Source organism: Pseudoalteromonas sp. NJ631 (genome assembly GCF_000276645.1).
GTDB lineage: Bacteria > Pseudomonadota > Gammaproteobacteria > Enterobacterales > Alteromonadaceae > Pseudoalteromonas > Pseudoalteromonas piscicida.
Genome location: NZ_AKXJ01000006.1, coordinates 57,672 through 115,342, shown reverse-complemented (window position 1 = coordinate 115,342; position 57,671 = coordinate 57,672). Strand labels below are relative to the sequence as shown.

Below are 57,671 nucleotides of genomic sequence, written 5' to 3'. Positions count from 1 at the left end.
GGTGCCACAGAAATCTCTACTGGATCATGAATTAGCCCTTTCGCTAATGCTCTAATCTCTTCAGAGAAAGTGGCAGAGAACATCAAGTTTTGTCTGCGGCTTGGCAATACTTTGATGATGCGCTTGATATCGTGAATAAAGCCCATGTCTAGCATACGGTCGGCTTCATCCAATACCAGTACTTCAAGGTCATCAAATTTGACAGCATTCTGCTGGTAAAGGTCGAGTAATCGCCCAGGTGTTGCCACTAAAACATCAATGCCTTTACGCAGCTTCATCATTTGCGGATTGATCTTCACACCGCCGTAAACAACTTCAGAGCTGATAGGCAGGTGTTTACTGTAAAGCGCAACACTTTGCCATACTTGGTCAGCAAGCTCTCTGGTCGGCGTTAGAATTAACGCGCGTACATTGTTCGCACGAGGCTTAGTACCAGCAATCAGCTTTTGCAACAAAGGTAATGTAAAGCCCGCTGTTTTACCTGTTCCCGTTTGCGCCGCAGCCATCACGTCTCTGCCTTCTAAAATAGCAGGAATGGCTTGCTCTTGAATCGGAGTCGGTTTGTCGTAACCTTGTTCGACAACGGCTTGATTTATTTCTGGGGCTAAACCTAGGTGGCTAAAGCTCATGATTTTGTACTCTGTATTGGGCGGCGGGCAAGAGTACAGTATTTACTCCGCTTAAGCAATTTCGCCGTGTTGTTAAATAGCCTCAAGTTAAATAACGATAGGCGGGTAGATAACAAAGCATAGCGTAAACATCAGGATTACAATCAAAATAAATGAAAGGAAACGTTCGTACTGCAGGTCTATTGATGGCATTAGTTATTCACGACCAGTTTGCGCTGTATATAAGTCACTAATTCGGCAAACTGGCTTAACTTAGGAGCTGTTTTGTGAAATACACATCTGTATCCTTGTTAGAAAAGGGGTTTTATTTTGCGAGTCTTGCTGTTGCGTTGTTACTTTCACCATTAACACAAGCGCAAACCGAGCAAATCACCGCCCAGCAATTTGTCGATTTGCAACAAGGGCAAAACCACTTCCCTGGGTTTCGTAGAGCACATGCAAAAGGGATTTGTGTGTCAGGAGAATTTAAATCGAATGGACGGCTATCTCAGTACTCAAACGCAACAGTTTTTAAAGCCGGTACGCATCCATTTATTGGCCGATTGTCCATTGCTGGAAATAATCCGCACGCTGCTGAGTTGACTGCACCGGTAAGGAGTTTCGCGCTGAGCTTCGTAACCGGTGCTGAGCGTTGGAATATTGCGATGAATACGCCTCCAGTGATGGCGGTAACAAATCCGCATGATTTTTATCAGCAAATTGTTGCTCTGAAGCAGGGCAAAGAGGCAGTAAAAGACTTTTTTGCTAAGCATCCAGAGAGTGCGGATTTTTTGGCATGGAAAGCGAGTTACACGCCAAGCCCGAGCTTTGCCCTTGAGACTTATCATAGTATTAATGCGTTTTATTTGGTTGATGAAAAAGCGCAGCGTCAGGCTATTCGCTGGAAAATGCTGCCATTAGATGAAGAAAGTAAAAATCCTTACACTGGCAAAGACGCGCTACAGCAAGAATTTGCAACTCGATTAGAGAAAGGAGCTGTACGCTTCAATTGGCAGTTTATATTTGCCAAGCAAGAAGATGATGAAAATAATCCAGCCAAACTTTGGCCCAGTAACCGCGCAAAGGTAGATGCTGGAGAGATCTTCATAACGCATTGGCAACCGCAACTATCGGGTAACTGCCATGCGCTCAATTTTGATCCCTTGATATTACCTAGCGGTGTTATTGCAACCGAAGATCCAATTCTAAGAGCGCGCTCTGCTGCCTATGCAGAGTCCTATCGCCGTAGGGCTAAGGAGCAATTGATGGGCGCACTTGAGGAGACAGTGAATGACTGATCAAACAACACGATTTAATCTTGCGATGAGAGTGCTTCACTGGTCTATGGCATTACTTATCTTTGCTATGATTTTTGCTGGCCTTACGATGGTACGTGCGCTTGAACCTTGGCAGCTTACTTTACTGGGGTTACATAAATCATTTGGTATACTGGCACTTTTGCTACTTTTATTGCGCTTTCTTATTAGAATAAAGTCACCTACACCCAGCTTGCCATCTAGGATGTCGAAAATACAGGTCAAACTGGCCAAATGCAGCCACTGGCTGCTTTACGTATTGATGTTAATCATACCGACTAGCGGCCTGTTGATGCAGTATTATGCTGCGCGACCAATTGTGGTGCTCGACTTATTCACCATTCCAGCCGCGATGGTGCCTCACATCGAGTACTTTGCCGTGTTTCGCGAAGGGCATGGTTTAGCGGTATTGCTACTGATTGCAGTACTTGCAGTTCATATCGGGGCGGCGCTTTACCATCACTTTATAAGAAAAGATGGCGTGCTAAAAAGCATGTGGTAATCGACAAAGAGTCATTGTAAGTAAAAACAGTTAGATAACCGCGCCCTAACACTCTGGTGTCATATAGGTGTCGAAATAGCCCATGCTGCACGCGACTTGTTTAATGGCGGTATAGCTTTGCTCCATCGCCGCTCTTAGTAAGTTTTTATAATCGCTTCCTTTGATACCACTAACCATACAGGTTGCGCCAAAGTCTAGAAGCGCAAAATAAATAACGAGATGTAAAAACTCTCGAATATCTCGTATGTGCCATTTAAAATTGAGCGCTTTTAATACGTTAGCTAGGTGCGATTTGTTCTTAGCGAGCCAATCAATGGCTTGGATAATTCACAGCTAGCCTGTTGCAGGCGATTTGCATGTTGAAATGACAATGTTTGACTGGTAGGTTACTAAAAATAATAAATAAAGTTAGCTTGAATGTTGTTGTTTTTTACTTGTTGATAAGTGAGATATTCAAAAATTCACGCTAATGAGCTATTAGGTACTCAAAGGAATGCAGAGATGCTCTACAAAATAGAAGAACAAGCCGAAGCTTTTGAAAAGTTAGAGCCTGTAGAGTTCAAAGACTTTTCTAGTTTTGGAAAACTTGAGAAAGATCTAGAAAACTTAATTGCAAATAGCATCTTAGATGTGTTGTTTGAAGATGCTAGATTGATGCCTGTGTTTCAGGAAAGACAATGGCAAGCGGAAGCTGATATATATGCACTTAATGAAAATGGTGAATTAGTTATATTTGAATTAAAGCGTGCATCAGTTGGGAAAGATGCCGTCCATCAAGCACTAAGATATGCGCAAGACGCTGGTCAATGGAGCTACCAAAAGTTAGAACAAAAGTTCAAAGAATATAGCAAAAACGAAATGTCGCTAGTTGAAGCTCACAGAGAGGCTTTTAGTCTTGAGCATGAATTAGATCCAAAAGAAATAAATAATAAACAACACCTATTAGTTATCGGTAGTGCAGCCGATGAATCATTAGTATCTTCCATCGATTACTGGAAGAAAAATGGTATATCTATTGATTTCCTACCATATCGAGTTTATGAACTTGCTGGAGAAAAGTACTTTGAATTCTTTGCGCTTCCATATGATAAGCACAAGAATCCAAGTGATGTAAAAGGTGTATTATTTGATACAAATCGTAGTTGGGATGAGAATTCCATTTGGTCGATGATGGATAATAGCCGTCTTGAGGCATATGGTGATGCGAAGAGGTTTGTTCACCATGTTCATGTAGGAGATATTGTTTTCTTCTCGCACAAATGGTGTGGCTTAATAGCTGCAGCAAAAGTAAAAGGAGAGGTTAAAGCTCCAGACAGTGAAACTTTGTATCGAGATGTAGAGTTTTTGACTCCTATTCCGAACCGGAAAGATAACAAACTGTTGGCTATGCCTTTTTCAGAAGTTAGCTCAAAAACAGGTAAAAGTTTCTTTTGGGCTAGAACTATAAAGGTCCCTTATCTAACAAAAAATGAAGCACTTGAGTTAGTCGAGGAGCTTAACAATTACTTACATCGCACATAATAAGTCAAGGCTGCCGGACTGCTTCGCTGCCGCAGCTTAACGCGTTAGGCATACAAAAGAGAGTGATATGCAAAAACTAAGCTTTGCATTAATGTTGATTGCTGTATCGTTTTCAAGTGTAGCTGGGAACGAATTTACACCTGAACAATTAATTGAAAAGGGTAAGGCGTTTGTCCAAGCTAAAAATGCGCGCCAGCAACCGAGTAGTAAGATTGAGGATATTGAAAATTATTTATCTTTGTTGTCAGACAGCTTTATTGACGAACACGTTAAATACAATTTCACTTATACCGATAAATCAAAACTCCGGCAAGATATGATCGGAAAGCTTAAAGATGAAGTCATTAACAGTAGTATTACTATCAAAGAGGTTATGACTGGCTCAAATGTCATTTTTATCAAAATGACGGAGTCTGGTAAGGTAAAGCCAGCGCATCTAGACAAAATCATTGAATACAATAAAACCAACATTGTCTCATTGGAATTCGATAAATCCGGTTTAATTAAGCGTATACGAAGGCATCATGGTTAAAAGAGTGCCTTTGAGCAAGGCATTGGTTAGGAAGTTATGCGTAAGCTTCTATATGTTGATTTTTTGTTTCTCTGCTGCCAGTATAGTCATTAGCTAGTTTCCATTTTGGAAACTTTAAACAATGATTATCAAGGAAATAAAATGAAACTGAGCCTTAAGAAAAGGAACATGAAAGTACTCAATAAAGATAATAGCCAAATAGCTAAAAATGTTACTTTGCAAATTGCTGGTGGTTATAATCGAGGTTATACAGACTTTTATTTTTGTGGGACAACGCATTGTCCGTCTGCATATCCAGAGTGTGAAACGATGGGGTGTAACGCATAACCTTTCCCCATAGTCAGCGATTGCTCATCAATTCATAGGTTTGTTCGGAATCTCAAACCTGTGAATTGTAATTCAGTGCATTCTTTTTTATAAATACCTTCCAAAGTGCTTTTGCGTTTATTTGCTACAACACCGTAAAAATCACAACAAGCAGAGATTGACTCTCTAGATGCTTTAAATACACGCTACTTTTGTATTCATGGCTTTGTATCGAACACTCTTGTTGTTGTACGACTTTAACGTTTTACTCTTTTTTGATTGGTATGTTATATTGTATCAACTTGGTGCATCCATGGCGAAGGAGAAAGCGTGAACGCAAAAGTACAGTCGTTTGGAGACAAGGCAGCAATTGGGTTATCTATGCTGTGCTTAGTCCATTGTTTAATATTACCTTTTTTATTATTTGTACTTCCTCCCTTTGCGGGTTTACTAGCGCTCTCTGATGAAGCTTTTCACGAATGGTTACTCATAGCCGTGCTACCCATTAGCGTATTGGCCCTTGGATTTGGCTATTTGCGGCATAAGTCAGGTCTTGTCGTGGGCTTGGGGTTAGTGGGCTGCACATTCTTGGTGCTAGCAACTATTTTAGGTGAACAACGCGGAGAAACCTTGTTCACAGTGCTTGGCTCTATGCTCATCTCCTGCGCTCATCTTCGAAACTATGCGCTGCGTCGCAATTTTCACTAAATAAAACCTTATTTGGAGTTACTATGAATAGCCTTATGGCCATAGAGCCGTTGCTTGAGGTGGACTCAGTGCATCATCAGCAGTCAGAACACGCTACCGTGTTAACCAAGATTTATGAGCCCGACACCAATATTGTGATTTGGCAACATGCATTATCACCTGCTTTGAAAGCAGAGTTTGGTCGCTACTTAGAAACAGCAAAAGAGCTAGAATTAGCGCTACAAATTGCGACTAGCAATATCACTTGCGAAGTTAGTGAGCCGTTAAAGCGGCTGAATTTTAGCGATGCGATGGTGGCGCATATTATTGAAATAGTAGATATGTTTAGCTGCTTATTTGAACTTCGCGTCGTTGGTTTTCGGTTAAAAATGCTCAAGACTGCAATGTGCCCGAAATTTCATGTTGATAAAGTACCTGTACGACTGGTGACAACACTAGTAGGCGCGGGCAGTGAGTGGCTTAGAAACCAGCATGTATCAAGGGATGACAACAAACTGACTGTGGCCTCGGAAGCAGACGCAATACAGCTTGCCTGTGGGGATGTGGCATTATTAAAAGGTGAGCGTTGGGACGGTAATGAAGGCCGTGGCTTAGTGCATCGCTCACCTGCGGTAGTAATAGGGGAAAAACGATTGCTACTGACGTTAGATTTTATCGCCTAGATTGGATTCATTATGACAACAAAATTAACTGCATTTGCATTTAGCGCTATTTTTAGTCTCTCGCTTTTGGGGTGCCAATCGGAGCCTTCAAATATCGGTAACTCCGTGGTAAGCGGCCAAGCAACGGCCGCATCGCTTAAAATCGCGACTTGGAACATGGAGCATTTAGCATATCCATCGAGCGCAGGATGTAGACCTCGTGACGAGCAGGAGATAAGCGCACTGCGTGATTATGCAAAAGGGCTTAATGCAGACGTTATTGCGCTGCAGGAAGTTGCATCGGTTAAGGCATTAGAGCAGGTCTTTCCAAGTAGTGAATGGCAATTACTGATTTCAAGTCGAGCTAATAGCACGACGTACGACTGTAGAGGAAGTGGCAATCTGTCTACACAGCAGAAAACCGCGTTTGCGATTAGAAATAACCTAGTCCCAAGCAAAGTGGATAACGTGAGCGAACTTAGCGTGGATGTTGAAGGATTAAGACATGGTCTAGTTGTGACCTTAGATACTCAGTTTGGTGAGCTTTCAGTGCTTAATGTTCACCTTAAAAGTGGCTGTTTTGTTGATAACTACTCGACTTCGGATAAAAAGGCCTGTCGATTGCTGGCAGATCAGTTACCAGTACTTAAATCTTGGTTGGAGAAACACGCAAATAGCAACACCATTGTGTTGGGCGACTTTAATCATCGTTTAAGCCATGGCGACAATCAATTTTGGCAGCAATTAACCAAGCATCAAAATAATGCTTCTGTACCTTTGGTAAACGCAACTAAAACACTGACAGGTTGTCACCCACGTTACCCTGTGCCGATTGACCATATATTGCTGAGCAACAAACTTGCAAACACGGTGAAATTCGACCCCAGCGTACACTTTTTTGCGGATATGTCTGAAGAGAAAATGCTCAGCGATCATTGCGCTATTTCGGTGTCAATTAGCATGCGTTAAGACGGTTGTTCGTTACAGCAAAGGGAGCGTATATAACCAAAAATTCAACCGGTGATGTGCAAATATTATCAAGGTCTAATCGGCAAAGGCGGCGTCTTCAACGGTAACTTTAGTGTTGAAATTAGACCTTGTTTGCTTTAGTCTGCTGCGCAAATTGAGCTGAGTTACATAGACTTAGCGCTTTGCATTCAAAGGATTTGAACGATGACTAAACGCTGTTGGTTTACCATGCTTTATGGTGTATTGCTGGCAATCATTTTATTGGTTGTGAGCGTTCCTTCTCAGGCTTATTTGAGATTTAAAGATGCGTCGGTAGCAGATCCTCACTTCTCTCAGCTACAAGTTAAGCTCGATATTAATAAAACTGGTGCACTTCAAGTTACTCAGCAAGGCATATTGCAAGGGGGAAACTTCGATTGGCAGGGGCTCGCGCAAACAATTGAGCTGGATGTGAGGTATCCAGATGGTACACACTATCTGAGCGATATCAGCATTGACTCAGTAAAAATCGACGAGCAAGAAGTGCGTTATGCACTGAAGTATAACTACGATAGAAGTGCAGTCACGCTTGTAATAAGCAAAGAGCAGCTTCCAAAGCAAGGACAAGCTCAGCAATTTGAAGTGCGATATCAATCAAAAAACCGTATGCGATTTTATCCGGCATTGGATGAATTGACTTATGCACTCTTTCCGAATGTTAATCTTAAAATAAAAAAGCTTACCGTCTCCATTCTCTATCCTCAAACTGCGACGCTGAAGGAGCACCAATTGTTTGTCGATCACCTAAAAAATGATGCGTTTTTGATACGCGATGGGGTGGTTGATGGACGCAATCAGCTCCTATTCGAGAGCCAATCTGAGATAGTAGATAAAGCGCAGGGAGAAATCGCCCTCGCGTTTGAAAAAGGTGTGTTTAAGGATAATTTTCTTTACCGCAAAATTTGGTATCCGTTTAGAGTGTTATTTATTGCTTTGCCGTTTTTAATGTTATTTGCATTGGCTGTGTGGCAAACGCGTAAGCGCCTCCACGCATTGCCAAAACTTGCCGATGCGCATCCTTGTTCAACTCAACCACCAGACTTACCGATTTGCTTGGTGAGAGAGTTGGTTGCTGCAAATATCGAACGCATGCTAACAGCAAAAGACGCATTAGCTGAGGTGCTAAAGCTTGCAGTGGCGAAACAGTTAACGATTAGCGAACGGGGTAAAAACAATGATGAATTTAGTAATGTTGAGCCAAAAAAGCTGGATCAAATTCAGATAAATCCTGAAGCGCCGAGCCAGCCAGAGGCGGTTGGGTTAAGCGGTAAACTGCAACGTTACTTTTATCAACAGCAAGACGTTCAAAGCTCGAGTGGAAAACGCAAGCGAAAACGAGTAATAAAAAACCGCTTTGTTATTAACAAAGGAAACGAGGGGAGAACGTCTTTCACAGAAATAATATGTCATTATGTGAATAATGCCGAAGTGGGGAAAGCTCAGCATAATGTAAACTTTCTTGCTTTTATTGTGCCTATTTTACTTTGGTTAAGTGCTTCTTTTGTTGTGATTGGAGTTGGTGCTGGCAATGGGTGGCAAGTGTTTGCGGGTAGTTTAATTGTAGTTTTATTGTGCACTTCAATATTATTAATTGCGGTGCTTATTGTAGAGATGTTTATAGAACATCGCAGCGAAGATAAAAAGAGCCGAGAAATGTGGCTTGTACGCGCGTTAATTTATATTCCTACCTATTTATTCTTATTATGGATGTGTGTTGATGGAGATGATGAGCTGGTGAATGGTACCAGTGTGGTTTTTCACTTCTTTTATCTGGGTTTTATTGCGGCTTTCTTTTCATTTATCGGGCCCTCCAAGCAATTTAAAGCTTGGGTATTGCAGTCTCAGCAATTTTATCAATACATTAAACTTAAGAGTCAGCAATGCTTCGCTGAAGGGGTCGAAAAAGCGGAGTACGAAGCATTGTTACCTTATGCGTATGCATTTGGTTTGTTGAATGAGTGGATTAAAGGGTATGAGGCCTACCTAACAGCTGAGCTGGACGACACTATGCCTTTGCTCCCTTGGATCCGGTATAAAAAAATTACCGAGCCGAGAGAATTAAAGCAACATTTAAGTTGTCTTGAAGCGGTCATGCCTGCAATATCATGTTTGGCCTATGATAAAAATATTGTGTATTAGGGTCTGTTGCTAACGTAAGCAGTAATTTGACAACCGCACCTGATGAATAACTTAAACGAAAGGAGTGTGCTATGCCATCCGCAAACTTACTTGCCTTGCTCGATGATGTCGCTGCGCTAACAAAATTAGCCGCAACGAAAACCGCTCCGGTGTTAGGAGACGATCTTGCCGTCAACGCAGAGCAACTATCGGGCGGGATCAAACCAGATCGGGAGCTTGCAGTGGTATGGAAGGTGTTTAAAGGCTCCTTGCTGAACAAGTTTATTTTGGTGCCCGTTGCTTTGGCTTGCAGTTACTTTGCGCCGTTTATGATCCCCATTATGCTAATTTTAGGGGCGCTGTATTTGCTGTTCGAGGGCGGCGAAAAAATTCTCCACGCTATTTTTCACCGTCAGGAGCAACAGCAAGAAACCGATGAGTTTGTCAAAGCGCTTGAGGATGAGCGTGTTGACTTGGTCGAGTTTGAAAAAGACAAAATCAAGGGCGCTATTGTTACCGACTTTGTTCTGTCGGCGGAAATTATCATTATTGCGCTGGGTGCGATTGCTGATCAGCCTTTTGAAAAGCAAGCAATAGTCCTTTCGTTAATTGGGCTTGCACTGACAGTCGGGGTCTACGGGATTGTGGCCTTGATTGTTAAGCTTGATGATATTGGTTTAGCCATGATTAAGGACGCAAGTAAGACTACACTTGCGGCGATAAAACGTGGGGTGGGTAAGGGGCTGCTTTATTTTGCCAACGGTCTGATGAAGTTTTTGTCGGTCGCCGGTGTGCTGGCAATGCTTTTAGTTGGCGTTGATATTTTAGCTCACCAGTTCCACTTACTCGAAGAAATTGTTCACGCTATTGAAAAGCTGATCCCTGCAATAAGCTGGCTTTTGAATATTATCGCCAAGCTTGGCTTGGGGGCGGTGATTGGTGTCATTATTGCGGCGGTGCTAAGTCAGTTGTTGGCAGTGTTTAAAAAAGCATAAATAATCGCAAGTAGCCCGTATATTTCAGGGCTACTTGCAGAGCCTTTCGATTACCTTCTAATCGGCACTTGCTGGTTGACTGGCTTTTGCGGTGCTTCATTGAGGTTTTGTGGTAATAAACGTTTGGCTTTACGCTGCTCCCGTAGCGTAAATTGAAGCGCTTTTAAAATCCGCGCCTCCAATGGCGTTTCGCAAAACGGGCTTAACAGGTTGTTCTCTTCCGTCGGATCTTCACTCAAGTTATAACACTCGTATTCACTGGGAATGAACTGAGAGGTTGTTATTCCGTCAGGGTTGCCAACGCCAACGACATTACTCACAGACGATTGCGTGGTAGGCTCATCGTTACCACCAAGATCAACTAAGTTCGGGTCTTGCTCATAGAATCTAGCGTTATCAAAATAACGCACAAACTTCCATTTCGTGTCACCGCTGATATCTGGTAGTTGTGTTACCACAGCTTCAATATGGTTCGGTTGGATAATACTATTGTAAGCTTTACCGGTAAGCATATTCGTCATATCACTGCCAACTTCGATGTTGTCATCGGTCATAAAGTAAATAGCTTCTTCTCGGGGCGACGCTTCACCTAAAATGACGTCGGCGAGGTTTCTACCGACGAGTGGCTGTGCTTCACTGTGATCTTTAGCAAGCTGAGTACGAGTTTGCTCAATATCTATATCCGCAAGGCCAAGTAGGGTAGGTAGCAGGTCTATGTGTGAAGTGGTGATATCAAGCTGCTTAGGTTGATTGAAAAGCACTGGATTAGAAATAATAAACGGCACATTTAATACTTCTTGATACGCGGTGTACCATTTTTGATGTAGGCCGCCGTGAGCACCTAGTAACTCACCATGATCTGAGGTAAAAACGACGATGGTATTTTCATAAAAAGATGACTGCTTTAATGCGTTAACTACCTGTTCTATATGCTTATTTACTTCTGCGATAAGGTAGTAATAAAACTGGCGATAGGTTTCATCTGGTGGCTGCGGTAGATACATATGCGGGTACATAAGCTGATAGTCTTTTTGGCATCTAGGCTTGTCCATTAAGCTTTCATTTTGGCTTGGGGCTGGTGCAACACTTGGAAGGTTACCGGCTTCTTTTTCGGCATAAAAGTTGGAAAACCAATCTTTTTGTCCCATTAATACAATGTCGTGTGGGTTTACGAATGAAGAAACCAGTAAAAATGGCGTTTGGTCGCCGTTTTGTGCCTTTTCTTCAAGTAGTTTAAGGGTTTCACAAACTTGATTGGCAAATCCCGGATCTCGAGATGTACCTGAATTGTTCTCTGCAGCGCCATGAGGTTCAGGACCTATCCATTGACTAAAGCCAAACTTATCTAGGCGCTCTGCGCGCTCATAGAGAGCTTGTTTTGCTGGGTAAGGCTCTCCGGTTTCGGAGTTACTATACAGCGCTTGCTGACTCCCCGGCACGATAATATCCTCATCGGAGAGGTGCCACTTACCACGATAATAGGTTTGATAACCCGCTTCGCGAAACCAAGAGCCCATGGTTGGCACGGTATTGGGAGCCAGCCAGAACATATTTTGATCAAATGACGACTTGCCAATTCCAGGTGTTTGGCTGACGCCGTGTAGGGATGGATATTGTCCCGTGTAAATGGATGTTCTACTCGGTGCGCATGCCGTTGCTGCTGCATTATGGTTCATAAATTCCATGCCACAGCGGCGCATTTCTGCCATGCACGCACTGTGCTTGAGTCGATACTCTTTTGCTTGTGAATTTTCGTAGGGCGGAGGAAAACGCTCTTCATCGGTGGTAATGATTAGAAAATTCGGTTGTTTGCCATTAATCTTCATTACAATCTCCTTTTAACTTGCACAGGGTAAATGCCCACGAAGAGTGTAGTTGAAGATCCTTAGATATTTGCGCTTTATGTAATTTAATTGTTTTTTTATTTTAAGTAATGTGTAAAAACAACATTCTGTCTTTTCTCTACGATAAATAGAAAAAGGCCTTATCGGCCTTTATATATGTTTTGGTATTTGGTGAGTTACCAGTCGCCTGGGTCGCCGCCATCTGAGTCGCTGATCTCCTCGTAAGTACCGCCAGTGTCAATACTCAGCTGTTTAAGAAACTGAAATGTAGGGGTACTAGATACCGACTGAGATGCAGATGAAACATCTAATACATACATCTTATCTTTATTAGCTAGAATATTTTGCACTGTGCCTGTATAGATTGTGGCATTGAATTGCACAGGTGGTAGCTCAAACAGGTATTTAGAGGTTACGCTTGTTTGCCAATTTGAGCCGCCACAGCTAGAGGCTGGGCTGTCATTTTCGCCGCCATCAGTAGAACCATACACTCTTAACAGTGCACCATTAGCGGCTTCTGTTGAGTAGTTTGCTCTTAACTCATCAGCGCCATCACACATAGCTTGTGCAAGTGCAGTTAACCCTGAGCACCCTTCTGGATCTAGTTGATAGAGTGCCATCATTGCCGCATTGAAACCGACAAACCCGTTAGTTAGGGATTGAATTTGACCGCCACTAGCAAACGTTTTCACATTTAGCTGTTGGCCATTAATTGTGGCATCTAAAAAGAACTTTGATACTTTTTGCACTGCTTGTTGCTTTGAGAACGAACATCGGCTTTGTCCATCTGGGCGTAACGTGTTCATTGAACTACTGCGGTCTAGAAAAAGCACGCCATAAGATTCAGGCGCAGCGAGCGAATTGAAACTCGACATTGTGGTTGCCAAAACAATGGCAGATACTAAGATTTTCATCATCGTGAACTCCATCTCAAAAGATACCATTTGCATTATCTAATCGGAAAATCTCACAACAGCGACAAGATATTGTTCAAATGGTGTAAGAAGTATCTGGCTGTACTGCTGATGCAGATACATGATTTGCGCGAGTAAAAAAAATGAACTCAATTAGTTGCAAATTTGTTGCGCAGCGTAAGGGTAGGGTAGATTCTGATTTTATCCATTACACCACATTACAGCGATAATTTATTTTTTAAAACATAATCTTACATTTAGGTTTGACATGAAGTTTAGTATTTTCATGATGTTATGTTTAGCTGCCTGATATAATAGCGGTTGCGATTTAGTTTCTAAAAAATATACAGTAGGATGAAGTAAACAGTATTTAAAAGTACGAAATAATAAAAACAATGACAGGAAGTTTTATGAAGCGATATCTATTTTCTCTCTTAGGTTTAATCGCCAGCGTAGCTGTTGGTTGGAAGTTTACCCTGTATCAGTCTTATTACACTTCAGATTATGTTGATGTAGTGTTGTCTTCACAAGTGCTTAATGAGGATCGAAAGGTCTTTATTCGCCTCCCAAAAGGATATGACAAGGCACATAGTTATCCACTCATTATTCGTACCGACGGCAACTTTAATCTCGCGCGGTGGGATGAGGTACTAAGCAGCCTTGCCGAACAAGGTAGGGTAGAAGATGCAATTTTAGTGTCTATTCCCAATCAATTTTGGACTGAGACCCGCAACCGCGACTTAGTGCCGCCTTATGCTCGACAAGATGTTGCGATTGAGGCCCGTCCAGAGAGTGACAATGATCCTGCCATTTTTGGTCGTGCAGATCGTTTTTTGCAATTTGTTGAAAGCGAGCTGTTACCCTATTTAGAAGCTAACTACTCAATTAATGACAACCGTGTATTAAGCGGGTTCTCTGCTGGTGGAAGTTTTGTACTTTATACCATGGTGACTAAACCTGCGCTTTTTGATGGCTATTTTGCTTTTAGTCCTGCTGCGTGGTACGACGACTCAGTTGTCGTAAAAGAATTCGCAAAAAGCCTAGCCAATGTTCAAGGCAAACCTAAGTATATTTACCTCTCCATCGGCGGTGCTGAGAATGACATCATTACGGGGGCATTTCACGGTTTATTAGATGCACTTGAACAACATGCGCCTGCCAATGTGCGTTGGGGACACAGCATTAGCGAGGGCGCGGGGCATTCACAAAACCCAGTGGTTTCTGTGCCACTTGCGTTGAGTGAATATCATCACTTTAGAAAAAATCAGTTAATGTAAGCGTTGCAATGCTTTGATTTCAGAGAGCAAATGTTTTTGTTCGCTTTCACTTAGCCCTTTAAGCTTAAGCATGGCTTGGTAGGTCTTTAATAGTGATGGCTTATCTCCTTTTTGCTGATAAGCCATCGCCAATTGCTGCAGTGCATTGAGAGACTCTGAGTTGTGCTGGCTCACAAAGCTAAACAGGTTGATGGCCGCAGTGAAGTTACGTTCGAATAGGGCGGCATACCCGAGCGAAGTCAGCGCACTATAGGGGTAAGTCTTGAGTCCATATAGTGACTTAGCGATGGCGACATGATTTTCCAGCTGAGTAACACCGGCAGCAGCTACCTTCAAGGATGGCTGATAATGGTTAAAGAGGTGCTGCAGACCATGATAATAGCTCGGGTAGACGACGCTCATATGGGTTTCGCCACTAAAATGCTGTGCTTTGAAGTCAATGCCATTTGGCTTTCGCCAAGCATCATTAAGACGTTGAAATGGCTGTGTTATGATTGCGCTTTCGTCTGCCATGCTGATGTAGATACACTTGTTGATTAACGCTTTTGCCAGTAAGTCATTTAATAATCGCTCTTTATCCCACCAAAGGCTTGGACTTGCCAACATCACACCATTAAATAAATCGGGTTTTTCAAGTAGCGCATAGGTTGCAAACAGCCCACCGAATGAGTGTCCTGCTAACGCGCGATAGCTTGATGTGCGATAATGCTTGTCTACGTAAGGGATGAGTTCTTTGTCGATAAATTGCAGTAGCATTTCTGCACCGCCCGGATTTTGCTGCCGTGTTGGACCTGCAAAATGTCCCAGTACCGCAAGGCTGCCTTTGCGATAAGGCGGGGTCAGATCTCGAGTGCGGTGTTCGTTGGTCTCGATGGCAACAATGATAAGTTCCGGTATTTTATGTTGTTGTGCCAAGAAGCGAGCCGCTGAAGCGGTATGTCCAAGATTGCTCTGGCCATCAGTCAGATATAACACTGGATAGCTTGTATTGCCTTGCTCATAGCTTGGTGGTAGGACGATATGAACCGTTCTTTTTTGCGAAAAATAAGCGGAAGAAAGCTGCAGTGTCGAGTTCGGATCTGCTGAGTCACTAGCAACAGCGCTACCAATTGACAGCAATGTAAAAATAGCCACGATAACAATGTGAGTAACTAACCTAATTTGCATAACAGCTCGTTCCTTGCTTAAAAATCATCGCTAATTTAACACGAGTCAAAACGACAAGGAACGGGTTATATAGCAGCGCCTGGGAATTATTTGTGTTGTCACCTAACTGATTAAACCGTAATTTAACTAAAAAAGACGGCTGAAATGCGTGGCCACCACATCATGACAGCGGCCGCGCAGACGCCTATCGCGGTGATCATGAGACCTAAGCTCATCATCACCGCGATTATCCACACCGGTGCGCTGACGTTGGTTTGGCGTTTTGCCCAAAAGTAGAGTTCTGCGAGTACCATTGGTAGCAGATAGCAGGCAAACGAAATAAATATATCGACAGGGCCATCTAAGGTTGCGGTATTGCCATTGAAGCCTTGGTTGACCATGTACCAACCAAACAAATAAAGACGAAACGTCCATACCCCATTAACCAACAAAAAACTATGTGCGGCATAACGTTGATGTGCGGCGATATTTTTTTGTATGGCAGCGCGCCAAGCAAAAAATATCGCAATGGGAATTAATATACCGTTGAGTGTTATCCCAATGGCACCAACATCGCTTAGCCTAAGACCGGTTACCCAAGTGAGATATAATCCTGTGAGTGCGCCCGAAATACCGAGAATAAAAAATACGCGTCCGTTGTAGCGGTGAAAGCGTGGGAAGCGTTTTCGCACCGCAGGAATAAGCTGTAATAAACCGCTGGTGGCCAAAATCACAGCGGGTAAAACATGGCTAAAAAATACCTTGGCATCTTTTGTGTGTCCACTCGCCGGTGAAACCGTTGCACTTTGCTCTGTGAGTCCCACTATAAGCGGGATGGCATATAGACCGAAGATATAAACAGCAAACATCCATTGCCCGAGCAGTGCAACAGATATCCAGCTCTTTACGGCACCATTCAATACGCTAAAGGGACTAAAGAAAAGCCCAGTTGTTTTGGTTAGATTGAGGGAAGACAAAATACTTATCCTTATAAATCAATGAACTTGATATATAAAATGACAAGATTTGGCGATTGCAAACATTAATCCCGCTGAGTAAGTTTGGCTATCAAATCGGCCTGAACCGATGCGGCGCGGATGATCTGCTGGTGATCATCCTCTGTGTGGGTCGCCGTCACTGTGCTGCCCAGCAGGGTTTGATAGGCCGCCGTCGCTACCGGGTCGGCATCCGTTGACCACCAGGTGTGCGCCCGTTCGGTCACACCATCCAGAGTGTAATCCAGCTGATGTTCTGTTGGCGTCATTCGGGCCAGTCGATATAGCTCAAACCCGTCGGACAGCAGTTTGCCAAGCTCCTGCTGTGGCAGCAGTAGCAGCTCTTCGTTGAACAGTTCAGCAAAACGAGTGCGATGTGCCACCAGCCAGGTTGCCAGCGTATCTGCATCCTTCAGGTCTTGCTGTAAGGCGGCAGTGAGCTCAGCCACAAACGCCTGATGCAATGCGGCGTCGACCGATTGGGCTGCCCCACCAATCCACTCCAGCACCCAGTCGGACCAATTCAGCTGCGTCGCAGCAAAGTCGCTACATGGGTTCCAGCTGTCCACCAGATACACCTGACGCACGTTACGCCCCTGCGCTTTAAGCGTGCGGGCCACCAGTACTGCCAGTGCGCCACCCAGTGACCAGCCCATCAGATGGAAGGTCCCCTGCGGCTGCGCCGTCATCAGCGCCTCAGCGTAATGCCCGGCCAGGGCCGTCAGGCCATTAATGCCTGAGAGGTTCGCCGCCGGCGCCACCCCGACACAGTTAAACTGACCCGTGAGCTGCTCGGCCAGCGGTCGGTATGGTGCCGTCAGGCCATTGCCTTCATGGAAGCAATACAAGGTCTCGGCATTGTCCGTGTGCGGGTTCAGCGGCTGCAATACGGAGTTATCGGCGTTTTGCATAGTCGCGACCAGCGCCGCCAAATCACTCGCCTGCCACAGTTGCTTCAGTGCCAGCGGCTGCTCACTGCGCTGCTGCCACAGGCTGATCACTTTCAGCCCGGAGATGGAGTCGCCGCCCAGCGCAAAGAAATTATCCCGACGCCCGACCTGCGCCACGCCCAGCACCGTTTGCCAGATCTCGGCCATCAGGGCTTCTGTTTGATTATGTGGCGCGACATAACTGACTTCACTTTGCAACTCGGCCTTAGGCAGTGCCTTACGGTCTATTTTGCCATTGCTGTTGAGCGGCAAATCGCTGAGTGCCATGATCACCGCTGGCACCATGTAGTCCGGCAGACTGGCCGTCAGCATGGCTTTGAGTGCGGCTTCATCGGGTAGTTCGCCCTGATGACCACTGACATACGCCACCAGACGCTTGCCACTGGGGGTGTCATCCGCGACGACCACGGCCTGACGTACTTCAGGGCGCTTGCGCAGCAGGGTTTCGATTTCGCCCAGCTCAATCCTGAAACCGCGAATTTTCACCTGATGATCGGTCCGGCCCAGGTATTCCATCAGCCCCTGCTCGTTCCAGCGCACCAGGTCACCGGTACGATATAAGCGACTGCCATCATTGGCGAACGGGTTAGCCACAAAGCGCTCGGCGGTTAAATCCGGACGGTTCAGATAACCCCGTGCCAGGCCAATCTCTTCGGCCAGATATAGCTCGCCCACCTGTCCCGGCAACACCAGATTAAGATGACTGTCGAGTAGCCAGGCCTGACGCTGGCCAACCAGTTCACCAATCGGCGCATAGACCGCATCAAACTCGCTGCCCGGCAGGGCTTTCCAGGTCAGTGGCGTGACCACAGTTTCGGTCGGACCGTAACCATTGATAAAGAAGTCAGGTTTTAATACCCGCTGGGCCAGCTCAAAGGTGGCCTGTGGCATCGCATCGCCACCAAAACAGTAGACCCGGACCGGCGGCGGGTTGCCGACCTGCTCGACATGGGCTGCCAGCTCACGCAGGAACACCGGCGGGAAGACAGCAATAGACACCCGCTGCTGATGCAGATTCTGATAGGTTTCGTGTAAGTCCCACTGACGTTCTGGGCGGATCACCACGGCCGCGCCATGGGTCAGCACCGTCAGCCAGCGCTCATGTGCACCGTCGAAACAGAACGACATAAAGATCAGCTCGCGATCACTTGGGCGCATTTCATAGCGGCGACCAATGCCGCGGCAATGCGCCGCGATAGACGCCCGGCTGACCAGCACGCCTTTAGGATTACCTGTCGAGCCCGAAGTGTAGATCAGATACGCGCCCTGCGCCGGACACACCGCCGGCTGCTGCCATTGTTCGCTCAGTTCAATGTCGGCAAAAGGGTGTAACGTGGCTGAACCGGCAATGTCATCCAGGCTGTTGTCGCTGGTCAGGATATGGGCCATCTGACTGTCCTTGATCATGTAGGCCAGACGTTCCTGCGGATAACTCAGATCCATCGGTACATACACAGCGCCGGCTTTGAGAATGGCCAAAAATGCCAGCGGTAAATCAATCCCTCGCGCCAATGCCACACCGACGCGCTGTTCAGGCTTCACACCCTGTTCGCGCAGGTAATGGGCCAGCTGACTGGACTTGTCGGCCAGCACTTTGTAGCTGTAGCTGCGCCCGTCGCAGATCACCGCCTCGGCATCTGGCGTCAGCTCCGCCAGGCGGTTGATTGTTGACACCACATCCTGATATTGCGTCGCACCGAGCTGTGGTACTTCACCACCCGGCAGATAAATTGGCTCCACCGCGCCCGAGTGCAGCGGCGTGATAGACTCACCAAAGCCCAGCCCCTGCAAGGTCTGCTGCTGTGTCTCGCTGACCAGTGAAAACTCAGACAAACGCGCCTGCGGTGTCTGCAACATAGCCAGGATCAGCGTTTTATACTGCGCGGCCAGTGCTTTTACATCGGCTTCGGCCAGCTCACTTCCCTGATAGCTGAAGTGCAATCTTAGCGTCTCTTCCTGAATAAAGCTGATGGTCAGCGGGAAGTTGGTTTCTTCGCGATCTTCCAGGACTTCAAAACGGGTCTGACGAGACTCCTGTTGTAACATCGCCTCATCAATGGGGTAGTTTTCGAATACCAACAGGGTATCGAACAAGCCCTCTCGGCTGAGTTCCAGTGACTGTGCTGCCAGCTTCTGAATGTCGTACAGCGGCGTAAACTCATGCTCACGCACCGCCAGCGCCGTCTGCTGCTGTGCCTGAAGCCAGTCATTCAGCGACTGAGCCGGATCCACTGAAGTGACCATAGGTACGGTATTGATAAACATGCCCTGGATGGCGTCATGACCGGCCAAATCGTTTGGACGACCCGAGGTTGTGGCACCGAAGCACACCGTATCGCGACCCAGATAACGGCTCAGCAGCAGCGCCCAGGCGCCCTGCACCAGGGTATTCTGGGTAATGCGATGGTCCTGACAAAAAGCCACCAGCTGGGCAAATTCAGCGTCCGACAGGTGCACATCAAAGCCACCAAACTGGCCGCTCTGAGGCTTGTTCAGGGTGCCGCTCAGGTAACTGGGCTCTTCCAGTGGCGCCAGTTGTTGCTGCCAGAAGGCGCGATTTTGCGCCTCATCCAGTTGCGCCAGGTAAGCGATATAATCGCCATACTGACCCGCCACCGGCGGTAAAGTTTGCCCTTCGTAGGCCATCAACACTTCACCCAGCATGGCGGCGCGGCTCCAGCCATCGGTGAGAATGTGGTGCATGGTCCAGACCAAAGCATGACGACCGTCTGACAGCTCGATAATGCGCATTCTGCTCAGGCCCGGTTCGCCTTGCAGATCAAAGCCGCGACGCGACTCTTGTCTGGCAAACGCTTTCAATTCTACCTCAGAGACCGCCCGATCACGCCAGTCCAGCACCTGCCAGTCAAGCTCGGTTGAACTGGCAACATATTGCAACGAGATACCGTCGACATCGACAAATCCGGTCCGCAGCGCGTCGTGGCGATCCACCACCTGCTGCCAGGCGGCTTTAAAGCGGGCCACATCCAGACCCGTAACCATAAAGCAGCTTTGGTTAACATAGGTTTCGCCCCCCTGATAGAGGCTCTGGAACAGCATGCCCTGCTGCATCGGCGACAAAGGATATAACGTACTGACGTGCTCGAGTGCCAGCGGTAGGTTGTCGATTTGTGCCTGGCTCAGCCCGCTAAGTGGCAGATCAGACGGCGTAAAGGTCGCCTCAGCCACTGCGCACTGAGCCACCACTTCTTCCAACGCACCTTGCAGATGCGCGGTGAAGATCTCCACCTGCTGTGCAGGCAGGCGTTGCGGCGCATAGCGAACCAGTACCTGTAACTGACCTTCAGTGACTTGCGCGGTGATCGACAGCTCTGTGTCCATTTCATAGTTCGGATCCCAGGCCGTGCCGGTGGACTCAGTAGCAGGTCGCCAGTCGGCTTCTTTGCTGGCCACGTTGTCGAGCTGGCCGAGATAGTTAAACTCGATTTCAGCGGGCGTCTGAGCCGCCAGTTCGCTGCGCTGCGAGGCACTGCCGTAGTAGCGGAAAGCACCATAACCTATGCCTTTGTTCGGGATGCCGCGCAACTGCTCTTTGTTGTACTTTATGGTGTCGGACAACTCGGGAAGACGCGTCAACAACACCGGGAACAGGCTGGTGAACCAGCCCACAGTGCGACTCAGGTCGACCTCATCATTCCATGGCTCACGGCCATGTCCTTCCAGGTTGATCTGATGCTCAGTTTGCGCGGTCCAGCGGTATAAGGCCTCGCTCAGTGCGCTGAGTAACAGGTCATTGACCTGAGTGCGGTAAGTCTGCCCCGCCTGGGTTAGCAGTGCCGTAGTCGTTGCCGTATCGAGTGTCAGGGTAGCAATATCCGCGGCCTGATACTGGCGACTGCCCGCCGGGTTCAGTTCAGGGAAACGGGTCTGCGGCGTCGCCATCTCCTGCCAGTAGGCATATTCAGCCGGATGCGTCGAGGCATAGCTTTGGATCTGCTGTGCCCAGAACTGATAGCTGTGACTTTTTGCCCCCAGCTGTGCCTGTTCCGATTGCCATAAGGTGGTCAAATCTTCCAGCAAGATGCGCCAGGAAACCCCATCGACCGCCAGGTGGTGGATCACCAGTAATAAGCGCGCAGTGCCGTCGTCAAGACTCACATGTACCACGCGCAGCAGCGGGCCATTTTCCAGATCCAGACTGCGCTGCGCCTGCTCGGCAATGTCAGTCAGTTCGCTGATTGAGGCACGCTGATACCAGGTGCTTTGCGCCGCCATATCGGCACTGACATCGCGATAACTTTGTTGCCATTGTCCTGCTGCATCACGAATAAAACGCAGTCTCAGCGCGTCGTGCTGGGTCAGCAATGCAGCCACCTGTTGTGTCAGCTGCTCGGCAGTCAGCGGCGTCGCCAGCTCCAGCATCACCGCCTGGTTCCAGTGCTGGTAATGCGTCATGTTGCGCTCAAAGAAGGCCTGCTGAATTGGCAGCAGTGCCACCTGGCCACTGACATTTTGCTGTGGCAAAGCATCCGCAGTGTGCTCCGTCATCACTGGCGCCAGTCTGGCCACCGTTTGCAATTCAAACAGCTGTTTCGCCGTCACGGAGAAACCGCCCTGACGCAGCCGGGCAATGATCTGTAAACTCAAAATGGAGTCGCCACCCAGCGCGAAGAAGTTGTCATCCCGGCCAACCTGAGCAACACCCAGCACACTTTGCCAGCTTTCAGCCAGCAATTGCTCGGCCTTGCCCTGCGGCGCAACATATTGCACGGCACTGTTCAGCTCTGGTTTTGGCAGTGCTTTTCGGTCGATTTTGCCATTGCTGTTCAGCGGTAACGTATCCAGCACCATGATCACGGCCGGCACCATATACTCTGGCAGTTGGGCTGCCAGCTCTGCTTTAAGCGCGTCGACCGCCAGTTCGACGTCCGCTTCGCCCGACACATAGCCTACCAGACGCTGCGTCGCGCCGTCGCGGTCGGCCACTATGACCGCTTCCCGGACACCATCTATGGCGTACAAGGCCGCCTCAATTTCGCCCAGCTCAATTCGGAAACCACGAATTTTCACCTGATGGTCGGTCCGGCCAAGATAGTCCAGCAGGCCTTCGCTGTTCCAGCACACTAAGTCGCCACTGCGATACATGCGGCTGCCATCATTCATAAACGGGTCGGCCACAAAGCGCTCGGCGCTCAGATCAGCACGGTTAACATACCCCCGTGCCAGACCCGTACCGGCAATATAAAGTTCGCCAGCCACGCCCGGCGGACACAGGTTCAGTGCCCGATCCAGTACATACAAACGGATCCCCGCAATCGGCGCCCCAATCGGCACCGGCAGTGCCGGGTCGCCGTGACAGGTAAAGTGACTGACATCCACCGCCGCTTCGGTCGGACCATATAAGTTATACAGCTTGGCCAGTGGCAATTTACTCAGCGCCTGCGCCTGTACTTCACTGGGCAGGGCTTCACCACTACATAAAATACGGCGAATGCTGGTTGCGGTATGCACAGCCTCATGGCCAATAAACGCCTGCAGCATTGAGGGTACGAAGTGCAAAGTAGTGACGCCAAAGTGATTAATGGTGTCGAGCAGCTGGGCGCTGTCTTTGTGGGCCCCCGGCTGGGCAATCACCAGCTCAGCGCCGTACATTAACGGCCAGAAATACTCCCACACCGACACGTCAAACCCGAAGGGGGTTTTTTGCAGCACTTTGTCGTCTGCGCCAATCGGATAGGCCGACTGCTGCCAGGCGATACGGTTGTATATCGCGCTGTGCTGGTTCCCCACGCCTTTGGGCTTGCCGGTCGAACCAGAGGTGTAAATCACATAGGCCAGCTGGTTTGCCGGTATGTCGTGCCCAGGTAACTGCGAGGGATAGTCCGCCAGTGACAAACTTTGATAGGTAACGCGCTCAGCCAAATCGCCCAGGCCGTCCAGACGCGCCAGAGAGTCATCGCCTAAGAACAACGATAGGCCACTGTTGCTGGCGATATAAGCGATACGCTCCAAGGGCAATGACGGCTCTAATGGTACGTAAGCCGCACCGGCCTTCACCACTGCCAGAATGCTTGTCACCATTTCCAGGCTGCGCTCGAACACCAGCGCGACTTTGTCTTCTGCCCCAATGCCACGGGCATTCAGGCAATGGGCCAGTTGGTTCGAGGCCAGCTCCAGCTCAGCGTAAGTCATGCTCTGCTGGGCAAAGCGTAGTGCCACCGCCTCGGGCGTGCGTGCACTTTGTTCGCTGATCAGCGTCGTGATCGGGCGCTGATAGTCGAACGCCGGGGTGCCTGTACCGATGTCCAGCAAGGCGCTGCACTGCGACGCGTCCTGCAACTGCAACAAGGACGCTAGCGGAGCCTGTGCAGCGTCCATCATAGTCAACAGCAGGGTTTTAAACTGAGTCGCCAGCGCTCGGATATCCGCTTCGGCCAGCACGCTGCCCTGATAGCTGAAGTGCAGCTTCAGAGTCTGCTCCTGGATAAAGCTGATGGTAAGCGGGAAATTGGTCTCCTCACGGGCATCACGCACCGTAAACTCAGTTGCCTGCTCGTCCTGCGGCAATGCTGTCGTGATTGGATAGTTTTCAAAGACTAATAAGGTATCGAACAGCCCGTGTTGGTCCAGAGTCAGGTGCTTCGCCTGCTTCTGGATCTCATACAACGGCGTAAACTCATGCTCTCGCCCGGCCAGGTTGGTCCCCTGCAAGGTCTGTAACCACTGCGCCAGGGTCACTTCAGGCGCTACTTCAACCACCACGGGCATGGTATTAATAAACATTCCCTGAATGCTTTCATGGCCCGCCAGCTCGGTTGGACGACCCGAAGTTGTGGCACCAAAACACACCGCTTCACGGCCCAGATAACGGCTCAGCAAGAGCGCCCAGGCGCCCTGCATCAGGGTATTCGCAGTCAGGTGATGCTGTCGTGCAAAAGCATTCAGCGCGGTATTTTGCGCTTCATCCAACTGCACGTCCAAAGCCGCATGTGCGCCGCTTTGTGGGGCCTTAAACGCGCCACTGAGGTAGCAGGGCTCTTCCAGCATGCCAGTCTGCGTTTGCCAGTAAGCCAGGTTTGCCACTACGTCCTGTTGCTCAAGGTAAGCAATATAATCGCCATACTGGGCATGCGGTTCGGCCAGTGTCTCGCCGTCATACATACGCAGCACTTCGCCCATCAGAGCAGCACAGCTCCAGCCATCGGTTAAGATATGATGAATCGTCCAGACAAAGGCGTGGCGCTGTGGCGCCAGCTGTATCAGTGTAAAGCGCTGCAATCCGCTCTCGGCATCCATCGCAAAGCCCTGCTGGCGATGCGATACGCTCAGCTCAGCCAGCTGACGTTGCTGCTGCGCGCTATCGAGGTGCTGCCAGTCCAGAGTTTCCCATATCGGCTGCACGGTTTTGCGCACAAATTGCAGTGGTCGGGGGTCCAGACTCAAAAAGCCACTGCGTAAGGCATCATGACGGGCGATTGCATTCAGCCAGGCGGCTTTAAAACGTGCGACATCTAATCGCTTGATCTCTAAACTGGTTTGATTGACATAGGCCTCACCTTCCTCCACCAGACTGTGGAACAGCATACCTTGCTGCATCGGTGACAAGGGGTATAAATCGCTGAGCTCAGCGGTGTCGAGAGGCAGCTGGTCCAGCTGTTGCTGATCCAACCCGCTCAGCGGTACATCACTGGGCGTCAGACAGCCATGAGTATCGCAACAATGCGCAACCAGCTGTGTCAGCGCCTCATGCAGATGCGCTGCAAAGGCTTGCATATCGGCTTCATCAATACGCTCACGGCCATAGCTGATAGTCAGCTGCAAGGCCCCGTCACTGACCTGGCCATTGATGCTCAACTCACTGTGTGGCTCATAGTCCGGGCTGAAGGACGCGCCACTGTGCTCACTGGCGAGACGCCAGGGCGCATCGCCCTGGTTAAGCGTGTTGTCGAGCTGACCCAGATAGTTAAATTCAATCTGACCCAGAGGCTGAGTAGCTAACGTCGCCTGTGCTTGCGACTCACCAAAGTATTTCAAAGCACCATACCCGATGCCTTTATTCGGCACACTTCTGAGGTGCTCTTTGGTATGCTTAATGGTCTCTGACAGCGCATTTAAACGTGTCAGATGAACCGGATATAAGGTAGTAAACCAGCCAACACTGCGGCTGAGATCGGTGTGTGCATCCCAGGGTTCGCGGCCATGGCCTTCGAGGTTGATCACTGTCTCCTGCTGACCCGTCCACTGATAGACGGCTTCACTCAGCGCACTTAACAGCAGTTCATTGACCACAGTGCGATAAGGCTTGCCTGCCTGTTGCAGCAGACGCTCAGTGGTGGACTGTTCCAGCGTCACACGCACTTCGGCACTGTCCGCCAGGCGTCGGCTTCCCGCTGGGTTTAACCCCGGAATAGTCAGCGCTGATGACTGTTGTTGTGTCCAGAATGCCAGTTCCTGCGAATTCAGGCTGGCGTAGTCCGCTATCTGCTCAGCCCAGTACTGATAGCTGTGGCTCTTGCTGGCAAACTCGCAAGCCTGCTGTTGCTGCGCTTGTGCATAACCGCGCGCCAGGTCATCCAGCAACACTCGCCAGGAAACGCCATCAACTGCCAGGTGGTGGATCACCAGTAATAAGCGTGCAGTGCCGTCGTCAAGCGTCATATGGACCACTCGCGCCAGTTCACCGGTATGAATATTCAGGCTGCGCTGCGCCTGCTCAGCCATCGATGTGATCTCTGCATTTGTGACGTTGCGCTCCCAGACACTGGCCACGGCACGCTCCGCGTCAAAAGGCTGGTAGCGCTGCTGCCACTGCCCTGCCTCGTTTTGGCTAAAGCACAGGCGTAATGCATCATGATGTGCAACCAGGGCTGACCAGACCTGCTGTAGTGCCGCGCCATTCAGCGGGGCGGCCAGCGTCAGTAGCAGCGCCTGGTTATAATGGTTTTTGTCGCTCAGGCTGGTCGCCAAGAACTGCTGCTGAATGGGTAACAGTGTTACCTCACCACTGACTTGCTGCGCAATCCGCTGGCTGGCAGGCAGCTCAGTCAATGCCGGAGCCAGGCGGGCAATGGTGTGCAGTTCAAAAATTTGTTTCGGGGTCACCACCAGGTCGTGCTCGCGCAAACCACTGACGATTTGCAGACTCAAAATAGAATCGCCCCCGAGTTCAAAGAAGTTGTCCAGCCGTCCTATCTGCTCCTGACCCAGCACTTTTTGCCATACCTGTGCCAGTGCCAGTTCTCGCTCACCCTGTGGCGCTTCGTACGCCACGCTCGATTCATGACTGGGTTTTGGCAGTGCTTTTCGGTCGATTTTGCCATTGCTGTTCAGCGGCAAAGTATCCAGCACCATGATCACGGCCGGCACCATATATTCCGGAAGCTGGGCTGCCAGTTCTGCTTTTAGCGCGTCGACCGCCAGTTCGACGTCCGCTTCGCCCGATACATAGCCTACCAGACGCTGCGTCGCGCCATCACGGTCGGCCACTATCACGGCTTCCCGAACACCATCTATGGCGTACAAGGCGGCCTCAATTTCGCCCAGCTCAATGCGGAAACCACGAATTTTTACCTGATGGTCGGTCCGGCCAAGATAGTCCAGCTGGCCTTCGCTGTTCCAGCACACTAAGTCGCCACTGCGATACATGCGGCTGCCATCATTCATAAAGGGGTCGGCCACAAAGCGCTCGGCGCTCAGGTCGGCACGGTTAACGTATCCCCGTGCCAGACCCGTACCGGCAATATAAAGCTCACCGGCCACGCCCGGCGGACACAGGTTCAGTGCCCGGTCGAGTACATACAAACGGATCCCCGCAATCGGCGCCCCAATCGGTACCGGCAACGCCGGGTCACCGTGACAGGTAAAGTGACTGACATCCACCGCCGCTTCGGTCGGACCGTACAAGTTATACAGCTTGGCCTGGGGCAATTTGCTCAGCGCCTGCGCCTGTACCTCACTCGGCAAGGCTTCACCACTACATAAAATACGGCGAATGCTGGTTGCGGTATGCACAGCCTCATGGCCAATAAACGCCTGCAGCATTGAGGGTACAAAGTGCAAGGTGGTCACGCCAAAGTGATTGATGGTGTCGAGCAGCTGAGTGCTGTCTTTGTGGGCCCCCGGCTGGGCAATCACCAGCTCCGCACCGTACATACGGCCAGAAAAACTCCCACACCGACACGTCAAACCCGAAGGGGGTTTTTTGCAGCACTTTGTCGTCTGCGCCAATCGGATAGGCCGACTGCTGCCAGGCAATACGGTTGTATATCGCGCTGTGCTGATTACAACGCCTTTAGGCTTGCCGGTCGAACCTGAGGTGTAAATCACATAGGCCAGCTGAGTTGCCGGGATGTCGTGCTCAGGTAACTGCGAGGGATAATCCGTCAGTGACAAACTTTGATAGGTGACGCGCTCAGCCAAATCGCTCAGGCTATCCAGACGCGCCAGAGAGTCATCGCCTAAGAACAACGATAAACCGCTGTTGCTGGCGATATAAGCGATACGCTCCAAGGGCAGCGACGGCTCTAATGGTACGTAAGCCGCACCGGCCTTGACCACTGCCAGAATACTTATCACCATTTCCAGGCTGCGCTCGAACACCAGCGCCACTTTGTCTTCTGCCCCAATGCCCCGGGTATTCAGGCAGTGGGCCAGTTGGTTCGAGGCCTGCTCCAGCTCAGCGTAAGTCATGCTCTGCTGGGCAAAGCGTAGCGCCACCGCCTCGGGCGTGCGCGCACTTTGTTCACTGATCAATGTGGTGATTGGACGCTGGTAGTCAAACGCCGGGGTGCCCGTGCCGATGTCCAGCAAGGCCTGAGTTTGTGTATTTTGTAGCAAGGAAACATTATTAATGGGCTGATCCGGGTCACTCAAACAGGTATCCAGTAAAGTGACCAGCTGTGTCAGACATTGCACCGCAAAATCCGCATCATATAACTCACTGGCAAACACCAGATTCAGGCTGGTGCCATCGGTAATGTCTTCAATCACATCCAGTTGCAAGTCAAACGGCATACCAAAGCGGTACATTTGCGTGCCAGACAGACTCAGTGACTCAAGCTGGCTAAAGTTACGCTTGTCACGGCGCAGGTAGTTAAACATCACCTGGAAAACCGGATGCACACCACGCTGTCGCGCGGGCTTTATCGCTTCAATCAGCTTGTCGATCGGTAAGTCCTGGTTACTCTGTGCTACCCGGCTCATTGCCGTATTCTTCGCCAGTAATTGCTGGAAGCTGTCGCTGTCATCCACCTGGATTGGCATCACCTGAGTATTAACAAAATAGCCCACCACGTTTTGCGTTTCGCTGCGGTGACGATTAGCTATGGGTACACCGACCCGAATATGCTGCCCACCACTGAGCCGGGCCAGCAAGGTTTGCCATGCTGTTAGTAAAATCAGATACGGGGTAATTTGATATTGCGTTGCCAGCGCGCTGATCCTTTGCCACAGCGCCCCAGGCACCGGGCGGGTTTCAAAGCCAACCTGATAATTCAGGTCATGGCGCTGGTGGTCGCGGGCCGGCAGCCTGAGGGTGTCATCGGTCTCCACTAAGTGTGGCAACCAGTTTGCCAGTTGTGTGGCAAATAACTCGGAGCGCTCCTGCTGTTGTTCCCATTTGGCAAATTCTAAAAAGCCTGGCACCGGCGTCCGATCGGCCGTGCCTTGTGCACCATACAGTGCAACAAACTCATCCAGCAGTTGCTGCATCGAGGTACCATCGGTAATGATGTGATGCATAGTCACGATCAGGCTGGTCTGCGTCCCCCGGGTGGCAATCGCAATGCGCAGTAAAGGCGCCTGGCACAAATCGAACGGCTGCTCCACAAAGGCACGGATCGGGTCGTCCGGCTGCTCGTTATGCACCGTCAGTTCAGTCACGTCCAGTTGTTGATATTGACCATCAATCTGATAGACCTGCTCAGCGGCTTCAACAAATCGAATACGCAAACCAGAGTGTTTCGCCAGCAGCACTTCGAATGCCTGCTTAACGCGCAATGACTGCAGTTGGCCATCAAAATGCAAGGCACCAGCCAGGTTATAAGACGCATCAGCCGGGTCCATTTTCCAGGCATACCATAAAATCTGCTGCGCGGCAGTCAGTGGCACCTGTTCACCGGGGGCCACGCTCATCGTCAGCTGGCCGGTCGTTTCCGAGGCCTCTGCAATACGGGCCTGCAGGCGTTGTTGATCTTCACTAGAGAGGGACGAAATGGCGCGATTTCTTCTGGTACGTCTTTGCTGTGACATTCTGGCTCCACTGCAGTCAGCTAAATTGGGATTCTAAAATATGACTGCAAGACGAATGTCGGTGGTAAAAATCCACCTCTGGGAGGAAATTTTTCCAGCGTGGCAAAGGCAGGAAAAGCGCCACACTGACAGGTCCGGGTGGCTGTTATTCCAACCCGGACCGCACAGGGATTACAGCGTATAGCTAAACGAGATCCCCACCGTTCTTGGGTCGCTCAGACGTGCGTAGCGGAATTCACCGGCAAGGTGCTTATATTGTGCGCTCATACCGTCGTGACGTTCACCACGCAGCAGGCTTTCATTGTCAAAGGCATTGTTCACATAAGCATTAATGCGCCATTGTTCAGTCACATACGCAACAGAGAAATTAACCTCGGCATAATCGCCAGCCAGGTGAATATCCTTGCCACCCAGCTTGCTGTAATACTCACCAACATAATGACTGCGTGCGTTAAATTGTAGCTGCTCAGTCAGCCAATACTCGGCCCCCAGTCCCACAGTGACGTCGGCTGCCATAGGTAGGTCCAGGCCTTCAGAATCACGGTTTTGCGCATTGGCTTCCTCAATGTTGCTATCCAGTAAGCCCAGGCTGGCAGAGAGCGTCAGATCCTCGGTCACCGCCAGACGCGCTTCGGTTTCCAGACCATAGCTTTCGACCTGCGCCAGATTCAGCACTTTGCTGTCTCGTGCATCACCACTTGGGCCACGGCCAAGCAGCTGGTAATTCGAGTAATCGTTGTAGAATAGGTTCGCTGACACAGACAGTTCACCGTCCAGTAGCGTGGCACGTGCGCCCAGCTCAAAGGTATCGACGTATTCCGGCTCAAAGGTGTAGTTAGTACGGGTAAACCAGTGGAAATCACCACCGCCTGAGGTGTAACCCTTTCTAAAGCTGGCGCTCAGTGTGGTGGTTTCGCCCAGGTCGTGCAGTACTGCCAGCTTAGGCAGGTAAATGCGGTTATCCACATCAATATCGAAACGCAGACCCTGAGGCCCTAAACCAAAACCATCAAAGATCCGAAATTGTGATTCGTCGGTAACACGACCACCGGTAACCAAACGCGTGGCGTCTGTTAAGGCGAAGGTCAGCTCACCGTAAATGGCCTTTGAGCTGCTGTCATCCGTCCCCTGATACCAGCTCTCACGGAAAAATGCCTGATCGCGCTCATTGTGATAGTAACCCAGGTAGCCACTGATGCCAGCGTCACCATCATAAGTTACCTTAGCATCATAAGTACGCCCTTCTTCTTCCATGCGTACAAACCAGTAGGTAGGATATTGCTCGAAGATATAGCTGTAGTCTGTGTCTGATACCATCAGTTCAAAGTCAAACTGGCTGTTGATCTCATATCGGGTACGTAGTGACCAGCGCTTATAATCAGACGTTTTATCCCTGGCACCCGAGCCCAGTGCAACATACAGGCCGGTCTCCGGATTACGAACCCGCTCGTAACCAACCACCCAATCTGAAATCGGTGCGATTTCAGGGCCTTCAACGGTCCAGTCGCGCTCACCTGTGTCTTCGCTGTCAACATAATGCAGCAACATATCCAGACCCTGTACACCGGCCGGTTGCCACTTTAATTTAATGTCTGCGCGGGTGCTGTCATACTCATTCGGGTCGAATGGGTAGCCTTTATCGTACTGGAAAGTATGATGCAGATCGCCGGTCACACGCTGCACACTGGCGCGCACACCCAGCTCGTCTTCCAGTAGTGGGATAGATACCACACCGGCCAGCTCGCTTTGCTCATTGAGGTCGGAATACCCTACGCGCACACCCGCTTCGACGTCGGTCAGTGATGGCTCTTTAGTTTTGATGTAGACCACACCACCGCTGCTGTTACGGCCGCTGTTAGAAGACTGAGGACCACGTAAAACTTCAATCTGCTCTACGTCCCACAAACCCAAATCGCCGCTGACTTTGGCGACATAAGGTTCTGCCACGCCATCGCGCATAATAGAAATACGTGGCTTAGCACCCGATGAAAATGATCCAAACCCTTGCGATACACCCTGACCTTGCTGGCCCCGGATGGCCGGTAAACCACCTGTCACGACCACGTTTGCAATGCCCTGCAAAGCATCCAGATAAGAATTTACCTGACCGCTTTTTAACTGTTCTTGATCGATCACCGCGATCGAAGAAGTGGTATCTTTCAGTGAATTGCGACTATTCTCACCATAGACAACGATCTGTTCAATCGATTTGACTTCAGCGTCATCGTCGGCCATAACGGCTTGTGAAACGGCAAGAGCGAGCGGCAGAATGCTGTATTTGAGTTTGTTCATTATTTCATCCTAGTTGTATTTCCGACAACCAGACGAAGCAAAAAACAGCAAATTTAGTAAAAATAGTAATTATTATCAAAAAGATAATATTACACTCACAAACTGAGAAATAATCTTCCCTATTACTCACTCAGATGCACTTTCATCTCCAGTAAGCACGGACTAAATCCAGCCTTTTCATAGGCGCGTATCGCGGCCTGATTGTCGCTGTACACATCCAGATAAAAGTCGTGGATCGCCTGCTGCTTACTCCAGTTCATCAGGTGCGTCATGATTGCCTGATTCAGGCCCTGACCGCGATAATCCGGATCGACATACATAAAGCCCAGATAACCATGGCGCTCATGCACCAGCTGTGCTTTTGAATCCCGGTGTTGCACATAGCCTGTGGCCACTATCTTACCGTCTTGCTCACCGACGACCAGCAGACTGTCGGGACAGTCTAGCAGGGCTGGTAAATCATAATAACGCGCATCCTGTGGTTTAATGGCTTGATTGTAGGGGCGCTCAGCGGCTATCACGGCCTGCTCTAACTGACGTAAAATCGGCAGGTCTTCTAAAGTTGCGATGCGGATCTGCATGATATGTCCTGGTTACTATTCATAGAGCAGGCAGCGTCTCACAAATAGGTCCCAGTGCCAATCTATGGACAAGAAAAAAGCCACCTGGTTTGACCCGAGATGGCTTACTAACACTACAAAAAGGGTTATGGCAAATTAGTGTTCGTGCTCGTCGTGCGCCGCTTCACTTTTGGCGATCCCCAGCCACACCAGCTTGCCTGGTACAATATCCAGCTCAAAGGTCTGTGACCATGCACCAGCTTCTAAATCGAATTTCTTAATCAGTTTATTCGCCGAGTCGCTAACAAATACCGCTTCTTCAGCCTGAGACAATGCCAGTGAGAAGCTTTGACCTTTGGCCAAGCTCTCGCTCACCATCACTTCGTGCTCAGCTTCCCAGTGGTGCTCACCATCATGCTCATGAGCGGCAAAAACGCTTAGCTTACCTGCGCTATCCATAACGACAATGTGCTCGCCGCTGGCACTGAATCCATAGTAGTTGATGCTATAGCCATTCGTTACTTGCCATTCCAGCGCTTCAAACTCAGCGTCATGCGCATCCAACACAAGCAACTGATCACCGGCTTTCGCAATATACTGGTCTCTGTGATGATGACCTTTCAAAGAGCCCACACGCTGACCTTCGGCAAAGCTCTCCGGGTTGGCGATTTTGCTTGCGCTGAAAGCCTGACCTTCCTGAGTGATCAAAGCCACCCCGTCAGTACAACCAAATACAATGGTTTCTTCATTCTGTGCACTGCCGTGCAGACCTGGGCAGCTAACATCAAAGACTTTGTCAGCATGGAAATGGTCACCATGGGCGTGGAACAAACCAATTTGAGCAGGCAACATCGACTCACTGCTGCTGTCACGCAATGTGCTGATCAGGTACTCACCGCGTGCCTGGGCTGCGCCGTGCATATATGTGCTGTATTCCCACACCGGCACCTCTTTATTTGCACCGCTGATGTGTGATTCATTGAACATGGCCACTGAGGCGTTTTGCTGGCTTTCGCTATCGCCATCAGAGAACACGGCGATGCCGCCTTCACTGACCGTCACATGAGTCGGTTTCACCGATTCAAGATGAAATGACACAGCGGCCGGTGCATCCTGATGCGCATGGAAATGGTCATCATGGGCTTCCTGATACAAACCACCGTCCAAAAACTCCACCATGCCGTTGGTACGCTGTACCGAAATCGCATAGCGATGATTTTCTGAGCCATATAAATAGTCAGGTGCGTAAGTCAAACCAATTGAGTCAATCAGAGACTGATCGGCGGTTGAGTAAACATGCAGCACGTGACTGTCAGCACTGCTAACCACCAGACGACCTGCGACATCGGTTACGCCCTCATCGTGATCATGTTCATCATGATCGGCTTCTTTTTCAGATTCTGTCGCTTTCGCCTCTTCAGCCTTAGCTTCATCTGCGATTACAGGCTGCGCCGTGCGCTCAACGGTGTGATCTGTACCACCACACGCAGACAACAAGATGGCTGATACGGCCGCTGCCAGAACCTTTGCTCTGAAAATCATCAATACTACCTTAAATCTCAATGTTACATTATAACAATACAGGAATGTTATAATATCACAAAAAAGAACGCAAGCGTTGCTGGCAAGTTATTTATCAAAAAAGCGATGAGATGCAGGTAAGCGAAGATAAAAATGCGGCCTCTGATGAGGCCGCAGGAGGAAGTTAGTGAGATTGCAGCTGAGCCACCAGCTGTTCTTCAATCATAAAGGCCAGGTTGTCTATGGTTGGATCTTCAAAGAAAGCAGCCGGTTCCAGCTCAACGGCAAACATTTGTTTGGCCTTGGCCAGCATCTGGATCGCCACCAGCGAATCGCCGCCCAGCTCCAGCATGCTGTCGAAAATACCGATCTGCTCAAAACCCAGATACTCGGCCCACAGGGCGACCAGCTTATGCTCCAGCTCGCTCTCTGGCGCTTCGTATTCCACCGCCAGTTCTGGGCGCGCATGGCCTTTGGGCTTGTTCAGTCGCGCCAGCAATGCCTGCTCCGTGGCTCGCGTTGCCGCACACAATTGCGACCACTCGGTGCTGGCACAATAAACCTGCGGCAAATCCAGGCTTAGCGCCGCATCAAGTAACTGGCACGCTTCTTTGTGACTCAGCCCCAGTCCATCCGCCAGCGACATATTGGCCGTCATCCCGGTGTTTATCCAGGCATCCCAGTTCAGTACCTGCACAGTAAATGGGTGCTCCTGCTGTGCAACCGCGTCCAGATAGCTGTTAGCGGCGCAGTAATCACTTTGCGCAAATGCGCCCACGATTGAGGCCAGACAGGAACACAGCACCATGCGTGTCAATGGCGTCTCGGCAAACAGCTGTAATAACGTCTGTGTGCCCTGTACTTTGGCCACGGCGCTTTGTTGTGCCTGCTCCGCGGAGATCTCATTGAGCAAGCCACCACCGGGTAAGCCCGCGGCATGGATCACCTGAGTCACTGGGCCCGTTTCTGCCTGTACTGCGTTAAGCGCCACCTGCATCTGTGTCAGATCAGCCACATCAGCGCTGATCACTTTCAACCTGGCGCCGCTTTGCTGCAAAGCATGGAGTTGCTGATAGCGCGCACGTAACTTCTGCGGCTGTTGCTCATCTTCGCTCAGCTGTGCCCACAGGGCAGGCTCCGCCATTGGCTGGCGCGTTTGCAGCACCAGGGTATGTCCCTGTTCGGCCAGGTGCTGAGCCAGCGTAAGGCCTATACCGCCTAATCCACCTGTGATTAACGTCACCTCAGGTGCAGCACTCGGCGTGGGCTGAGCGGTCACGGCAGTTTGCGTTAAAGTAAAACGATGTGCACCGCGATAGGCAATTTCCCCTTCCCCCTGAGCCAAGTCAGCGACCAGACGATTGCTGAGTTTTTGACTCGTGTTGTTCGCCATCTGCTGCGTCAGTGCCAGTACCTGACAACTTTGTGCAGCCAGCTCCAAAGGTGCAACCCGCGTGAGGCCTAACAGTGAGGCCTTTTGTGCACTAACCGCGTCATCGCCCAGCACATTAAATAGCTCAGTTGCGACGATACTCAGCGGACGCCCGCCAAGCGACATCAGCCACTGCACCACAGGTAGTAAGGTGTTATAGGCCAGCACATCGGTGCTTAGTGATTGCGTAAAGCGGGTGTCGATCACCTGATCAAACTCCCCCACCGCCGCACTCAGCTCACTCAGTTGCGCTGCATCTTGCAGGTTCAGGCGGTAAGTCTGTGTATCGATGGCTGAAAACGCCTCGCCTTGCCATATTTGAGTCAGCAGGGCGCCCGCCTCGGTTAACGCTGCGCTCAGCTGTGTGACCAAAGGCACATCGGCTGCCAGCAGCAACACCCGCTTACCAGCCAGTGACGACACTTTTTGTGGCGCAACACATTGCTGCCATTGCGGTGCATAAAGCTGCGCGCCTTGTTGAACCGCATTGTTAGTCACATTCGCTGCCGCTTTTGTCACGGCACCCGGCTCAACCCAATACTCAGTATCCGCAAACACGTACTCGGGCAGCAGGTTAGCCTGGCCATGTGGACGCTGTGTCAGTTGTGTAAAGTCAATCGCACAACCCAGCTGCCATAGCTTAGCTAAGGTTTTGGCAAACGGTGGTAATGGCGCTTTAAGGTCACGTGCGTGAGACACCGAATGCAGTACTACCCGTTCTTCACTCACCGTTTGTTTGGCCAGTTTTTGCAGGGTATCGCCCGGTCCGGCTTCAATCAACACATCGGTGTTCTCTGCCAGCACCTTCACACCGGCCACAAAGTTCACCGGCTGACGAATATGGTCCAGCCAGTACTGCGCTGAGCAGGCCTGCTCAGCCGTGATCCAGTCGCCTGTGACGTTAGACACAAACGGCACCTCTGGCGCGCGCAGCGGCGATACACTCAGTACCTGTTCCAGCGTGCTGGCAAAGTCAGGTAAAACCGCTTCGGTCAGGTGACTGTGGAAAGCGTGCGAAACGTGCAGGCGCGTTGCGGCAATATCGGCCGCTTTCAGTTCACCCTGCAAGGCCTTAATCGCTTCGCGCGTGCCGGCAATCACGGTATTGGTCGGGCTGTTCAGCGCTGCAATGTCGAGCCCATCATTGAGATAAGGCGCCATGGTTTCACCATCGGCCATGACAGAAAGCATGGTACCCGGCGCCATGTTTTGCAGTACTTCACCGCGTGCAGTCACAAGCTGAGTTGCCACCTCCAGGGTCATCACCCCAGCCAGACAAGCCGCCGCATATTCGCCAATGCTGTGACCCAGCATGGCACTGATGACCACGCCGTGCGCCTCGTAACATTTTGCCATGGCATAAGCGACCACAAACAAGGCAGGTTGCGTAATGCGGGTCTGATTCAGTAGCTGATTGGCCGTCAGGATCTCGCTGTCTGCCGGACTAAAGACGCTGTGCAGCTCCTGCTGTAAGGTCTCTGGGAAATGCCCCATTACCTCATCAAAGGCGGCCTTAAATGCCGGTACTGCACGCAGTAACGGCTGGGCCATAGTGACATACTGTGAGCCCTGCCCTGAGAACATCAATGCTACCCGAGGCGTGGCCGCTTTATCGCCCTGCGGCTCTCGCAGTAACTGCGCAATGGCCTGCTCGGCATTTTCTGCCACACAGGCATAACGCACCGCCAGCGCGCTGCGTTTATGCTGCAACTGGGCAGCCAGCTGGCCAAACTGCTCTGGCGAGCGCTGCAATGTGTCGGCCAGCGCCTGAGTCTGACGAACCAAAGCACTTTGACTGCTGGCGCTGATCGGCAGCATATGCCACGGCGCATCGCTGTTTTGCTCCGTGTCTTGCTGATTGTACTCTTCCAGGATCACATGAGCGTTGGTGCCCCCCATGCCTAATGAACTCACCGCTGCACGACGAACGCTTTCACTGTGCCAGGGTTTCAGCTCGGTATTAACGTAAAAGGGGCTGTTGGCAAAATCGATTTTGCTGTTCAAAGGCTGACTGTGCAGGCTGGGCGGTAACTCCTTATGACGCAGCGCCTGGACCGCCTTGATAAGGCCAGTCACCCCGGCTGCGGCATCAAGGTGGCCAAGATTAGTTTTGGCCGAGCCAATCGCACAGTATTGCTTTGTGTCACCGCCATAGGCCTGGCTCAGCGCGGCAATTTCAATCGGATCCCCCAGCTCAGTGCGGGTGCCGTGGGCTTCAATGTAGCCCACACTGTGCGGCTCAATGTCTGCAAACTCCAGCGCCGCCATAATCGCATTGGCTTGGCCATTAACGCTCGGCGCGGTGTAGCCGACCTTGTCACGGCCATCATTGTTGATGGCAGAGCCTTTGATCACCGCCAGAATAGGGTCGCCGTCTTCCTGTGCTTCCGCCAAACGCTTTAATACCACAGCCGCACTGCCGCTGCCGATCAATATACCATCGGCCTGCTCACCAAAAGCGCTCAACTGACCAGATGGCGACAAGCTGCCACCAGCCGGGGCATGATACCCCTGATCCTGCGTCAGATTAAGCCACACACCGCCTGCCAGGGCCGAGTCACACTCAAAGTTTTGCAGCGCACGACATGCCATATGCACCGCAACCAGTGAGGTTGAGCAGGCAGTCTGAACGGTGACGGCCGGGCCTTTGAGGTCCAGCTCATAGCTCACCCGGGTCGCCAGTGAGTCTTTGTCATTGCCGTTGGTCAGCGCCAGCAGGCTGGTAATATCGCGCTGCTGTCCCTGCAACAAGTTTTGCATCAGATAGGCGGGGACACCACACCCGGCATAAACGCCGGTCAGTTCACCCTGTGCCAGTCCGGCGTGGGCCATGGCATGCCAGCAGGTTTGTAAAAAGTGACGCTGCTGAGGGTCCAGCTGCTCGGCCTCTTTTGGCGTGTAGCCAAAAAACTCGGCATCAAATTGCGCCAGTCCGTCAAATGGTATGCCACGCTTCACATAGTCCGGGTCGTTTAAGTCAGACTCGCTCACCCCGGCGCGGCGCAGCGCCTCGTCGTCATAACTTTGCACGGCGCAGCGGCCGGCGCGAATATTTTGCCATAAGGCATCGACGTTATCCGCATCGGGGAATCGCCCGGCCATTCCTATGATGGCAATATCCAGTTCACTATAGTGCTGTTCTGACATGATTATGATTCTCTTACTTTACGTTTACGGGCAGCGACGGCACCCATGCCGCGGCGCTGCCGGGCGCCACTCGGGGCGCTGGTTGTTTGTGACTGTGTTGTTTGTGACTGGTCCAGATACGCAGCCAGGCTGGCGATGCTGGGATAGGCGAATAAGTCGGTCAGCTGCAACTGGGCAAACTGCGGTTTAAAGTCGTCGAAGACCGCCATCAGCAACAGCGAATTGCCTCCCAAATCGAAGAAGTTTGCATTGCGGTCAACCTGAGCGACCGCCAGATGCTTCATCCAGATTGTTTCCAGCGCCTGCTCTGTCTGATTGGTTGCCGTGCTGGCTACCGGCGCCTGTGCGGGCTGGACTTTTGGCAGTTGCTGACGCTCCAGCTTGCCGCTGGTATTAACAGGCAGCTGTGCCAGCACCACAATCTGCGCCGGGACCATATAGTCGGGCAGCTGCTCGGTCAGCGCCCGCTTGAGTCTGAGTGCATAGTCCGGGTCGTCGTGGCGCTCGCTTTGTACATAGGCAATCAGGCTTAACGACTGTGCCTGCTGCTCGGTGATCACCACCGCCACATCCACGTCCGGTAGCTGCGTTAAGCGCGTTTCGATTTCACCCAGTTCAACCCGGAAACCGCGAATTTTAACCTGATGATCGCTGCGGCCATGATAATGCAGCGCGCCATTTTGCCAGCTAACCAGATCGCCACTGGCGTACATGCGCGCACCATTATCCGCAAATGGGTCGGCAATAAAACAAGTAGCCGTCTGCGCCGGACGTTGCCAGTACCCGCGCGCGAGCAGCTCGCCGCCGATATACAGTTCACCCACCTGACCTTCGGCCACCGGCTGAAGGTTGCTGTCGAGCACATACAGACGGCGACCATTCAGGGCATGACCCAGCGGGACTTGCTCGCCCGCTGTCAGGGTGCGGCAATCATGAATAGCGGCCTCAACCACAATTTCTGTTGGTCCGTAAGTGTTGAGCAGACGCACCTCACCCAGACCTGCCGCACGCCAGTCTGCAATGCCCTGCTCTGACATGGCTTCACCACCCGAATGCACCTGGCGTAAATGAGGCAGTGACAATGGCGTGGTAGTGGCCATTCGCGCCCAGCTGGCGGCAATGCTGCGCCAATAGGCAGCACTGAGATCCATCACGCTGATCTTGTGACGCTGTGCTTGCTGATACAGGGTGTCGGCATCCCACAGCGTATCGCCACGTAACACTACGGCAGCGCCCACAGCCCAGCTGGGGAACAGCTGCTCGACAAAGGCATCAAAATTAATGGTGGCAAATTGCAGCACAACATCGGTGTGGCTTAATTCAATAAACGCTTTTGCCGATTCGATGTAACAGGCAAGCGCCTGATGCTCAATCGCCACGCCCTTCGCCTGACCCGTCGAGCCAGAGGTATAGTTTAAGTAGGCCAGTGAATGTGCATGATGCACCACCACAGGCGGGGTGCTGTGCTCATGGTGTTCACTGAGTAAAGCAACCGGAGAAATACAAGGCACAGGTAAGGAGATATCAGTCTGCTCACCCAGTATCGCCGCACAGCCACTGTCGCTAACCATGTGTGCTAACTTCGCTTGCGGGAAATTAGGGTCTAACGGTAAGTAGGCGGCATTGGCCTTCAAACACGCCAACACCGAGGCCAGCATCAGGGGCTTACGCGCCTGCATGATCCCCACCACCTGATCTGTCAGACCCTGAGCGACCAGACCATGTGCGAGCCGGTTGGCCGTTTGCTCCAGCCACTCATAGCTATAGTGCTGGTCGTCAAAAATCACCGCCGTGGCATCCGGATTGCTGGCTGCATACTCACTGATTGATGTCAGCCACTGTGCAGCGGGTGCCGACGCATCAGCGCCCGTTGCCGCCGGAATGTGTGCCAGTTCTGTGCCCAAAGACAGATTACCAATGGCCTGCTGCGCCTGTTGTGGCAGCTGATTGAGTAGCTGCTGAAAAGCCGCAGACAATCGCGCTATGGTGCTGTGCTGATAGAGCGCCTGATTGTACTGTAGCTCAATGCTCAGCTGGCCTTGCTCATCCAGTCGCGAGTCGATGCTGAGATCAAACTGCGCCTGCTGCTGCAGTGACTGCGCATCATCTGTGGTGCAGTCGGCCAGCGTCAGTGCCTTAGCCACATCCTGCTCAAGGTGGTTAAACATCACCTGAAACAGCGGTGTCTGTCCCAGTGCACGCTGTGGATTCAGCACTTCCACCAGCTTCTCAAATGGATAGTCCTGATAACGCTGTGCCTCCAGTGCTGTGTGTTTACACGCTTCGAGCAACTGGGTAAAGCTCTGCTCCGGTGATACCGAGCCACGGATCACCTGAGTATTGATGAAAAAACCCACCAGCTTGTGCAGCTGTGCCAGATTGCGGTTGGCCACCGCCACACCAATCTGTGGCTGACGTTTACCACTGAGGCGATAAAACAGCACCTGCAAACTGCTTAGCAACAGCATAAACAAACTGGCATTTTGACCATGAGCCAGCTGTTGCAGCTTGTCGGTGTGCTTGTGATCCAGGGTAAAACGCATCACGCCCATCGGCGCTGCCAAATCGCTGCGTCGCGCTTGCTCAGGCACCAGTAACTCTTCATCACCCTGACCATCCAACCGTTCCTGCCAGTAAGCCAGCTGCGTCGCGGCGGCCTCTGAGGTCAGCCACTCCTGCTGCCACAGAGCAAAGTCACCATACTGGATGTCGCAGCTGTCGAGCGCGCCTTCCCCCTGCGTGTTGTAGTGATGCGAGATGGCACCCAGCAGCAAATCAAAGCTCCAGGCATCACTGGCAATGTGGTGCATAACCAGCACCAGGCGATATGTCTGTTCAGACTCACGGATCAACGCAGCACGGAAATTTTCGCCGTCGCCCAGTGCAAACGGGGTTTCATAGCAAGTACGCTGCAAGGCATCCGCCTGTGTGGCTGCATCCGCAGCATCGCTGAGGTCATGATAATGCCACTGCAAAGGCTGCGCAGCGGTGCGCTGACGCCACTGGCCTTCGGCCGTTTTGAAATAGGCTTGTTGCAACGCAGGTTGCTGGGCCAGTACCTGTGCACAGGCCTGCTCAAGGCGCTGCGGATTAATTGCGCCTGATAACTTTATCGTTGCGCCAATATGATAGGCACTGCTATCGGGCTCCAGTTGCCATAAGAACAACTGCCTTTGTTGCTGGGCACTGAGTGGGTAATCATCCAGCTGTTGCGCAGGGATCTGCACACTGGGTGCATCCATCACGTCTCGCACACGCTGGCAGAAATCGCCAAAGCGATGTGCTGCAAACAAGCTGCTGGGGTCGAGCTGACAATCCAGTTCGCTCTGGATCTGTGCCAGTAACTGGGCGGCTTTAATCGAGCTGCCCCCCAGTGCAAAAAAGTCCGCGTCGTCGTGGTTGACCGGGTAACGCAGCACGCTTTGCCAGCACTGTGCCAGTTGTTGGGTCAGGTGATCCCAGTGCGCATTGCCGGGCAGCGAGTCTTGCGCCGTCAGTTGTTGCAGCTGAGCCAAGTCAAAATCCCCATAACTGGCCAGCTCGTTGGCATTGCGTAACTTCAGACAGGCACTGCGCTGGAGCTTACCGCTGGAGGTTTTTGGCAAGCCCCCCTGATCCAGGAGCAATACCAGCTCAGGGCAGGCAGCAAAGTGCTCAGTGATAAAGTCACGGACGATCAACGCCGTTTGCTGCGCCGGGACCTCATTGCGGTAGCTGTTGCTGGTTTCGATTGCCAGACCAATGCCTTCGCCACTCTCTGCACTGGGAACCGGAAACGCCGAGACCCGACCTTTACGCACAAAGCTCAGCTCGGCTTCAATGGCGCGCTCAATATCCTGCGGGTAAACATTGTGACCATTCATGATGATCAAGTCTTTTTGTCGGCCCGAGATATAGAGCTGGCCGTCGAACACATAACCAACGTCACCGGTTCTTAGCCAGCGGTGACCGTCGAGCGCCACAAAGGTGTCGTGAGTCGCTTGTTCATTTTGCCAGTACCCCAGCGCAATGCTGGGTCCGGCGGTCCAGATCTCGCCAATTTCACCATCGGCCAGTGCCTGATGTGACTGTGGACACGTGATCCTGAGCAGGTGGCCGCTGGCGACCTGACCACAGCCTACCTGATGGCAGTATGCGTCACTGTCGCGCAGATCGCGGGCATCGGCCAGCTCTGCGCGGCCTGCAGCCAGCCCCTTATTATCAAAGGCACGGATCACGGCGCCGCCACCGGCTTGGGTGCCCGTCACCATCAGGGTGCCTTCAGCCAGACCATAGCAAGGGTAAATGGCCGATGCCTGCATGCCCTGCGGCGCAAAGCGCTCTGCAAAGTCCAGCAGGGTATCGTGACGGATTGGTTCTGCGCCGGAGAAGGCGACACGCCAACTGCTCAGGTCCAAATCTGCAAGTTGCTTATCGCGGATCCGCTCCAGACACAAACGGAAAGAAAAGTCGGGGCCACCCGAGACAGTGCCGCCATATTCACCAATCAACTGTAGCCAACGCGCCGGGCGCTCCATAAAGAATCGGGGCGAGCACAGCACCAACGGATAGCCAACGTAGATCGGCTGCAACAGCCCGCCAATCAGTCCCATATCATGAAACAGCGGCAACCAGCTGACCATCACATCAGATTGGGTGGTTTGCATTCGTTCGGTGATCACCGCTTCATTGGCCAGCAAATTACCATGGCTGACCATCACGCCTTTTGGTTTGGCGGTTGAGCCCGAGGTGTACTGTAAAAAGGCAATTTCGTCGCTGTGCGCCGGGTGGCGCGGCGCATCAGGCGCTGGCGTGTTTAATTCGTCCACCACCTGGATAATAATGTCATCCAGTGCCTCGCACATACCCGCGACCGTTTCGCTAAAACGAGAGGTGGTTAGCACCAGCCGGGCACTGGCGTCTTCGGCAATGCCCACGGTACGGGCAATGTGTTGCGCTTTGGTCGACTCGGGTGGAAAGCTCGGGATAGCGGTCACCCCCAGGTGCTGACAAGCGAGAAAGCTGGTCACATATTCAATGCCGGTATCCATCAGGATCAGGGCGCGATCCCCCGCACTGACGTGATGCTGCAGATGCCCTGCCAGCTGTAAACTCTGTTCATACAAGGCCTGAAAACTAAAGCGTGTGTGTGCTTTTTTATCTACGCAGATCAGCGCGGTTTGTTGTGGCTGTTGTGCTGCGTGGTGGGCAAGGCGATCCATTAGCTGCTGATTGCTATCTCGTCGCTTTGATTTTGAAAATCAAAGCAAAGAAAGTAGGCCGAATTTTAAAAATGGTGGTGTTAAGTTTACTTACAAAGTTAATTTGAATGCTTTTGGTGTGGCTGTTAGAGTTTCTGTGTCTATCAATATTCCTTCAATCACCATGACTATTGAAAACTATTACCTACTTTTGCTTAGCCTATGTTGCACTTTGGTTGTTGCTCAGCTTTTTGTAAAAGAGAAAAAAGCAGCACATTTACTCTTTGCTTTAGTGTGCGGCTCGATAGCATTGGCCACGACCAAAAAGCTGACTCAAGATTCCTTAAATGGATATCAGTATTTAATTGGCATGGGCGCTTGCGTGACCTGTAATGGGTTTTGGTTGCTTGCTCGGGCACTATTTAGAGAAAAGCATGCCATTTTAAAAAGGCATGTTGTGTTTGCAATCGCCATTGCTGCCTTAGTCGTGTGGCGGCAAGGCTATTTGTTTATCGACAGTCAATTACACATGAATGCTAGCGGATTTGTTGAGTGGTTTAACATTGCGGCGTATGAGCTTGCTTTGTTGTTGTCATCTAGTGTACTCATGTTGGCATTTTGGGAAGGGTGCCGAGGATTCTCACAGTCTCAAGGGCAAGAAAAAGCACAAAGGGTGCTATTCTTATCCGCTTATTTTATTTGCGTCGCAGGCACCAAATTAGTCGAAAATCGCTTTGCCGATAATCGTGAAGTTCAAGAGTGGGCAGTGACAAGCGCAGCCATCCTCATTATATTGACGGCGCAAGTGTTACTGTATTGGCGATTTTCATCTCAACGTACAATTACATCAGTAAGGCGCGTTGAATCAAATGAACCAACACAAACCGAGGATGATATTGCGCTCCAGCAACAGGTGGAACACTTTCTTATCAAGCAAAAAGGCTTTCTCAAAGAAGGGTTAAAAGTTGCTGACTTAGCTCAGCAATTTAATGAACCTGAATACAAGATAAGCCGAGTGATACGGCAAAACCTGCAAGCGCGAAATTTCAGCCAATTGGTCAATGAGTTGAGGGTTGAGCATGCCAAAGTGCTGTTACAAGACCCCGCTAAACAGCATTGGCCAGTACTTGTCGTTGGACTGGAAAGTGGTTTTGCGTCGGTTGGACCATTTACTAGAGCATTTAAAATCGCCACGGGAACCACGCCAAATCAATTTAGAAAGCAAAATAGCCAAACGCAAGTGCTACGTGAAGCACAAGATCAACAGGCCTAATCTAGCTTAGTTAGTTTGTATTGTAGCTGCTGAATAGGTAGCTCTATCGTCTGTGGGTCAAGCTCTGGCGTAATATCACTGACCGGAAAGACGTTATCTATTTCCACCGCATTCGCGATAGCGTTAGTATCGCCATCGGATAAAAAAGTGAGTTGGGTGTAATCACTGGGCTGTAAGTCATACCGAGCCAGCGTTGCTTTTAAGTCTATGCTGTATTCGTATGCGGCTAACAGGCTACCTGCGTTATCGGTATATCTGCAGATCCGCCATTGATAGCTACTTTCGATAAACTCCAGCGCCCAAATCCCACCTTTATCTTGGATCATTTGTTGTGGTTGTTGGCAGGGCTGCGGTAGAGGCAGTAAACGGCTATGAGACCAAAGCCCCTCGTGGTTTTGGCACAATAAGTCGCCCTTACCAAGGTCGATAATATAAGAGCTTAGACCATATTGGCAAAACTGGGAAGCGGGAACGAAAAAGGGAGCGGTATGCTTGTTAAGTGCGCTAAACGCAATATAGCCCATTAATACCTCAGTATTGGTCATCCAGCCAAGATAAACATATTCATCATTTTGCCAGTTTGTTGATGCGATTTTCCCCTGTTTAATGGTGTTAGTCAGCTTGAAGTTTTCGCTTTTGCCATTAAATGTACAAGTCAAACTGCCTTGTGTAGCGTCGATGTTGCATGATTGCTGAGCTTGCTCCTGTGATAGTTGCTTAATTTTAGAGTTTGGCGTTTGATGAGTTAGCGCGGAGGTGAACCTAGCCGCAGCAGACAACTGGCCAGTTTGATCTTGTTTAAAACGACATTTAGGCTGTATCTTTGAGGAATTAAGCACGATATTACCATCAAGTACAGCAAGCTCACAGCTATTGGCTATGGTACAAGCCGTGAGCAGCATAACGCCACAAAAGGCAATCCAAGTGTTTTGCAAATCACAATACTCATCAATCATCAGCTACATCCTATAAACATAGCTGATAAGGCCTTGATTAAGCAATATGTGCAGCAATACCCGATTTTCCCATAGCGACTTCGGCTTTTAGCACTTGGCCGTTGATGTAATCGCCACTATTTTGTTTTCGGTAGGGGATTGGCTGTTCACTAAATACCTGTGTTAAGCGCTCTGACCAATTGACAATTTCATCAGCTATACGTTGATTAGGCTCGCCTTTTGCGTCGAAAATAACATGGTTTTGTAGAACGTCCATACCTGGGAAAAACAAAGTCCCGTGCGTGATCGGAAATAGTAATTCGTCCATTGTGCCGTTTATCCCTAAAGGAGAGTAATCCTCATATCCACCACCTGTGGTTACACAAATTAACGCTCGTTTTCCCTGTAAAACTCCCTCGCCGTAGCGCAATTGGTTCCCTTTGTTTTGATAACCGTAAGCAAAGCCATAGGCATAGACTCTATCGAACCAGCCTTTAAGTATGGCAGGCACGCTGTACCACCAAAGCGGAAAATGAAAAATAATTAAGTCTGCGGCAAGCAATTTTTGCTGCTCTTGAATAACATCTTCGGTTAGGGTGTTTGAGTGATATGCCTTGCCAGATGCTGCAATAATCGCAAGTGGTGCTTGTGAGTCATCTTGCGGGAAGTCGGTCTCATCAACCACAGCCTTCCATTTCATTTGGTATAGATCTGAAGTTTGAACTTGCAAACCCATGCGCGTTAAGGTTTCGACACTTGTTTTGGCGAGTGTCTGGGTTAAGGAAGTCGGCTCTGGATGTGCCGATACCACTAGTGCGGATTTGGTCATGATAAGTGCTCTGTAACGAAAAGGAGTTGTTACTATCTCTGTAATCTTGCTATAAATGAAATTGAATATTTTTACCCTAGGTATAAATTAAATGGATAGCAAAAAGGTGGACTTAAACCTGCTTCAGACTTTGGTGGTGTTACTGGAAGAGTGCAATGTGACCAAAGCGTCAGATAGGTTGAACCTCAGCCAGCCTGCAGTAAGCACTCAGCTAAGTCGGCTGCGCGGACTATTTGATGATCAGTTATTAGTCCCAATTCATAAAGGCATGCTACCAACTGCTAAAGCGCTTGCTTTGCTGCCGGAACTTCGCGCTGCGATGAAGCTAGTAAGTAACGTGTTAGTCGAGCATCAAGACTTTTTCCCAGAAACGGCCAATTTAACCTTTAAAGTGGCATGTACCGACTATTTACAGTTAGTGGTGATGACAGAGGTAATACGGCGTTTAAAAATCGCTGCGCCCAATATCAAGGTCGTGCTTTGCCACTTAAAAATAGCAACGCTTGCAGCCCAGCTACAACAGTCAGAACTCGATTTGGCATTAATGTCGCCGGAATGTGGGCCTGATTCGTTAAGATTTAAAACCTTATATCAAGAAAAGTATGTCTTGATTGGCAGAAAACATCATCCACAGCTAACGCCAAAAATGACAATCACAGATTATGTGAAGCTTGAGCATATTGTGGTGTCTTTTGAAGGAAATAGCACCTCGACATTCGTTGATTCAATCTTGCAGCAATATGGTGTATCGAGGCAGGTGATGACGTCAGTACCCTCATTTTTATTGGTACCGGAACTGGTGAGAAATACCGAGTTGGTTGCACTTATTCCAGCTCGTCAAGCGTCAAAACTCGGAGCTGATTTTACCCTCGTTGAAAATCCGATACCTGACTGTGCTTTTGATGTCGCTATGGTGTGGCACGAAGTGCAGCATCAATATCCTGCACTTCGTTGGTTACGAGCGTTTATCAGTCAGACTATGGCTGAGGTTTGTTAGTCGTTTCGTCCAGCTCCTCGGTTGGCTCACTATTTTGATCATTGTCGTCGAGTTCATCGTCGTTATCGCGAGGCGCATCTTCGTCAACGACAAGTAGCTGTTCGTGTGCTGTTTTTTCTTCGATACGCGGGTCCATGGTGGCTGCGAGCGGTGAGCTGGTAATATCAGAAGTCGCAGCCACATAGTCGCTAGGCTCTGGCTGCTCAGCTTTTTGTCTGGCGTTGATAAAGTGGAGGAGTAAAAACATAACAACGGTTAGTGCGCTTAACGAAGCGTATAGGGCTTGATGACCAAAATGGGACATGATCTGTGCAATAGCGGCCGAGCCAACGCAGGCACCTCCCCCAAACGCCACCAGCAATGCGGAAGAAACACCAACACGGTCTTCATCATCAACACGGGAGTTTGCTAGTGCCGAAGAAAGTGGGTACATGGTAAATGCAAATAACCCAAAGCCAAAAGTCAGCCAAAGACTGTAGCTTGGGCTCAGTGGCAGTAAAAATATACAAAGAGAAATCAACCCAATAAAAACAGCGTTACTGCGCAGTAAGATACTTCTGCGAACTCGGTCAGAGATAATGCCCATTGGCCACTGTGCAAGCAAACCTGCAAAAATTGTTACCGACATATACATAGCAATCTCTTCGGCATTAAATCCTGATTGGCTGGCAAAAGTCGGGGCAAGGCCATAAAAGCTGCCATTAATCACTCCGGCAAAACAGACCGCCGTAAGAGATTGAGGCACTTTTTTGAAGTAGGTAAACAGACTGACTTGAATAGGCTTAAGTGGCTTAGGGTGGATCCGCCTTGTCGTTGAAATAGGGATAATTCCAAAGGATAAGGCAACAACAATTAAAAATAGCGGCGCATAGCCAAGCTCGGGGAAGTTAGAAAGCGCAAACTGCCCAGTTACCATACCGAGGTAGGAAGTGAGCATGTAGAAAGAAAATACCCGCCCTCGCTGCTCTGGTGCCGCTTGTTCATTCAGCCAGCTTTCGAGCACCATAAAGTTACACATCATGCCAAGACCCACCACAAGTCGTAGTCCAAGCCAAAGATAGATATTGTCACTCACCCCATGTATTGCTACGCAGGCCGTCACTGCAGCTGTGCTTGCCGCAAACGCGCGAATATGCCCAACTGATTTGATCAGGTGGTAGCCTAATTTGGCACCGAGCAACAAACCCAAGTAATAAAACGAGGTAAGCAAGCCAATCCAAAACGTGCTGACGCCGTGTTGGCCTAAATAAAGCGCTAAGTAAGTGGTCAGCAGGCCTGTCCCACCGACTAAGAATAGATTTGTTAAATAAAGCGATGGAAAAGATTTCATATCGACCTTGGGATTCACTATGAATTTGCGTGTAACGCTCTAATAGTAGGGGAGAAATAGTTTATTTCCAAGCAAAAAGCTGTTGACTGTTTATCAGCCTTGTTTGTTTGTGTCGTTGGCTGATTGCTACATAGTCTAAGTTATAGGGTTATTCAGTGTGGTTCTGGCAAAAATACAGTGATAACACGCGAATGATTGAATAGTTGCTTTAATTGGGTTGAGTGTTTTTTGTTCAGGTGGTACAACTTAAGTTCAGGACTAAATTATTACGAGCTAGTTCCTGAATTTATCAATAAAACAAAAAAGGATTACCAATGAAATTAACGGTTAAAAAATTAAAGTCTTTATCTAAAAACAGCCAAACACTTGATTATGCAGCGACGCCTAATGTGGCAGGCGGTTATACAACGAGGCCTGGCACGATTGGTTGTGAAACCACGACTAAAGAGTGTGATTTAATCACCACTGCACTTTGTACAAGCGCTCGATGCGATAACTACACGACTGAAAATTGTTAGCAATTAAGTAAGCAGGAGCTGGGCAGTACCTGCCTTTATTCTTTGTATTTTATTGATTCATCAACCTGAGCTCAGAATAACGTTTGACGTAAATACCAAGCCCAGGCCAATGTAACTTTAATTTCCTCGATTCATCTGCGTTAATTTATCGCCAATGGGTTGAGAGAAGTTATAACCATCGTACTTATCCCAGTTAATCGACCATGTCATCACGCCACCAAAGTTCGGATAAGCCCTGTTGGGTTGAATAGTGCCACATCCTGTACCTTTGGTTAAACAATCTAAGGCATTGATGATATTGCCGATAGGCGCTTGACCTGAATTTGCCGACTGTGGGCCAGAAGGTAGACCAATGGCTACTTGGTCATCCCTAAGTGGCGCAAAGCGGGTGCCATCAGCAAGATCAAATCCTTCAATCAGCATTTTTGCATGAGCAACCATCATGTTCACTGAGCCCTCAGGAGCACTTCCCGGTTCGTATGGGTTCGGTAGGCCGCCATTGTTGTATAGCTGTACGTGCAGTAAATCTAATGTGTCGCGTAGCTCATTTATAAGTGGAATATAAGCGCCCCAAATACCTGAATAGGCAATCATGCCACCATGTACGTAGGGATGCTCAGGGGCCATGGTAAGTACCATATTGCCACCAATATTTTGTTCAATTTGCTTTAATGCTCTTGGCAGCCGAGCTTGGATCTGAGAGCCATGCACAAGGTTCGAGCCACTCTCTAAGTCGATATCGAGCCCGTCAAATCCCCATTGTTGAATAATACCGGTGAGGCTACTGACAAATGCCGCTTCATCGGCATCCGTATTGAGGGTAATTGTGCCTTCTGCACCACCAAGGCTTAGCACAAAAACTTTACCTTGCGCTTGTAGTGCCTGCATGTCGGATTTGAATTTTACTGGGTCGATAGGCGGGCAGTTAGAGCGAATGTCTTTTTCAAATGGTGTGAAGTGCACTGTGCCATTCGAGTTTCTATCATTTTCAGCAAAGGCAATATCGATGATGTCCCAAGCAGTAGACATCTGATCAAGTGGAATAGGGCAACCAGCTGGGTTGACAAAGTTATGCCAATAGCCAATCAGCTTGTGCTTTTTACCGATGGGTTTGTCGATGACTTGAACTGTCACGCCGCTACTGGACACCTGATCATTATTGTCGTTGGTGGCCGTGGCATAAAGTGTTTTTGTGCCGATTGAGGCCGGTGCATAACTATATTCGTAGGGTGGCGTTGCGTCTGTATTGAGTAATACGCCATCAGCATAAAACTGTACTTGTGTGATTTGTCCAACAAAAGAGGATGCTTGTGCAATCAATTGAGTGGAATTACCTAAGGTAATTTGGCTGCCGCTAGTGGGGGCGAGTAAATCAACGGCAATCGGTTTATCAGTCACATTCACTGTGATTGTTTGCTCGCTTTGATTACTTTCATTATCGACGGCAATGGCGTTTAAGCTTACCGGATTGAGGGTTGTCGGTGTCCAGCTGTGGCTAAGTGTTCCTTGATTGGCTGTGGCGAGGAGTGTGTTGTCAGCATAGAGTGACAGTGTAGCAATACTGCCGTCAGTATCTTGAGCACTGACAGAGATAGTGGTGGGCGCATTGACCAAAACAGTACCATTATTGGACGGGCTTTCGAACGTTACGGTTGGCGCGATTGCGCAGATCCCTAAGTCGCTCCATGCATCGGTCCAATACTGGCCTGTACCTGGCTCGTATGCCCACTGCGCGTTTGAGCTACACCAACCTGCGATGTCACAGCGATATTTATGATTATTATGCGCGACGAGTTCACCAGTCTGGTAATTTTGTCCAGCGCTGTATGCTCTAAGGCCTTGGCAGCCACCTCCCACTTTTGTTAACACGTCGATGGCAAGGTTTGCCTCACTCACCAAGCCTTGATTGTCTATCGCTTTTACATTTAGTTGGTTTACGCCAACTTGTTCCGCTTGGAATTGGAACTCAAAAGGAGAGGTTGTTAGGTTCGCGACAAGCTGGTTGTTCAGGCTAATTTCTACTCCCGCAATAGTACCGTCGCTATCTTCAGCTGTGATGCTGATCCTTACCATATCGCCTTGATAGAATTGCTGGCCGTTGGCTGGTGCTACAATGGATACGTTCGGTGGTAAATTTCCCCCGCCCGGTTTTACTGTGATCCGTGCTGATTGCGAACTTCCGGTTAGCCCTTGTAAATCGGTGGCAATTGCACTGATATCGTATTCGCCAAGTACTGCGCTCCAAGTGGTTTGAAATGGCGCGCTAGTATCCGTTGCGATAACTTGGCCATTTACTAAGAATTCGACATAAGCTAGGTCACCATCGGCATCATTGGCATCAGCGGAAAAAACAGCGCTGTCATTTTCGCCCAGCACAGCACCATTATTTGGGCTGGTGAGTACGACACTCGGCGTTTGACCTGACCCCGTTGCACAAGCTCCAAGTGACCGCCAGACATCATAAGGACCGGAGTGGCCTGCTGGATTGTCGTTTTGACTGTACCACTTAGCTTCATATGCTTGGTTTTGGGACTCTGTAATATCCCCTTGTCTGTATACTTGTTGTTCAGACCACAGGGTTAAATTACTACAGTCGTAGGCGTTTGCTTGGCCTGCGAGGATGAGAGCACCGCTCGTCCAAGCCAATCGTAATATAGAAGTTGGTTTCATACTGATCCCTTACATGTTGTTGTGTGTTTTATGAACAAAACCAAATTAGCATATAGGTAAATAATTCGTTAATCAACACTCGAGTAATGAGTAAATCTCATCGCTGCAATAACATGAGCATCGCAATTTTAATTCGCATATTTCAAATAATCGGCTAGGTTTAGAGGGAATTTAACGGACTTTATAGGATCCATATCATGGCGACTTCTTCAATTCCTTCCGGTTATCATTCACTCACGCCTTACCTCATTGTGGCTGGTGCAGCAAAAGCCATCGAGTTTTACCGAGCTGCTTTTGGCGCTAGCGTAAAACTTCAGTTACCTATGCCAGATGGCGGAATAGCACATGCGGAGCTGCTGATTGGTAACTCTTATGTGATGCTTTCAGATATGTGCCCTGATATGCATTTTAAAGATCCCAATGAGCTTGGTGGCACACCCGTTAGCTTGATGTTGTATGTTGACGATGTGGACACTGTGTTTGCGGGGGCAATTGACTTGGGGGCACAGCAAGTCACGCCCGTTTGTGATCAGTTTTATGGTGATAGGGCTGGAACGCTACGAGACCCATTTGGTCATATCTGGACGATTGGCACGCATAAAGAAGATCTTACAGAAACAGAGTTGCTCGCGCGTATGGCTGATTTTATGGATAAGCAACAAGATGCCTAGTTGAGATAAGCTTATCTCAGTAGATTGTATGTTTGTTGATTTTTTGTTTGTTTTTAACGGTGCGCTTTTTTGGTTCATGGTTAAAAAGCATTATTTAACATATGGTTAATTGTTGTCCTAATGAGGGGGTGAATTTTAAAGTTAATTTTATTGTTAATAATGTTGAATTTTTAATTTTTTCATGGCAGCTTAAGAATTAGTGATAAATTCTGATCACTAAACGACTATTTCAAGGAAATGATAATGAAATTAAAATTAAAAAAATCAGCGTTGAAGCAACTAGATAAAAACCAAAACCTACCTTTACAGCAAACGCCTCAAGTAGCAGGCGGTGCTGAGCCAAATACTAGAATTCCTTGCCGTTTAACGGAAACGTTGACAGGTACGGATTACGGTCAGTGCCGTTGTTAGTATAGTCGAGCAGTGTTTTAGGTTAGCCTGATGAGATAGAAAATCTACTTGTTGGACTACCAACCTTAAACAACATGATTTACAAATTAAGATTAATCAAGGATAAGAAGATGAAATTGAAATTTAAAAAAACAGCATTAAAACAATTAGATAAAAAACAAAGCCTGCCTCAAGAGCAAACACCAAACATCGCTGGTGGCGCAAATAGCCGTATTCCTTGTCGCCCGCCCTTGACGGAAACGGGTAACCAATACTGGCAGTGCGATTGTTAAAATTAGTGATAAATTAACTTGCATAAGCTCACAATTAAGTGAGCTTTTTTATTTTCGAAAAGTTACTAATATTTACTTTATCTTCATGTAATTCAGTGCTTTGCGTATTTTGTAACGTCTTAATAAATTAAGTGGTTTACGCTTTAATCCAGCAGCAATTACGGTCTCTGTTGCTGCGAGTATGCGCTCGGCGCTTTTACCATCGCGGTAAGGGTGCACTTGCTGAATATATTGCTCAATACGTTCACTTTGTGCCTCAGACAGATTAAGTGCTTGTTCAACCGCTTCAGATAATTTGCCTGCGTCGGTAATATTGATTAAGGCATCTTGAGGCTGGTGATTATTAAATGTGATAACCGGTTTACCAATTAGTAGCGACTCATCAACGGCGCTAGAGGTATCAGAAATCACCACATCGGCTTGCTGAATGAGTGGAATGAGATTGTCATTCCCGGCGATTTCAAAATCGCTGATGGTTTCAAGTTCCATGTACATCTGTTGCCATTGCTGTTTCGTCTTAGGATGAAACTTAAGTTGGACTTTGTATTTTCCTGACTCTGCTAGCTGTTTGATTTGTGAATGTAATGCTTCAAGCGACGTGAGATTAGGTGAAAAAGTGGGCGCGTATAATATGACTGGTTTTTCATTCTCTTGCTTAATGTAATCAAAATAAGGGTCGAGTTTTGGCCAGCCGGTTTCAATCACCGAGAAATAACCATGTTTTTGTGCGAGTTGGTTAAATGGCGCGGTGGTAATTGGGCCGTGAGTACAATACAAATCGAAGAAACCACGGATCCCAAAGTGACCTTTCTTTTTATATTCTAATCCGTGAAATACTTGCACTTTGGCGCCTGGAAAAAAGTCAGGAACAACGTTTCCTGGTACAAACACTGCTCTGGGATTAAACGCTTTTACGTCCTCTACGCTCAGTAACTCTGCTTCGTCTGGTGCAAGTGAACTTGAATTTACATCTTTACCTTTTAAAAACCACTTCACCACATCACCGTTAGCACGGATAGCGTTTTGGAGGGGTCTTAGAATGGCAAAGCTATATGGCTGCTCAATGTAGAAAAGATAATGTTTAGGCATTGAAAGTCACTTATAAAATCAGAGTTTATGGTCAGCACTTGAGTGGCGCAACGAGGGCCAGAGCGATATTAAGCAAGATAATACCGCTTTTACCGCATCAATACCAAACATCCGTTACTCGGCTGTGTTGTTGCCGATACGTGAATGCACCTCAGTGGCTTGAGCCAACATGTTATCCATTAAGGTTTGTACTGATTCGATTTCTCGAATTAAGCCTTGAGATTGACCAATAAACTGCACGCCATGGTCTAAATCTCCGTGGATTGTAGCGGCTTCAAGCTTTTCGGTGGCGGCTCCAAAGAGTGACAGCATCTTAATTTTATCGAATTGAGATAACAGTCCTAGTAGTAGCTTCCATAAGGGCATGTCGACCATTTTGGCGGCCTTGAATGATTTTATGGTGGCCATGAAAAAGTTCATCGGGCGGCGCGTTACCTTTTCAGCCATGGGGGTTTTCATTACTCGAGCATAAAGACCATCGAAGTTTTTGGAATAAATCGTCTGTTCAACGTCTTTTTCCACAACAGTATCTTTGACATGCTGATGCAAAGGGCTTTCTTTAGATGTTGCAAAACGAGAGCCCATCGCAACGCCCTCTGCGCCAAGTGCTAACGCGGCGATAAGTCCTCGACCATCGGCAAATCCCCCTGCGGCAATCACAGGTATATCGACAATATCGACTATGCTCGGCACTAAACACAGTGAAGTTACTTCACCACCATGGGCTGCGGCCTCATGACCTGTAACTAATAGCGCATCAACGCCAGATTTTTGTGCTGCTAATGCATGCTTTTGCGTCACCACAGTGGCAATGACTTTTCCGCCGTAAGCTTTAGCTGCTTGTACTAGCCAATCGCCTTTTCCTAAAGAAAAATTGATAACAGGCACTTGCTCTTCTAATGCGACTTTGGCATTTTCTTTGGCGCCTGGCATCATTAACGTCACACCAATACCAAAAGGCTTATCAGTGAGTTCACGAATTTTTCGTATTGCTTGGCGTGTCTCATTTTGACTGAGCGGGCCCGTGGCTAAAATACCTAAGCCGCCAGCATTGCTCACTGCCGCAACAAGCTCAGGGACAGAAATCCAGCTCATGCCGGGTAATATAATGGGTTTTTCGATACCAAATAATTCGGTGATAGCAGTTTTCATCATTGTTGTTCTACTGGTCAGATGTGTTTATGAGCATAGCTGGAATTTTGCTTGAAGTGAATACTGGTTGTAAGATACCTGTTTAGAAAGAGGAACTAAGATGAACGTAGTTATATTATTAGTGAGTTTAGTCATCGCATTGGTCGTCTTGATACCATTATTGGAAAAGTATCAGCAGCGTTTAGGGCTAGATAAAATGCAAAAATATGCCAAATATGTACTGCCTTTATTAATGGTGACGCTGATCATTAAACTTATCTACGTTTTGGTGGTTGGGTAACAAGCGCCGAGCTATTTTTTGCGGCGCTTACCATTTTGTAACTTCAACCATCCAGGTTTTTGCGAGCGATTTAATTCACTTAAAATAAGGGTTGCCTTTTCTATTGTGATCCTAAAGCCGGCGATATCTTTGTATACCTGAACTGCGATTTTTTTCCTTTTTACCGCCGCGCCGGCATCTAAAAATGACTCGACCAATTTATGCAAAAAGCGTGTTAGCGGCGAGCGAGCCCGAGTATTATGTTTACTTTCTAAGCGTTGCGTTTGTTGCTCTAGTTTGCGCTTTATTTGCGTCAATTCGGCTTGGCTAAATTCGCTTTGAGCATTGGGCAACGTTTCGAACAAGTCGAGCTTGTCAGCTAAGTATTGGCATTCAATCGCGCTGAGCTCCTCTTGTTGTAAAATTCTACTTAAGCCATTTCTAAACTCAGTTTGTGTCACGCTGCGGTGGCTTAGGCGCTCGCAATGCTGATGAAACAACTGCCACTTTTGCCACATGTACACATAGCCCAGTCCCACACCTTTGATATTTTGCATGCCGACGATAATTTGGTGTTCATTTGGCAGTGCTTGTTTGGCAATGATTTGGTTTAAGGCATCAGGCTTGATGTCACTATCATGCACTAACGTACATTTGAGGGCGGCAAGTTGCTCTGCAAGCGCTGCTGTTTGCGAAAGCCTAGTGCTCAGGTCTTCAACTTCCAAAAGCGACTGGGCAATCGTCCACGCCTCAAAACGTTTTAGAGTGGGCTGATATGTTTCGTCTTCATGATTAAGTTGCGATTGCAGCGAGTCGAGACTTGAAAACGCAGACTCAGGCAGCTTGGTTGCCGTAGTATTTAATGATGCGATCAGTGCATCTCGCGATAATGTGAGCCTAAAACGCGTGAGTAAATCGCACAGTGCGTTGTGATCGTTATTGCTGAAAATACTGTGTAAGAGGTTTTCCAGTGCAACCATAAAGTACTTAAAGAAGCCATCGATATTGGTGCCGATCACCACAATGGCATCAAAATGCAGATCATTGGCCAGAATGTTCGCAAATACTTGCGAGCGCGCTACACGGTCGTTACGATTATTAATCAGAGCAACAATTTGCCCCTGCTTTCCCTGTTCGACGATGTTTAAGCGTTTCCAATTTTCTATCGTTGCTAGTCGTTCGTTGGCAGACATGCTGTTGATAAAGCTTTGACTGATTGCACCGATCTTTGCGGTCGTAAATTGCTGGAGCACCCCAACATCGGGAATAACCCTAGAAGCCGTTTCTTTGAACACATAGTCTTTATTGATGCCAATATATTGCGCCATTTTGCAGACTAGGGCGATGTTATCCGGATGCTCAACATAGGGGTATTTTGCGAGAATGTCAGGCGTTATTTGATACCCATCGCCCCAATGAATTTGAATGAGCGACGTGTTTTTTTGCTCCGCCGCCAAGTTGAGCACGGAGGCCATATTCTGCTCGGCGGTGAACACTTGGGTATTGTAGCCCAAAAAGGCAGACATTTCTTTTGCCACATCT

At 49.2% G+C, this 57,671-nt stretch carries 37 protein-coding genes (2 of these 37 cut by a window edge); 18 read left to right on the top strand and 19 right to left on the bottom strand.

Going from position 1 to position 57,671, the window contains the following annotated elements:
* On the bottom strand, positions 1 to 629 hold the 5' portion of the coding sequence (locus A587_RS0112255; protein ID WP_017217842.1) for a DEAD/DEAH box helicase. The gene continues 793 nt to the left of window position 1, outside the view; the window shows 629 of its 1,422 coding nt (coding positions 1-629); its start codon is at positions 627 to 629; its stop codon lies beyond the left edge, outside the window.
* Positions 630 to 895: 266 nt separating this feature from the next.
* Between A587_RS0112255 and A587_RS0112250 the strand changes: the two genes are divergently transcribed.
* Positions 896 to 1,906, top strand: a complete 1,011-nt coding sequence (locus tag A587_RS0112250) for a catalase family peroxidase (RefSeq protein ID WP_017217841.1) — start codon at positions 896 to 898, stop codon at positions 1,904 to 1,906.
* On the top strand, positions 1,899 to 2,426 hold the full coding sequence (locus A587_RS0112245; RefSeq protein WP_017217840.1) for a cytochrome b: 528 nt from the start codon (positions 1,899 to 1,901) through the stop codon (positions 2,424 to 2,426). Before A587_RS0112250 ends, A587_RS0112245 begins: the two co-directional genes overlap by 8 nt.
* Positions 2,427 to 2,471: 45 nt before the next feature.
* On the opposite strand, the gene A587_RS25365 is transcribed toward A587_RS0112245, so the two are convergent.
* Positions 2,472 to 2,603, bottom strand: coding sequence for a hypothetical protein (locus A587_RS25365; RefSeq protein WP_017217839.1), 132 nt, complete (start codon positions 2,601 to 2,603; stop codon positions 2,472 to 2,474).
* 324 nt (positions 2,604 to 2,927) lie between these two features.
* Between A587_RS25365 and A587_RS0112235 the strand changes: the two genes are divergently transcribed.
* From A587_RS0112235 to A587_RS0112200, 8 genes are all read left to right on the top strand, one after another.
* Entirely contained in the window at positions 2,928 to 3,947 is a 1,020-nt protein-coding gene (locus A587_RS0112235; RefSeq protein ID WP_017217838.1) for a hypothetical protein, read from the top strand.
* 67 nt (positions 3,948 to 4,014) lie between these two features.
* The gene (locus A587_RS0112230; protein WP_017217837.1) at positions 4,015 to 4,479 is read left to right on the top strand and encodes a hypothetical protein; all 465 of its coding nucleotides are present in this window, start codon (positions 4,015 to 4,017) and stop codon (positions 4,477 to 4,479) included.
* A 168-nt stretch (positions 4,480 to 4,647) separates the two neighbouring features.
* Entirely contained in the window at positions 4,648 to 4,806 is a 159-nt protein-coding gene (locus A587_RS0112225; RefSeq protein ID WP_232288062.1) for a hypothetical protein, read from the top strand.
* A gap of 309 nt (positions 4,807 to 5,115) precedes the next feature.
* Positions 5,116 to 5,493 (top strand): MerC domain-containing protein, encoded by a 378-nt coding sequence (locus A587_RS0112220; RefSeq protein ID WP_017217835.1) that lies wholly within the window; start codon positions 5,116 to 5,118, stop codon positions 5,491 to 5,493.
* Between the two features lie 23 nt (positions 5,494 to 5,516).
* Complete coding sequence (locus A587_RS0112215) at positions 5,517 to 6,155, top strand: DUF1826 domain-containing protein (RefSeq protein WP_017217834.1); 639 nt, start codon at positions 5,517 to 5,519, stop codon at positions 6,153 to 6,155.
* Between the two features lie 12 nt (positions 6,156 to 6,167).
* Positions 6,168 to 7,103, top strand: a complete 936-nt coding sequence (locus A587_RS0112210; protein WP_017217833.1) for an endonuclease/exonuclease/phosphatase family protein — start codon at positions 6,168 to 6,170, stop codon at positions 7,101 to 7,103.
* A 204-nt stretch (positions 7,104 to 7,307) separates the two neighbouring features.
* Entirely contained in the window at positions 7,308 to 9,281 is a 1,974-nt protein-coding gene (locus tag A587_RS0112205) for a DUF2207 domain-containing protein (protein WP_017217832.1), read from the top strand.
* Positions 9,282 to 9,352: 71 nt separating this feature from the next.
* Complete coding sequence (locus tag A587_RS0112200) at positions 9,353 to 10,255, top strand: DUF808 domain-containing protein (RefSeq protein WP_017217831.1); 903 nt, start codon at positions 9,353 to 9,355, stop codon at positions 10,253 to 10,255.
* Between the two features lie 50 nt (positions 10,256 to 10,305).
* On the opposite strand, the gene A587_RS0112195 is transcribed toward A587_RS0112200, so the two are convergent.
* Positions 10,306 to 12,081 (bottom strand): sulfatase-like hydrolase/transferase, encoded by a 1,776-nt coding sequence (locus A587_RS0112195; RefSeq protein WP_017217830.1) that lies wholly within the window; start codon positions 12,079 to 12,081, stop codon positions 10,306 to 10,308.
* A gap of 194 nt (positions 12,082 to 12,275) precedes the next feature.
* Positions 12,276 to 13,016 (bottom strand): hypothetical protein, encoded by a 741-nt coding sequence (locus A587_RS0112190; protein ID WP_017217829.1) that lies wholly within the window; start codon positions 13,014 to 13,016, stop codon positions 12,276 to 12,278.
* Positions 13,017 to 13,423: 407 nt separating this feature from the next.
* Here A587_RS0112190 and A587_RS0112185 point away from each other — a divergent pair, with 407 nt between their 5' ends.
* The gene (locus tag A587_RS0112185; RefSeq protein WP_017217828.1) at positions 13,424 to 14,290 is read left to right on the top strand and encodes an alpha/beta hydrolase; all 867 of its coding nucleotides are present in this window, start codon (positions 13,424 to 13,426) and stop codon (positions 14,288 to 14,290) included.
* On the opposite strand, the gene A587_RS0112180 is transcribed toward A587_RS0112185, so the two are convergent.
* From A587_RS0112180 to A587_RS0112145, 8 genes are all read right to left on the bottom strand, one after another.
* Entirely contained in the window at positions 14,282 to 15,457 is a 1,176-nt protein-coding gene (locus A587_RS0112180; protein ID WP_017217827.1) for an alpha/beta hydrolase-fold protein, read from the bottom strand. The two genes, A587_RS0112185 and A587_RS0112180, sit on opposite strands and share 9 nt — an antisense overlap.
* A 122-nt stretch (positions 15,458 to 15,579) precedes the next feature.
* Positions 15,580 to 16,413 (bottom strand): DUF2306 domain-containing protein, encoded by an 834-nt coding sequence (locus A587_RS0112175; RefSeq protein ID WP_026000981.1) that lies wholly within the window; start codon positions 16,411 to 16,413, stop codon positions 15,580 to 15,582.
* A gap of 65 nt (positions 16,414 to 16,478) precedes the next feature.
* Positions 16,479 to 29,591 (bottom strand): non-ribosomal peptide synthetase, encoded by a 13,113-nt coding sequence (locus A587_RS24035; RefSeq protein WP_051020069.1) that lies wholly within the window; start codon positions 29,589 to 29,591, stop codon positions 16,479 to 16,481.
* Between the two features lie 171 nt (positions 29,592 to 29,762).
* Entirely contained in the window at positions 29,763 to 31,883 is a 2,121-nt protein-coding gene (locus A587_RS0112165; RefSeq protein WP_017217825.1) for a TonB-dependent receptor, read from the bottom strand.
* Between the two features lie 122 nt (positions 31,884 to 32,005).
* Positions 32,006 to 32,464: a GNAT family N-acetyltransferase gene (locus tag A587_RS0112160; RefSeq protein WP_017217824.1), complete on the bottom strand. Its 459-nt coding sequence runs from the start codon at positions 32,462 to 32,464 to the stop codon at positions 32,006 to 32,008.
* A gap of 135 nt (positions 32,465 to 32,599) precedes the next feature.
* Complete coding sequence (locus tag A587_RS0112155) at positions 32,600 to 33,985, bottom strand: hypothetical protein (protein ID WP_017217823.1); 1,386 nt, start codon at positions 33,983 to 33,985, stop codon at positions 32,600 to 32,602.
* A gap of 163 nt (positions 33,986 to 34,148) precedes the next feature.
* Positions 34,149 to 38,543 (bottom strand): type I polyketide synthase, encoded by a 4,395-nt coding sequence (locus tag A587_RS0112150; protein ID WP_017217822.1) that lies wholly within the window; start codon positions 38,541 to 38,543, stop codon positions 34,149 to 34,151.
* Positions 38,544 to 38,545: 2 nt separating this feature from the next.
* Entirely contained in the window at positions 38,546 to 43,744 is a 5,199-nt protein-coding gene (locus tag A587_RS0112145) for a non-ribosomal peptide synthetase (RefSeq protein ID WP_017217821.1), read from the bottom strand.
* Between the two features lie 136 nt (positions 43,745 to 43,880).
* Here A587_RS0112145 and A587_RS0112140 point away from each other — a divergent pair, with 136 nt between their 5' ends.
* Positions 43,881 to 44,996: a helix-turn-helix domain-containing protein gene (locus A587_RS0112140; protein ID WP_232288061.1), complete on the top strand. Its 1,116-nt coding sequence runs from the start codon at positions 43,881 to 43,883 to the stop codon at positions 44,994 to 44,996.
* Here A587_RS0112140 and A587_RS0112135 read toward each other — a convergent pair.
* Together A587_RS0112135 and A587_RS0112130 are read right to left on the bottom strand one after the other, a co-directional pair.
* Positions 44,993 to 45,952 (bottom strand): hypothetical protein, encoded by a 960-nt coding sequence (locus A587_RS0112135; RefSeq protein ID WP_017217819.1) that lies wholly within the window; start codon positions 45,950 to 45,952, stop codon positions 44,993 to 44,995. The two genes, A587_RS0112140 and A587_RS0112135, sit on opposite strands and share 4 nt — an antisense overlap.
* A gap of 37 nt (positions 45,953 to 45,989) precedes the next feature.
* Entirely contained in the window at positions 45,990 to 46,760 is a 771-nt protein-coding gene (locus A587_RS0112130; protein ID WP_017217818.1) for an NAD(P)H-dependent oxidoreductase, read from the bottom strand.
* Between the two features lie 91 nt (positions 46,761 to 46,851).
* Between A587_RS0112130 and A587_RS0112125 the strand changes: the two genes are divergently transcribed.
* Positions 46,852 to 47,757, top strand: coding sequence for a LysR family transcriptional regulator (locus tag A587_RS0112125; RefSeq protein WP_017217817.1), 906 nt, complete (start codon positions 46,852 to 46,854; stop codon positions 47,755 to 47,757).
* On the opposite strand, the gene A587_RS0112120 is transcribed toward A587_RS0112125, so the two are convergent.
* Positions 47,738 to 49,087 carry an MFS transporter gene (locus A587_RS0112120; RefSeq protein ID WP_010370728.1) on the bottom strand — a complete coding sequence of 450 codons (1,350 nt, stop codon included), beginning with the start codon at positions 49,085 to 49,087 and terminating at the stop codon, positions 47,738 to 47,740. The two genes, A587_RS0112125 and A587_RS0112120, sit on opposite strands and share 20 nt — an antisense overlap.
* Before the next feature lie 314 nt (positions 49,088 to 49,401).
* Here A587_RS0112120 and A587_RS0112115 point away from each other — a divergent pair, with 314 nt between their 5' ends.
* Complete coding sequence (locus tag A587_RS0112115; protein WP_017217816.1) at positions 49,402 to 49,605, top strand: hypothetical protein; 204 nt, start codon at positions 49,402 to 49,404, stop codon at positions 49,603 to 49,605.
* A 117-nt stretch (positions 49,606 to 49,722) separates the two neighbouring features.
* Here the strand turns inward: A587_RS0112115 and A587_RS0112110 are convergent, their stop codons facing one another.
* Positions 49,723 to 52,275: an Ig-like domain-containing protein gene (locus A587_RS0112110; protein ID WP_017217815.1), complete on the bottom strand. Its 2,553-nt coding sequence runs from the start codon at positions 52,273 to 52,275 to the stop codon at positions 49,723 to 49,725.
* A gap of 197 nt (positions 52,276 to 52,472) precedes the next feature.
* On the opposite strand from A587_RS0112110, the gene A587_RS0112105 reads away from it, so the two are divergent.
* The 3 genes from A587_RS0112105 (at position 52,473) to A587_RS25175 (ending at position 53,629) form a co-directional block, all read left to right on the top strand.
* Positions 52,473 to 52,946: a VOC family protein gene (locus A587_RS0112105; RefSeq protein WP_017217814.1), complete on the top strand. Its 474-nt coding sequence runs from the start codon at positions 52,473 to 52,475 to the stop codon at positions 52,944 to 52,946.
* A 243-nt stretch (positions 52,947 to 53,189) separates the two neighbouring features.
* Complete coding sequence (locus A587_RS25180; protein WP_017217813.1) at positions 53,190 to 53,357, top strand: hypothetical protein; 168 nt, start codon at positions 53,190 to 53,192, stop codon at positions 53,355 to 53,357.
* Positions 53,358 to 53,467: 110 nt separating this feature from the next.
* A complete protein-coding gene (locus A587_RS25175; protein WP_017217812.1) occupies positions 53,468 to 53,629 on the top strand; it encodes a hypothetical protein in 162 nt (53 codons plus the stop codon).
* A gap of 72 nt (positions 53,630 to 53,701) precedes the next feature.
* Here A587_RS25175 and A587_RS0112090 read toward each other — a convergent pair whose 3' ends face one another.
* Positions 53,702 to 54,718 (bottom strand): CDP-glycerol--glycerophosphate glycerophosphotransferase, encoded by a 1,017-nt coding sequence (locus A587_RS0112090; RefSeq protein ID WP_017217811.1) that lies wholly within the window; start codon positions 54,716 to 54,718, stop codon positions 53,702 to 53,704.
* Positions 54,719 to 54,832: 114 nt separating this feature from the next.
* Complete coding sequence (locus A587_RS0112085; protein WP_026000980.1) at positions 54,833 to 55,870, bottom strand: NAD(P)H-dependent flavin oxidoreductase; 1,038 nt, start codon at positions 55,868 to 55,870, stop codon at positions 54,833 to 54,835.
* 100 nt (positions 55,871 to 55,970) lie between these two features.
* On the opposite strand from A587_RS0112085, the gene A587_RS0112080 reads away from it, so the two are divergent.
* Positions 55,971 to 56,150, top strand: a complete 180-nt coding sequence (locus A587_RS0112080; protein ID WP_010370747.1) for a hypothetical protein — start codon at positions 55,971 to 55,973, stop codon at positions 56,148 to 56,150.
* Positions 56,151 to 56,161: 11 nt separating this feature from the next.
* Here the strand turns inward: A587_RS0112080 and pgsB are convergent, their stop codons facing one another.
* A protein-coding gene (pgsB, locus tag A587_RS0112075) for a poly-gamma-glutamate synthase PgsB (protein WP_017217809.1) crosses the window boundary here: on the bottom strand, positions 56,162 to 57,671 show its 3' portion. It continues 2,558 nt past the right edge of the window; 1,510 of the gene's 4,068 nt are visible here — the last part of the coding sequence; the start codon falls outside the window, past its right edge; the stop codon is at positions 56,162 to 56,164.

Bases quoted from the DNA above. Each gene is read 5' to 3' on its own strand.
- A587_RS0112125 (WP_017217817.1), top strand. From the start codon at position 46,852: ATGGATAGCAAAAAGGTGGACTTAAACCTGCTTCAGACTTTGGTGGTG.
- A587_RS0112085 (WP_026000980.1), bottom strand. From the start codon at position 55,870: ATGAAAACTGCTATCACCGAATTATTTGGTATCGAAAAACCCATTATA.
- A587_RS0112235 (WP_017217838.1), top strand. From the start codon at position 2,928: ATGCTCTACAAAATAGAAGAACAAGCCGAAGCTTTTGAAAAGTTAGAG.
- A587_RS25180 (WP_017217813.1), top strand. From the start codon at position 53,190: ATGAAATTAAAATTAAAAAAATCAGCGTTGAAGCAACTAGATAAAAAC.
- A587_RS0112150 (WP_017217822.1), bottom strand. From the start codon at position 38,543: ATGTCAGAACAGCACTATAGTGAACTGGATATTGCCATCATAGGAATG.
- A587_RS0112190 (WP_017217829.1), bottom strand. From the start codon at position 13,016: ATGATGAAAATCTTAGTATCTGCCATTGTTTTGGCAACCACAATGTCG.
- A587_RS0112120 (WP_010370728.1), bottom strand. From the start codon at position 49,087: ATGAAATCTTTTCCATCGCTTTATTTAACAAATCTATTCTTAGTCGGT.
- A587_RS0112115 (WP_017217816.1), top strand. From the start codon at position 49,402: ATGAAATTAACGGTTAAAAAATTAAAGTCTTTATCTAAAAACAGCCAA.
- A587_RS0112180 (WP_017217827.1), bottom strand. From the start codon at position 15,457: ATGCAAATTAGGTTAGTTACTCACATTGTTATCGTGGCTATTTTTACA.
- A587_RS0112225 (WP_232288062.1), top strand. From the start codon at position 4,648: ATGAAAGTACTCAATAAAGATAATAGCCAAATAGCTAAAAATGTTACT.
- A587_RS0112195 (WP_017217830.1), bottom strand. From the start codon at position 12,081: ATGAAGATTAATGGCAAACAACCGAATTTTCTAATCATTACCACCGAT.
- A587_RS0112215 (WP_017217834.1), top strand. From the start codon at position 5,517: ATGAATAGCCTTATGGCCATAGAGCCGTTGCTTGAGGTGGACTCAGTG.
- A587_RS0112135 (WP_017217819.1), bottom strand. From the start codon at position 45,952: ATGATTGATGAGTATTGTGATTTGCAAAACACTTGGATTGCCTTTTGT.
- A587_RS0112090 (WP_017217811.1), bottom strand. From the start codon at position 54,718: ATGCCTAAACATTATCTTTTCTACATTGAGCAGCCATATAGCTTTGCC.
- A587_RS0112130 (WP_017217818.1), bottom strand. From the start codon at position 46,760: ATGACCAAATCCGCACTAGTGGTATCGGCACATCCAGAGCCGACTTCC.
- A587_RS0112205 (WP_017217832.1), top strand. From the start codon at position 7,308: ATGACTAAACGCTGTTGGTTTACCATGCTTTATGGTGTATTGCTGGCA.
- A587_RS25365 (WP_017217839.1), bottom strand. From the start codon at position 2,603: ATGGTTAGTGGTATCAAAGGAAGCGATTATAAAAACTTACTAAGAGCG.
- A587_RS0112080 (WP_010370747.1), top strand. From the start codon at position 55,971: ATGAACGTAGTTATATTATTAGTGAGTTTAGTCATCGCATTGGTCGTC.
- A587_RS24035 (WP_051020069.1), bottom strand. From the start codon at position 29,591: ATGTCACAGCAAAGACGTACCAGAAGAAATCGCGCCATTTCGTCCCTC.
- A587_RS0112110 (WP_017217815.1), bottom strand. From the start codon at position 52,275: ATGAAACCAACTTCTATATTACGATTGGCTTGGACGAGCGGTGCTCTC.
- A587_RS0112200 (WP_017217831.1), top strand. From the start codon at position 9,353: ATGCCATCCGCAAACTTACTTGCCTTGCTCGATGATGTCGCTGCGCTA.
- A587_RS0112185 (WP_017217828.1), top strand. From the start codon at position 13,424: ATGAAGCGATATCTATTTTCTCTCTTAGGTTTAATCGCCAGCGTAGCT.
- A587_RS25175 (WP_017217812.1), top strand. From the start codon at position 53,468: ATGAAATTGAAATTTAAAAAAACAGCATTAAAACAATTAGATAAAAAA.
- A587_RS0112165 (WP_017217825.1), bottom strand. From the start codon at position 31,883: ATGAACAAACTCAAATACAGCATTCTGCCGCTCGCTCTTGCCGTTTCA.
- A587_RS0112105 (WP_017217814.1), top strand. From the start codon at position 52,473: ATGGCGACTTCTTCAATTCCTTCCGGTTATCATTCACTCACGCCTTAC.
- A587_RS0112210 (WP_017217833.1), top strand. From the start codon at position 6,168: ATGACAACAAAATTAACTGCATTTGCATTTAGCGCTATTTTTAGTCTC.
- A587_RS0112245 (WP_017217840.1), top strand. From the start codon at position 1,899: ATGACTGATCAAACAACACGATTTAATCTTGCGATGAGAGTGCTTCAC.
- A587_RS0112145 (WP_017217821.1), bottom strand. From the start codon at position 43,744: ATGGATCGCCTTGCCCACCACGCAGCACAACAGCCACAACAAACCGCG.
- A587_RS0112155 (WP_017217823.1), bottom strand. From the start codon at position 33,985: ATGATTTTCAGAGCAAAGGTTCTGGCAGCGGCCGTATCAGCCATCTTG.
- A587_RS0112230 (WP_017217837.1), top strand. From the start codon at position 4,015: ATGCAAAAACTAAGCTTTGCATTAATGTTGATTGCTGTATCGTTTTCA.
- A587_RS0112160 (WP_017217824.1), bottom strand. From the start codon at position 32,464: ATGCAGATCCGCATCGCAACTTTAGAAGACCTGCCGATTTTACGTCAG.